The following is a 43,874-nucleotide window of genomic DNA, read 5'->3' as shown; positions in this document are numbered from 1 at the left end:
TGCCGGCCGATCGACAGGTCCGGATGGTCGCGTTCGACCATGCCGTTCGGCATCGTCTCTCGGACCAATGGCGTTCCAATGCCTCATCCCTTCCCGCCCCAGGGCTTCAGCTTTCTTTCCAAAAAAGAGAACTCAGGGGCGTGCTGCTTTCGTTTCGACATCGTCGATCTCCCTCGTGACGAAGATCAGCAGACAGCAAAAACAGAGCTTACGTCAGTGCCCAGCTTTCAGGCGGCACCTCAATCCGTGCGCTCGCGGCCGTTTTAGGAGGCATCCCGGACGCGGATAGGAAGCGACATGCAGCGGTTTTCCGTGGCGTCGCAAAGTCAGCCAAACCAGACGACGCTGTCGTAATGGAAGGCCTGCCGCCGATAGTGGTAGCCTCTTTTCCGGGTCCATTTCACTTGGCGCGGCTTCTCGAAGCAGCAAGTTCTGCGCTTATCGAAGTAGCAGTCATCAACGTTGACCCGCCAGACGGTGTACCTTCCGATCGCTGGCATCATTCGATGGCGCGAGTCGCGAAGAAGAGGACTTATATCTGGTCGAACCACCTCGCTGCATTCAGGGCAGGCTACCTCGAACCCGGCACATCCTGTGCAGTTGTTTTTACAAAAGGTCCAGGCAAATCGACCACCGCGCAATTAAATTCATGCAGCTCTTCTGCGAGATCTGAAAAGTTGTTTTCCTCGCGCCAACCCATGCACTGGTCGATCAGACCGCCCGGGTCTTGCGGGCCGCCTTCCCGAACACCAGCGTTAAGGGACAGAGGGCAGAGGATTTAGAGGAAGACACGTTGCCTGAAGAGTTGCCCGACATACTAGTAATGACCCGGGAAGCATGCCTCTACGCGAGCCATATCGAGCCTGAGAGCTTTGCGGAAATCGGACTTCTCATCCGCGACGAGTGCCATCTGATCCATCCGAAGACTGACAGAGATCTGCGAGCTATCGACGCAATGCTATGCCTGATCCGCTTTACTCGGGTTGACCCAGATGCGGATCTTGTCCTCCTATCGGCTATGGTGACGAACACGGGAGAGATCGCCGAATGGCTTGGGAAGTTGACGGAATGCCGGTCCATCCCTCTTGATGACGTTTGGAAGCCGACCCGACAGTTGCGGGCTGCGTCGTGTACCAAGCGGACGCGATCGAACGTCATAAGCAGCATATAAGAGAGGCTTGGCAGAAAAGAACCATACTAGGTCCGCCCGCTACACTCAATCGAACCCTAAACGCTGCTCCATTCGGTTTTTTCAGCTTAAAGCAGACATGGGCGTCAACAAGGCGCGATGAGTACGCACTGCTCTCGCTTTTGGACCATGAGGTCCTATTGTCCACTAATAAACAATGGGGTCTGACCCTAGACTCGGGTGAGCTTGCGTCGCAAATTGCTGCTTCGGCATCAGCTGCCGGACTCTGGACCCTCGTCTTTTCCCAGTCAGTTCCCAACGCATGGTCGATCGCCAAAAAGGCGTCGGCGATCATCAACGCTCCTCCGACCGAGCTTACGGCAATTGAAAAGCGTCTATACGAAACAGTAATCGATGAAATAGGTAACGCGGGCGATGCTTATCTCGTCGTCGAGAACGTTGCTCTGCAAAGCGCCGCCATGGCCCATCACCGCCTTTTGCTTCCATATGAAAGCGACTTAGCGGAGAGGCTATACGGTCGAGACGGCGGTCTAGAGGTTCTCGTCGCGACACCCACCTTAGCGCAGGGGATGAAGCTGCCGGCCGACTTGGTGATCATCGCTGAGGACAGTCGCTTTGATCGTGAAACGAACCGCCGTGATCTTCTCGATGCCGCTGCGTTGCTGAATGCCGCCGGGCGGGCCGGACGCGCGGGTCAGAGCGCTTCGGGTATCGTGCTTATTATTACCGGTAGGGTTGTTCCTCTTTCAGATAAAGATGGTACGATTGGTAGGCAATGGACGCAGCTCCGCGAGGTCTTCAGCCAGTCCGATCAGTGCTTAGTTCATGAATATCCATTTGAAGCCGTCATGGACCGTATTCATTACGAAGCGGAGGACGCCGGAGATCTGGAACGGTATGTCGTCAGCCGCCTGACGGAGACCCATTTGGGTGGCGAAGACGGAGGCCGCATCGAATCGATTTGCCCCGAAGCCTTACAGCTTTCCGAAAGCAGAAAGCGATTTAAGAACAATGGGTTGAGATCCGAACGAGGGCCGCTCTGTCTGTCATATCCCCCTTGGATCAAGATGCCGCTGTGCTCGATCAGAGCTACCGGGACCTTGCTTCCATGGTAGGCCTCCCGGAGGACGTGCTCAAAGCTTTGTCCGACGCTTTGAACGATGCCCCAGATGATATGGCAGGCACCGTAGCCGGGATCTGCGAGTGGATGTTCTCATGGATGCAGGCCAATCCAAGGCTATCTTATTCGAATGATCAAGCCGTCCACTTTCGACGATCTGTTCGGAAAGGCCTATGGGGATCTGCCATCTGATAGTGAAAAAGCGCAGTATTTAGTCCCCAAGCTTAACGCGACGCTTCAACAGTGAATGGATGGCGCACAACTGAACAAAATCCAGCCGATGATATCGCCGAAGGGTGCTGCGGCGCAGTTCTCGCCTGACGCACGCAAGTTTGTGATCCGTGTGATCCCGGACTTGGCACATATAATGGGTTTGCCATCTCGTATTATGCAGGTCTTTATACAAGGAGGATCTGAATCCAGTACGGTGGAGGAGGCGGGCCCTCTCCTCCTTACTCATGTCTGCGTTCGGCGTGGGCTGCGAGATGCAGAGATGGCAGCCGTTTTCGATGTTGGACGGAACGTTGCCGCGAAGAGCGATCCATAGGGCGTTCGAGGACGTGCGCCCGCATGTAGCTGGAGCAGAAAGCGGTGAAACGATTGAAGGCCTCAAAGAAAGGGTTCGTGTAGGGAGGGATCTCAAAGAGGTGATTGAAGCGTTCTCAAGTATCGATACTGGTCCATTCGCCAGCACTCAGTTGTGACAAGAGGTGCACAGCAAGCATAGAGCAGGCGCAGCGAAAGTCGGCTTTCCTTCCTTCGTATCGGCCTTTGAGTTGACGGGTACACGAGTCCTGCAACTGCAGCGGACTTCTGGAAGGTCCCGCATAAATGACGGATGGGGGCTATCGTGAACCGTTCGCTATGCGGGACCTTACGGTCGTTCGCTCCAGGTGCAGCGTTACTGGCCCTCTGTTCGTAGGGATCGCCGCAAACGGTGAAATGCAGTCTGTAATTTGTGCAGCATAGCCATTACTTTATCAGTTTAAGAGCGGACACTTGCTCCGCTAAGTCATTCGCAATCCGACAATACGCAGCAAAGACGTCGGACCCCGTCGAGACTACCCCTAGTTCCTCAGAAACGCATCGAGCACATGCACCCCTGCCTCGCTCAATGCAGTGGCGCCTGTGCGATATGGTGACTGCTCCGAGTTCAGCTCCCCGTAGATTGCGGACAATTCGACATAGCGGTCATGGTTGATCCGGTTCGACGCTGGCAGAGCCGATATGTCCACAATCGCGATGTTGGCAGCGCGTGCGGCTCTTTCCACCCTGGGATCGGCGACGTCCAGCGCGCCAACCCGGGCCCGGTGGCTAGAGAGCCGGGATGACAAATCCAAGGCTCGATCGTCCTGCGAGACCAGAAGGGTCATCGTTCGGGCCATCGGACCGATCACGGCGATCTGCGCCCGGAAAACATCGGGGTCAATGTCCGGGGCCGCCATGACGACAGACAACTGGTCCAGAACATCATCTTGTCCTTCCAGCTTTAATTGTCGCAGAGCCTCCATGGTCAGTAGCCCCCCCATCGAATGCGCAACGACCTGGACTGGGGCGCCCTCGGCGTCGTCGACCAGCGCGGACAGCGTTCGCGCCAGCCCGTCACGCGAGAAAGCCACCGCATCTTTGTCAGCCAGATAAGCAAAAGGGGACCCCGCAGACGGCCACGAAAACAGCACCGGCACTCCATCAGCCCGGGAATCGACGGAAAGCTGCACCAATCGATAGAGTGCCTCGGGGAAGTTGTGATTGAAGCCGTGAACAAAGACGACAACACCTGATCCCTTGCGCGGGTCATTGGACACCGCTGTTCGGAATTCGTCTTCCCTCATAATAGTGCTGTCCACCGTGGCAAAGCTGGTGGCCGGGTCAGTCTGACCCCCTGGCCACTCTATCCGCCCCGTTTGGTGTCCGGGGGGTGTCGACATTAAGAAGGTGGCATAGCTGGGACCAAGTGATGGGACATATCCAAAGTCTGTACTGTCTGCCGTACGGGGGGCACGCGTGGTTGCGACGTAGACCTGCGTGATCTGTGCATCTTCAACTATCGCCGAGGTCGGGCGAAGCACCTCGTTCGTTGGACGTGCGCCGCAGGCGGAAATTGTCATAACTAACAATGCCGCAGTGATGGATCGCATCTGATGTCCGGGAACAAAACAGAAAGGTCTATTGGACCATCCTATCATTCTGGCAACTCCTCTTTGCCGATGCGACGGCTGCCTAGACACTTGGCTACTCGTGCTTACTGGCAGGAATACTCAGCGAGATGTCTCCTTTCGCGCTGAGTGCCGTCTGCCGAAACCCGAACATCCTCAATAAAGCATAGCGGGACATCTGCGTGTCATGATGACGCACGACGGCGGCAGAAATACGAGATTTTTCTTGTATGAAACTAACGCAACCTAAGGTTACCTTTTCGTGAAGAGGGCTCGATATTTTTGCTGGGCTTGCGGTCACAACGACAAAGGGTGCGCGATGTGCTTTGCCTGTTTTGAGGGTGTCAACAAGCCGGGAACACAGAGTTTTTGTCACTGCGGACGGCCAGAGACGCAGACGGCGATGCGCCGGATCGAGGCCGACATATCTCGTCGACAGATGATCGGCGGCATGGCGGCCGTGGTCGGGATGTTCGCGGGTTTCGGCCTTGCACCGCGGGAGCTTCGCGCCCAGACCCCGGCCCGCCCTCTGCTACTGACCAACCTCAGGTTGTTCGATGGAGAGACCTTGTCGATGCGCCAGGGCGTCGACATCCTGATCGAAGGCGGGCGCATCGCTGGGCTTCCGGCGGCCGGTCAGGGCCCTGAGGACGCCGAACGCATTGATTGCGGCGGGCGCAGTGTGATCCCCGGACTGATCGATGCGCATTGGCATGCCACGCTGGCATCGGTCAGTCAGGTCGTTGCCTTGACGCAGGATATCGGGCTGGTCCATCTGCTGGCCGGCCAGCAGGCCGGTGCCACGCTACAGCGCGGTTTCACCACCGTGCGTGATGTGGGCGGACCTGCCTTTGGCCTGAAGGCCGCGATTGACCGGGGTGTGGTCGAAGGCCCCCGCATCTTCCCGTCGGGTGCAATGATTTCTCAGACCTCAGGGCATGGCGATTTCCGCTTTCCCAACCAACTGCCGCTGATGCCGTCGGACAAGGCAGATTATGCCATGCAAAACGGCATGACTGCCATCACCGACGGGCCCGCCGACGTGCTGCGGCGGACGCGCGAGCAGCTTATGAAGGGTGCCAGCCAGATCAAGATCATGGCGGGCGGTGGGGTCGCCTCTCCCTCTGATCCAATCGATTCCACGCAGTTCCTGGAAGAGGAGATGCGCGCGGCCGTCCAGGCGGCCGACGACTGGAACACATATGTCTGCGCCCATGTCTATACCTCGCGCGGGATTCAGCGCTGCATCCGCGCCGGCGTGAAGTCCATCGAACACGGTCAGCTGGCTGACGAGGAGACAGTCCGAATGATGGCCGATAACGGCGTCTGGTGGTCGCTGCAGCCCTTCCTGGCCGACGAGGATTCGAACCAGTACGCCGATCCCGCAGCCATTGCCGCGCAGAAGATGGTGGCGGAGGGCACGATGCGTGCATTTGACCTCGCGCGGACGCACAGCGTGAACTGGGCCTTCGGCAGCGACGTGCTGTTCGGCGGCGCTGAAAAGCAGGGGCGGCATCTGACCAAACTCGCGCGCTTCATGACGCCGCTCGAGGCGCTGCATCGTGCAACCGGGGCGGCGGGGCAGTTGCTGGCCATGTCGGGACCACGTGCCCCCTATGACGGGCGCCTTGGCGTGATCGCGCCGGGAGCCCTTGCCGACCTGCTGGTCGTCGAAGGCGATCCGGAGGCTAGCCTCGCCTGGTTGGAGGACACCGGCAATCTGCGGCTGATCGTCAAGAACGGCCGCATCCACAAGAACAGCCTGTGAAAGGAAGATGACGATGCGTTTGACCAAGCTGCTGGCGGCGATGGCCGTGATCGTTCTGCCTGTCCTGCCCGCTGCCGCGCAGGACAGTGCCTGGCAGGGCCAGGTCACGGCCTATGTCTGGGGTGCTGGCCTCGGCGGCGATGTCACGCCCTTCACCGGCGCCCCAACCGTCGAGGTCGACAAGTCCCTGTCGGACGTCCTCGACAATCTGGACGGCGCCTTCTTCCTGTCTAGCTATGCCCGCCGCGACCGCTTCGTGTTGATGGGTGACCTCAGTATCGCGTCGGCCAGCGAAGAGGGGATGGTGCCGCCAGGCATTCCAGCGCGCGCCAATATCCGCCAAAGCTCGCTGACCCTGCTGGGTGGCTACAGGGCAGTCGATCTGCCGGAAATGCACATGGACGTCCTGGCGGGCACACGACTGTGGCAGATCGAAGGGACAGCCGACGTCTTTGGTGGCGCGATCACGCGCAGCGGCGGCAAGTCCTTTGCTGACCCGGTCGTGGCCGTTCGTGTGAACTACACCTCGTCGCCGCGCTGGAGCGCCCTGTTCTATGCCGATTATGGTGGATTTGACGTCGGAGGCTCACATGACACCAGCCAGATCGTAGCTACTGCCAACTATCAAGTAACCGATCAGCTTTATCTTTCTGGCGGCTATCGGCAGCTGAATGTGGATTATCGTGATGGCGGTACCCGGATTGACATGACGATGGCGGGGCCGATCATTGGAGCAACCTTGCGGTTCTAGGTTGCCGCGACTGCTAGCGCATGATGTTGCGCGGTTAGCGACGGAGGCTGAGTTGCTGCGATAGGCCGAGCGCTCATGCTACGACTGCATTAGCTGCAGGTGGCATGAGTGTCGTCTATAGGCTTTTCACGTCCATGTTGCCTGGCAGTCCTAAGACTGCTTTTCAGAGATATGGTGATCGCGGGCACCGCGATCGCTGATCCAGTGGACAGCCGCGCCTCTGCTTCGCTCTGGCACGCCTGCCGATCTTTCGTTTCTTTTTCCGCCTGCCATCCGGCCGGCGATCTGAACACGGGCTCTGGTGCCGCTGCGCGTCAGCCTCCACGGAGAAATCCGGTTCCTCCCACGCGCGAGGCGCGCGGGTCCCTCCCAATTTCACCGCTCCGGCCCCGTGTTCAGATCACCGTCCGGCCGCAGGTCGGGCTGCGCCCACCCTGCCTTGCCCTTCGGATGACATGAGGTCATCCAAAGCGAAAAGCAGAGATAGCTTCGCCACTGGCGGAACAGGAAGGAGCGGGCGGAGATATGGGGCCACCAAAAAGGCAAAGCCGTGACCAAAACGGCAATTTTGCCTAGTGTTCACAAAAAAGGAAAAATGGTGCACCCGGAGCGATTCGAACGCCCGACCCCCAGATTCGTAGTCTGGTGCTCTATCCAGCTGAGCTACGGGTGCAACATGCGGTGGGAATTAGCGGCCACGCCGGGGGGATGCAAGGGCGAAAAGACAAAAAGATGACTCCTTTTTGGCAAATCGTCCTTCAGCGCGCCGCAGCATCGGCGCGGGCCGACAGATCGGCCATCCCGCGGGGGATGTGGATGCAGAACTGGCTGCCCTCGGCATCGCTGCGCAGCAGGATCAGCCGGCCCCCGTGCCCACGCACCAGATCGGCCGCGATCGTCAGACCCAGGCCCGTGCCGCCGCGGCGCGTGCTGCCCGTGAAAGGCTTGAACAGGTACTCGCGCGCCTTGTCCGGCAGGCCCGGTCCCGAATCGCACACCTTGATCCACCAATCGCTCTCTGCCTCGCCGGCGCCGATCTCGACCGTGCCGGGGCCGCCGGTCGCCTCGATCGCCTGGCGGGCATTGCGGGCCAGGTTGGCCAGCACGCGGTACAGCTGATCGCGATCGGCGCGGATCACAAGGCTGGGGGGAATGTCGGTCAGGAACTCGACCCGCCCTGCCGCCTCCCCTGCCAGGGTCTCGGCCTCGATCACCTCGGCGGCCAGCTGCGCCAGGTTGAAGCGTGACAGCGTCGGCGCAGGCTCCTCGGCCTTGCCGAAGGCCAGCGTCGTCTCGCACAGGTTCACGGCGCGGGTGATCGAATTGACCAGCTTGGGCGCGGCTCGGCGCACCTTGGGGTCGGCGCTGTCCTCCAGACGGTCGGCAAAGATCTGCGCCGTGGTCAGGATGTTGCGCAGGTCGTGGCTGATCTTTGCGATCGCCTGGCCCAGCTGTGCCATCCGCTCCTTCTGCTTGAGGGAGGACGTCACGGTCTGCTGCATCGACTGCAGGGCGGTCTCGGCCTCGCGGAGTTCCGCCAGGCGCGCGTCGGGGATGATGATGTGGCGGCTGTCCTCGGGCGCGCTGGCATAGGCGGACATGTGTGTGATCACGCGGCGGATCGGCACCAGGATCATCCGTTGCGCGGCTGTGAAGAGCAGGACCGCCGTCAGGATCGAGAACGCGGCCGATACCGCCAGCAGGCGCAGGCCGTAGTCGATCATCGCCTGACGCAGCGGCGCGGTCTCCATGGTGATCTCGATCAGCTGGCCCGCCTGATTCACCGGTGCGCCGATGACGCGGATCACGCGATTCTGTCGGTCGGCCAACGCCCGCAGCGAATCGCCGATCGTGTGCAGCACACCTTCGGACCGCAGATCATACGTCGCGGCGATCGGGCCCGGGATGGGCGACGACAGGACCAGCTGGCGCACGTCGTTGCGCCGCAGCACGACGTTGAACACGCCGGCCGTCTGCAGCAGCTCGGCCTCCAGGTCCAGGGCGATCGATTCGTCGGTGGCCAGCAGGGCCAGGCTGGCGATCTGCGCCCGTTCCAGCCGGCTCTCCAGATAGTCCAGCCGAAAGCCCGCCAAGGATGGCAGCAGGATGAACAGCTCTGCCAGGATGACGAACATGGTTGTCAGCGCGGCGAATCGGCCAGAGATCGTGTTCAGTCGCATCGTGTCCGGGTTATGGTGTCGCGGGCCGGACTTGTCAGCCAAGCGATTGCGGGTTTGCACATCAAACGAATGTGATCGTGACCCGGTTCCCGGACCGATTGGCCCGTGATTTACCGGTTTGGATGGTTGACGTGGGCCTGCGGGTCCACTATCCAGCGGGCTTCGAACAACCGGCGTCGTGGCGCAGGGCAGTCTTCTGCAATCTGCCCCGTCCCGATCCGCCCCGCAAGAACCGACCCGGAGACTGATCATGAAGCGCACCTTCCAACCGTCGAACCTCGTTCGTGCGCGCCGTCACGGCTTCCGCGCCCGCATGGCCACCAAAGGCGGCCGTCTGGTGCTGAACCGCCGCCGCGCCAAGGGCCGCAAGCGTCTGTCGGCCTGATCATTCGTGATCCTGCCGGCGGTCACGACCGCCACGTAAAGGCTTTCAACATGCCGCCTCTGCCCCATCCTGCTGAAGTTCAGCCAAGGGATGTCGGCACGGCGGCATTTCGCATGCCGCCCGTCCTGCAGAAACGCGCCGATTTCCTGGCCGCCGCCCGTGCGCGGCGTCAGGGAATGCCAGGCTTCCTGCTGCAGGCCCGCAGGCGGGACGATGACGGCCCGGCACGGATCGGATTCACCTGCTCCAAGAAGATCGGCAATGCCGTGGCCCGCAATCGGGCCAAGCGGCGCCTGCGCGAGGTCGCCCGCCTTGGGCTGGGCGATCTGGGTCATGCCGGATGGGACTATGTCCTGGTCGGTCGCCCCGAAGCGACCATCGCCCGGCCCTTTGCCGATCTGCAGGGCGATTTCGCGCGCGCCATGGCCAAGATCCACGCATGAGCCCGCTGGCACGCCTTGTCGCGCTGCCGGTGCGCGGCTATCGGCTGCTGGCCTCTCCTTGGGTCGGGCATGGCTGCCGGTTCCAGCCGACCTGTTCGGCCTATGCGCTGGATGCGCTGGCCCGCCACGGCGCCCTGCGCGGCAGCTGGCTGGCCCTGCGGCGCATCGGGCGCTGTCATCCCTGGGGCGGGCACGGCTATGACCCGGTGCCCGGCGCCGATCCCGACCATGAAAGGGCCCGCGATGCTGGACGACGCTGACACCACCGAGATCCACCCCCTGTTCGCGGGCGCCCCCCAGGGGACCGAGTTCCGCAAGTTGCGCAAGCGGCTGGTCCGCGAGACCCGTGCCGCGATCGAGGATTACGCGATGGTCCGCCCCGGCGACCGTTGGCTGGTGTGCCTGTCGGGCGGCAAGGACAGCTATACCCTGCTGGCGATCCTGCACGAGATGCAGTGGCGCGGGCTGCTGCCGGTCGAGCTGTTGGCCTGCAACCTTGACCAGGGACAGCCCAACTTTCCGGCCACGGTGCTGCCCGAGTTCCTCAAGGCGCGCGGCGTGCCGCACCGGATCGAATACCAGGACACCTATTCCATCGTGAAGGAGAAGGTCCCGGCCGGCCGCACCTATTGCGCGCTGTGTTCGCGTCTGCGCCGCGGCAACCTGTACCGCATCGCGCGCGAGGAGGGCTGTTCCGCCGTCGTGCTGGGCCATCACCGCGACGACATGTTGGAGACGTTCTTCATGAACCTGTTCCATGGCGGTCGCCTGGCCACCATGCCGCCGAAGCTGCTGAACGAGGATGGCGACCTGACCGTCCTGCGCCCTCTGGCCTATGTGGCCGAGGACGATTGCGACCGCTTTTCGCGGGCGATGAACTATCCCATCATCCCCTGCGATCTGTGCGGAAGCCAGGAAGGGCTGCAGCGCGTCCAGGTGAAACGCATGCTGGACGAATGGGAGGCGCGGACGCCCGGACGACGGCAGGTGATGTTCCGGTCGCTGATGAATGTCCGGCCGTCGCACCTGCTGGATACTGAACTATTCGATTTTTCCGCGATTTTCCCGCCCGAACAGGGTGATAAGCCCGCCCTTCCGCCGATCCTGCGCGATCTGGCCGGGGAACATTAACGGTACGACAAGCAATTTGATCTATTCCTGACCCCGGTGATTCCGTGAAAGGTCCGGTATGTCAAAGAATGCGAACCGCTTGTTCTCGCCTCTCCGCAGGCTGCTTGGCGGCGCCAAGCGGGGTCAGGACCTGTCCCGCAGCCTGCTGCTGATGCGGCTGGAGAACACCGAAGCCCTGGGCAACATCCTGGACAAGGCCGCGATGGGGCACCTGATGGTGCAGCTGTCGATGACCCTGGGTGGCGCGGTGCGTCCCTATGATCCGGTGCAGGTGCTGGCGCCCGGCCTGTTCGCCTTCGTGCTGCGCGACCGGACCGACCGCGACGCGCTGCAGGTCGCGCGCAGACTGCACCAGCAGGGACAGACGCCCGTCGCCCTGTCGGGCCAGCAGGTCACCCCGGTGATGACCGGCGTTCTGATCCATGCAACGACCCCCGACCTGCCCTCGATCACCGCGCTGGTCGACAATGCCCGCCAGCGGATGAACCTGGTCGAGGATTGCGCCCTTGGCCAGCTGCGTCTCTATCCCTACGACCCTGCCCTGTCCGGGCCGGGCCTGATCGCGACCGTCAGCGATGCGGTGGTCGCGGCGCAGATGGAGGCATGGTTCCAGCCGCAGGTGTGCTGCAATTCCGGCCAGATCACCGGGTTCGAGGCACTGGCCCGCTGGAACCACCCGACCCGCGGCATCCTTGCCCCGGGGGTGTTCCTGCCGCACATGTCGCCTGCCGATCACAACACCCTGACGCTGTTCATGCTGGCGCAGTCCATGGCCGCGCTGAAGACCTGGGACAAGGCCGGGTTCGACGTGCCGACCGTGTCGATCAACATCTCGAACTGCGAACTGTCGGACCGCGGTTTTGCCGACTGCCTGCTGTGGGAGCTGGATCGCCACGAGATCTCTCCACGCCGCCTGGTGGTCGAGGTGCTGGAAAGCGTGGGCCCCGTCACCAGCAGCGGAGAGACCCGCGAGAACCTGCGCAAGCTGGCCGAGGCCGGATGCCAGATCGACCTGGACGATTTCGGCACCGGCTATGCCAGCCTGGACGCGATACGACAGTTCGGGATCAACCGTATCAAGATCGACCGCAGCTTCGTCACGGCCTGCGACATCGACAACGGCCAACAGCGGATGATTTTGGCGATCCTGGCCCTGGCCGAGCGGTTGGGCATCGCGGCCCTGGCCGAAGGGGTTGAAACCCGCGAGGAATATGCGTTCCTGGCGCAGATGGGCTGCGACGAAGTCCAGGGCTATGCCATCGCCCGGCCCATGCCGCTGACGAAAAGCCTGGACTTCCTGGCCAGCCACGCGGACGCCGCGGCGCGCCTTCCCACGATCGGCCTGCGCGGCTGACACCCGCCCCACTGACCCACGCCCCGCGGTCGCACGCGCGGGGCGTTTCGGCGAATTCCCTTGCATTCCTGCGTCAAATGGCAAATCCGCTTGACCTTTGGGGGTGCGTTCTGTTGAACCGCCCAGACTGACGCGATGACGGTGGTGACGGAATGGAAGACAACAACCGCAATTTGATCCTGGCAACGGTCCTGTCGTTTCTGGTGATCCTGGTATGGTATACGGTCTTCGCCCCCGAACCCGTCTCCGACCAGCCCTCGGGGCAGCCGCTGACGGAACAGGTCGTGGGCGACCAGCCGCTGGCCACCCCCGGAACGGGAGCGGCCACGACGGCCCCCGCCGACCTGGCGGCCGAGCCGGATGCCGCAGAACCCGCCGGCCGGGTCGCGATCCAGTCATCGGCGCTGTCGGGGTCCATCTCGCTGGCCGGCGGTCGTATCGACGACCTTCTGCTGACCCGCTATCAGGAAACCCGCGACGAGGGGTCTCCGGACGTGCGGCTGCTGACGCCGTCCAGCGCGACGGCCGATGACAGCATTCCCGTCGACAGCGCCCAGTACAAACCCTATTACGCCGTCTATGGCTGGACCCCCGGTCCGGGCGTGGATGCAAGCCTGGTTCCGAACCCCGCGACCGTCTGGACGCTGGAATCGGGCGAGACGCTGTCCCCCGGTCAGCCGGTGACGCTGGCATGGGACAACGGCGCGGGCCAGATCTTCCGCCGGACCTTCGCGCTGGACGACAACTATCTGTTCACCGTCGGCCAGAGCCTGCAGAACAACGGCGATGCCGCGTTCTCGGCCGCGCCCTACGGCATCATCGCGCGCCATGGCCGCCCCGACACCCAGAACAACTTCATCCTGCACGAGGGCGTTGTCGGCATGGTCGACGGCACCCTGGTCGAGATGAAATACGACGACGTCGCCGAACTGGACCCGATCGACCGCGAAGGCCGGGCCGAGGTCTATAACGTCACCGGCAACGGCTGGATCGGCTTCACCGACAAGTACTGGATGTCCTCGCTGGCCCCCGCGCCCGGCCAGGCCTTCACCGCGGTCGTGAAATACGCCGACGGCGCCGACATCTATCAGACCGAGGCCCGCTTCCCGATGCAGACGGTGGAGCCCGGCACCCAGCTGAGTGCGGACAGCTACCTGTTCGCCGGCGCCAAGGTCTGGGAGGTCATCCGCGGCTATGAGGAGACCCCCGGCATCCAGCGCTTCGTCGATTCGATCGACTGGGGCTGGTTCTACTTCCTGACCAAGCCGATCTTCCAGCTGCTGCACTGGCTGCACGGCATCATCGGCAACATGGGCTGGGCGATCATCGCGCTAACCTTCGTGCTGAAGACGCTGGTCTTCCCGCTGGCCCGCAAGTCCTACATCTCGATGGCGAAGATGAAGGAACTGCAGCCGCAGATGGAGGAGATCAAGAACCGCACCGGCGACGACCGGATGAAGTTCCAGAAGGAAGTGATGGAGCTCTACAAGCGGGAAAAGGTGAACCCGGCCGCGGGCTGCCTGCCGATCCTGCTGCAGATCCCGATCTTCTTCTCGCTCTATAAGGTGATCTTCGTCACCATCGAACTGCGCCATGCGCCGTGGTTCGGCTGGATCCAGGATCTGTCCGCGCCCGACCCGTCCAGCCTGCTGAACCTTTATGGCCTGCTGCCCTATGGCGTGCCGGCGCAGGGGACGCTGCTGCACTCGGTCACGCTGCCCGCGCTGGCGATCGCCCTGGGCATCAGCATGTGGATGCAGCAGCGTCTGAACCCGGCCCCCACGGACGCCGCGCAGAAGATGATCTTTGCTTGGATGCCGTGGATCTTCATGTTCATGCTGGGCGGCTTCGCCTCGGGTCTGGTGCTGTACTGGATCACCAACAACGTGATCACGATCCTGCAGCAGTACACGATCATGTCGATGCACGGGCACCGTCCGGACCTGTTCGGCAACATCAAGTCGTCGATGCCCACGCGCAAGCGTCCCGGCAACAAGCCCGGCGCAGGAAAGTGACCGCGCATCTGGCCCTGATCCGCCGCCATCCGATCAAGTCGGTCGGCGGAGAGGGGCTGGAGCAGGTCACCCTGCAGGCCGGCCATCGCCTGCCCGGCGATCGTGAATGGGCGGTGCTGACAGAGGCGGGGGAACGCCACGCTTTGGCCCACCAGACCGACGGGCAGCCGGATCGCTGGCTGCCCAAATCCTGCTTCCTGCGCGGCGTCGTCTCGGCCGACCTGCAGGCCATCGTTGGCGGGTGGCGGGACGGCATGCTGCACCTGTCCCATCCGCGGGCTGGCACGCTGGTGCTGGGCCCCGCCACGCGGGGACAGCAGTTGATCGACTGGTTGCGCCCGCTTTGGCCGACCGATGCCCCTGCCCCCACCCGGCTGGTGCATGGTGCGGCTGTCTGGACCGACCAGAAGCGGCCCCTTGTGTCCATTCTGTCCCTGTCCAGCCTGGCTCAATTGGAGGCCCAATGCGGCCAGGCCCTCGGCACGCATCGGTGGCGCGGCAACCTGTGGGTCGATGGCTGGGCGCCCTTTGCGGAGCGCGACCTGATCGGCCGCACCATCCGCATCGGCGCGGCAGAACTGCGGGTCACCGACCATGTCGGCCGCTGCGACGCCACCAGCGCTGATACCGACAGCGGGACGCGCGACATCGACATGGTCCAGACGCTGGACCGGCTTTACGGCCACACCGATTTCGGCATCTTCGCCGAGGTTGTCACCGGCGGTCCGGTCCGCCTGCAAGATCAGGTCCACGCATGAAAGTCGCCTTTCCCACCGCCCCCGATCCCGAAGCCTCCAAGGCAGAGCAGGCTCGCCTGCTGTTCGCGGGGCCGGTCGATTTCGTCAAGGGCGTCGTCCACATGGACGGCCTGCCGCCGCCGAACCGTCCCGAAGTCTGCTTTGCGGGCCGATCGAACGTAGGCAAGTCCAGCCTGATCAACGCGCTGACCGGCCGCAAGGGACTGGCCCGCGCGTCGAACACACCGGGCCGCACGCAAGAGATCAACTACTTCGCCCTGGGCGAGCACTCCTATCTGGTCGACCTTCCGGGCTATGGCTTTGCCAAGGCCCCCGTCGCCGTTGTCGCGAAATGGCAAGCGCTGCTGAAATCCTACCTGGCCGGGCGTCAGACCCTGCGCCGCGCGTTCTGCCTCATCGATTCGCGCCATGGCGTGAAGGATGTCGACCACGAGATCATGACCCTGCTGGACCGGTCCGCGGTGCCGTTCCAGGTGGTGATGACCAAGACCGACAAGCTGGGCCCGAACGCCCTGGCCCCGGTCCTGGACCAGGTGCGCGAAGCGTTGCAGAAACACCCTGCCGCCTATCCGGAACTGGTCGTCACCAGCTCCGAAAAGAACCAGGGCATCGCCACGCTGCGCGCGATCATCGCCGGGCTGGACTGATCGGCGCATGCGTCCTAGGGTCCGCCCCGTCAGATCGGGGCCCCAAGGATGAGAACACAGAACATGAACCGTGACTGGATCGCCACCGCACGCACCCTATCCGAAGCCCTGCCCTACCTGCAGCGCTATTCCGGGGCGGTCGTCGTGGTCAAGTTCGGCGGAAACGCCATGGGCGACGACGAGGCGATGGCCGAATTCGCCCGCGACGTCGTGCTGATGAAGCAGGTCGGCATGAACCCGGTCGTCTGCCATGGCGGCGGGCCGATGATCAACGACCTGCTGGGTCGCCTTGGCATCGAGAGCCGCTTTGTCCGCGGCAAGCGCGTCACCACCAAGGAGACCGTCGAGGTGGTCGAGATGGTGCTGTCCGGCCTGGTCAACAAGCGCATCGTCCAGGCGATCAATGACGCAGGGGGCCGCGCGGTCGGCATCTCGGGCAAGGACGACGACATGATGGTGTGCGAGGCCGACGACCCGGAACTGGGTTTCGTCGGTCGCCCGGTCGAGATGAACGTCCAGATCATTCGCGACCTGTATACCGCCGGGATGATCCCGGTCATCGCCCCCGTCGCCACCGGCATGGAGGATAACGAGACCTTCAACGTCAACGGCGACACCGCGGCGGGGGCCATCGCCGGCGCGCTCAAGGCCGACCGCCTGCTGCTTTTGACCGATGTCGCGGGCGTCAAGGACGCGACCGGCCAGGTCGTCACGCAGCTGCATCCCGACCAGGTCCGCGCGATGATCGCCGACGGCCAGATCGCCGGCGGCATGATCCCCAAGACCGAGACCGCGCTGAAGGCGCTGGACGACGGGGTGCGCGCGGTGGTCATTCTGGACGGACGCGTGCCCAACGCCTGCCTGCTGGAGCTGTTCACCGAACACGGCGCCGGATCGCTGATCCGGACCACCGAACCGCGCGTGACCCCGCGCGGCCTGCGTCAGGTCGCCAGCAGCCTGTGATCGGGGCATGGCGAAGGGCGCTTGCCCCTTCGCCAGCGCCTGTGGCAGGCTGCCGAAACCGACAGCATGGCACAAAGAGGCAGCATTTTCATGACCCCACTTGGACACAGACGCCTGATCCTGACGCGTCATGCGAAATCGGCCTGGGACGATCCCACCCTGGACGATCACGACCGGCCGCTGAACGACCGCGGCCGCCGGTCCGCGCGCGCCCTGGGCGACTGGCTGGCCAGCCGCGGGTATGAACCCGAGGAGGTCCTGTGTTCGTCCTCGGCCCGCACGCAGGAAACCTGGGCCGTCATCGCCGGTGCTCCCCTCGAGGTACGGCCGCTGATGAGGATCGAGCCGGGCCTGTATCAGGCGGGCGCGGAAAAGATGATGGCGGTGCTGAAGACGGCGACGATGCCGACGGTGATGATGCTGGGCCACAACCCGGGCATTTCGGAATTCGCATCAATGCTGCCCGCGCGCCTGCCGATGGACCCGGATTTCCGCCGCTATCCGACCGGCGCGACGCTGGTGGTGGATTTCCAGATCGACAGCTGGGCCGACCTGCAGAAGGGTCAGGGCAGCGTGATGGATTTCGTGCGCCTGGACGGGCGCATCTGAGGATGTCCGGCGGGGGCTTTGCGCCCCCGCCGTCGATCAGTGACCCAGGATCTGGCTGAGAAACAGCTTGGTCCGCTCGGATTTCGGGTTGTTGAAGAAGTCGGTGGGATTGTTCTGCTCGACGATCTGACCCTGATCCATGAAGATCACCCGGTTCGCCACGGCCTGCGCAAAGCCCATTTCGTGGGTGACGCAGATCATGGTCATCCCCTCCTCGGCCAGCTCGATCATGGTGTCCAGGACCTCCTTGATCATCTCGGGGTCCAGGGCGCTGGTCGGCTCGTCGAACAGCATGATCTTGGGCTGCATGCACAGCGACCGGGCGATGGCCACGCGCTGCTGCTGGCCGCCCGACAGCTGGCCCGGATATTTCCCGGCCTGTTCGGGGATCTTGACCTTTTCCAGGAACCGCATCGCGGTCGCCTCGGCCTGCTTGCGCGGCACCTTGCGCACCCAAATGGGCGCCAAGGTGCAGTTCTCCAGCACGGTCAGGTGCGGAAACAGGTTGAAGTGCTGAAAGACCATGCCGACTTCGGAACGGACCTTGTCGATATTCTTGATGTCGCTGGTCAGTTCGACCCCGTCGACGACGATATGGCCCGCCTGATGCTCCTCCAGCCGGTTGATGCAGCGGATCAGGGTCGATTTCCCCGACCCCGACGGACCGGCGATGACGATCCGTTCCCCCTTGTGCACGGTCAGGTCGATGTCGCGCAGGACGTGGAACGTGCCGTACCACTTGTTCATGTTGCGGATGTCGATGGCGACCTCGTCGCTGACGGTCATCTGGCTGCGGTCGATGCGGCGTTCGATGTGTTCCATAACCAGGGTCCTTACCTGTGGTCGCGTTGCAGGCGGCGTTCCAGATACATCGAGTATCGCGACATGCCGAAGCAGATGAGAAAGAAGATGGCGCCGACGAAAATGAACGGCTCCCAATAGATGCCCTTCCATTCGACATTGGCGCGCACCGCGTCCGACATGGATTTCAGCGGATCATAGAGCCCCACGAAGGTCACCAACGTCGTGTCCTTGAACATGCCGATGAAGGTCGACACGATCCCCGGGATCGAGATCTTCAGTGCCTGCGGCAGCACGATCAGGCGCTGCGCCTTCCAGTAGTCCAGGCCCAGGGCATCGGCGGCCTCGTACTGCCCCTTGGGCAGCGCGGCCAGACCGCCGCGGATCACCTCGGCCATGTAGGCGGCGGCGAAGATCGTCACCATGATGATGACGCGCAGGATGATGTCGAAATTGGTGCCCGGGGGCAGGAAGTAGTTCAGCAGCAGCGAAGCCACGAACAGCAGCGTGATCAGCGGCACGCCGCGGATGAATTCGATGAAGATCACCGCCAGCGACTTGATCAGGAACATGTCCGACTGACGCGCCAGCGCCAGAACGATGCCCAGGGGCAGTGACAGCGCGATGCCCGCCACGCCGATGGTCAGCGACAGCAGGAAGCCTCCGAAACGGTCCGACCGCACCGCGTCGATCGACAGCGGCAGCAGCGCCTCGGCATCGCGGGCCGCGTCACCTGCCAGCACCAGCCAGAACAACACCGTCACCAGGATCGCCACGACCGTCGCCAGCATCGGCGACACGCGCGACAGCGCCCGCCAGGCAAGCCAGCCCAACAGGGGCCCGACCAGCACGAAGATCGGCCCCCAGAGGGTGCCGCCCCACAGGAACCATACGCCCAGCAGCGGATAGACCAGCGAGAAGGGCAGCATCCAGCTGATGTTGCGCTCTGATGCGACCAGTCCCGCGACAAGCACCGCGGCCGCAAAGATCAGCCAACCCGCCGGTGCGCCCAGCACGACCATCGCCCACAGCGTGACGACGGCGGTGATGCCCAGCACCACGCGGCGGATCGACAGCGAGGCCGAGAACAGCACCGGCGCCAGCGCGACCATCAGCAGGCCGAAGGTCATCGTGGGCCGCCAGTACAGCTCGACCGGATAGAAGCCGAAGACGTACTGGTTCCAGCGTTCGCGGATCACCGCGAAACAGGCGCCGCGGGCGCCCTCGCCCCAGGTGGCCGCGATGATCGCGCGGCATTCGTTCAGGCTGGAGGCGTTCCAGACCGAATGGGCGAACCAGTCCCAGAAGGTCGAGACCAGGAACCAGATGATCAGCGCCCCCAGAAGGGTCAGCACCGTGTTGACCGGCCCCGAGAAGAGGTTCGTCCGCAGCCAGCGGATCGCCCCCGATTCGCGAACCGGCGGCGCGGCCGAGGGCAGCATGGTGTCGCGCACGAAGGGCACGGTCTGGGCGTGGGTGTCGCTCATCTCACCGCTCCTTCAGTTTGACGCGGGCGTTGAAGACGTTCATCCCCGCGGAAATGATCAGGCTGAGGGCCAGATAGGTCAGCATCATCAGCACGATGGCCTCCAGCTCGCGGCCGGTCTGGTTCAGCGTCGTCCCCCCCAGGGTGCCGCGCAGGTCCATGTAGCCCACGGCGATCGCCAGCGAGCTGTTCTTGGTCAGGTTCAGGTACTGAGAGATCAGCGGCGGAATGATCACGCGCAGCGCCTGCGGCAGGATCACCAGGCTCATGGTGCGGTTCGGGCGCAGGCCCAAGGCGAATGCCGCCTCGGACTGGCCGCGGCTGACGGCCAGGATGCCGGCGCGCACGATCTCGGCGATGAAGGCGGCAGTATACAGCGTCAGCGCCAGCCACAGCGCGACCAGCGAGTTCGACACGTTCAGCCCGCCGGTGAAGTTGAAGCCCTGCAGCGTGGGCGGCTCCAGATGCAGGCCGAAATACCAGATCAGCAGCAGCGACGGCACGATCATCACCGCCAGCGACATCCACCAGGTGGTGGGCCGGCTGCCGGTGCGGTCCTGCACGTCCTGCGCCCAGGACGCGATCATGCGGCGTGCGAACCACCCCCCCACCAGCACCACGACAAAGGCGATGGTGGCCCAGTTGAAGGTGATGCGCGCGCCCAGGTCCAGGCTGCCCGGATCGTTCGTCATCGCCAGCGTGGGCAGCGCGGTATAGCGGTTCGTCAGCGCCACGTGGTCAAAGAGGATCATCCCCGATGTCGCGGCCTCGCCCCGGAAGGCGTTGGGCGGCGGCAGGATCTCGGTGAAGATCGCATAGACGATCAGGATCCACAGCAGCAGCGGCATGTTGCGGAAGATCTCGACGAAGACGGTCATCAGCCGGGCGAACAGCCAGTTCTTGGACAGCCGCGACACGCCCACGATCACGCCCAGGACCGTCGCCGCGATGCAGCCCAGCACCGCCACGATCAGCGTGTTCAGCAGGCCCACGACCGATGCGCGCAGGTGCGAATCGTCGGCGGTATAGGGGATCGGCGTCTGCGGGATGTCATATCCCGCGCGCTGGAACAGGAACCCGAAATCGAAGCTTTTGCCCATCAGGGCCAGGTTGCGGATCGTGTTGTCGACCAGCCACCAGGCGGCGGCCATGACCAGAATGAACACGATGACCTGAAATGTCAGGGACCGATACCGCTGGTCGTTGACCAGCATGCTCAGCCGGAACGGCGGCGTCGCCGTTGCCCGGATGTCCGTCATCTTTCTTACCCCTGTCGCCTGCCATCGGCTTTGCGCCGTTTTTCACTTGGGCAGGATTATCGTTGATGGAGGGTTGGGGCCGGGCCCATCATGGGTCCGACCCCCGGTCGTGTCAGCCGATCAGCGGAACGGCGGTGCGTAGAGCAGGCCGCCCTGGGTCCATTGCGCGTTCAGGCCGCGGGCCAGGCCGATCGGGGTCTGCTCGCCGATGTTGGCGGCAAAGATCTCGCCATAGTTGCCGCCCGCCAGGATGGCACGGCGTGCCCATTCTGCGTCCAGGCCCATCATCGCGCCCAGCTCGTCCGTGGTGCCCAGAAGGCGCTGGACCTCGGGGTTCTCGGACGACCGGACCAGCTCCTCGATGTTGCGCGAGGTCACGCCGTATTCCTCGGCGGCGATCAGCGCGTTCAGGGTCCAGCGGGCGATGTCGCCCCAGTTGCTGTCGCCATGGCGCACGGCCGGCCCAAGGGGTTCCTTGGAGATGATCTCGGGCAGGATGATGTGGGTTTCCGGGTCGGCAAAGGCCGCACGGGTGGCCGCAAGGCCCGACGCGTCGGTGGTATAGGCGTCGCAGGCGCCGGCCATGTACTGCTGCTCGCCCTCGGCATTGCTGTCGATGTTGACGGGCGTGTAGGTCATGTTGTTGGCGCGGAAATAGTCGGCCAGGTTCAGCTCGGTCGTGGTGCCGGTCTGGATGCAGATCGTCGCGCCGTCCAGTTCCTTGGCCGAGGTCACGCCCAGATCGGACCGGACCATGAAGCCCTGGCCATCATAATAGTTCACCCCGATGAAATCCAGCTTCAGGTCGGTGTCGCGCGAGTAGGTCCAGGTCGAGTTGCGGGCCAGGACGTCCACCTCGCCCGACGACAGCGCGGTAAAGCGCGTCTGGCCGGTGGTCGGCACGAACTTGACCTTGGCGGGATCGCCCAGGACGGCTGCGGCCAGCGCGCGGCAGAACGCGACGTCAAAGCCGGTCCAGTTGCCGCTGGCGTCGGGCGCCGCGAATCCGACCAGGCCGGTGTTGACGCCGCAGTTCAGCTCGCCGCGCTCCTTGACCTGGGCCAGCGTCGACCCCTCCTGGGCCATGCCCATGCCTGCCAGCAGGGTCGCCGCGGCCGCCGTCCCCAGGAAAACCGATTTTTTCATAGTTACCTCTGTGTTGGAGCGCCCGCGGCCGATCGGTCCGCGAACGCTGATGCGGACCCTTCGGGGGGTCCTTGTCGGCATAGCACGACAGCGGCTGCCGTCCTATTAGGCGGTATTGTGCCGATACAAGTTGCCGCGTCAAGAACCCCGTCCAGTCGCGCAAGCGCTTTCAACCCCGGCGGGACAGGCTCCACAGCCGTTCTGCCGAAAGTATGGACAGGCGCCGGCCCTCGGCCGCCTCGGCCGCCTCTTCGTCCGCGCCCCATCGTTCGGCTTGGAAATCCTCGTCGATGCGGGACAGGCGGTGCGCCTCGGCTCCGTCGATGCGACCCTCGATCACCGCCAGGCCCAGGATCAGCGATCCGGGAATCGTCACCAGATCGTGCAGCGCGGTCAGCCCCCACTGGTCCTGCGCGCGTACACGCGCATGCAGGCGGTCAAGCGCGCCTTGGTCCTGATCGATGGGAATCACCCCCTGCGTGACCCGCAGCGGCGCGTCCAGATGCCGGGCGGACCAGTCGATCAGCGGATCCCATTCGCGCGCCTGCAGGTCGATCAGCGATTGCGGATCGGTTGCCCGATGGGACAGCAGATCGGTGCCGCCATAATTGGCAAGCATGGCCGCGACCGCATCGAATTGCGGGGCCACCTTCTCGACGGCAGAGTTCACGGCGCGGGTCAGCGGCATGGTCTGCGGCGCGATCACCTCGCCCTGGGCCAGCCATTCGTCTGCCACGGCGCGGGCCAGCGCCTCGGTCGGCAGGACCAGCGCATGCTTTCCGGGCGTCCGCAGGACGCGGCTGTCCAGCATGATCTCGAACCCGCCATCCGCGGGTCGCAGGTCCGCATCGGTCCAGAACCTGCGCGCCTTCCATTCGCTCATGCCGCCCACTCCTCGATGGCCGTTGTCAGTCCGGTAAAATCGTCCAGGATCCGGATCGCCCCGGCATCCTGCAGCGCATGCGCGGGGTGATAGCCCCAGCTGACGCCGAAACCGGCCAGCCCGGCCGCCCGCGCCATCTCCATGTCAAAGCTGGTATCGCCGACCATGACGGCGCGCCCGGCCTCGGTCCCCGTCTCGGCCAGGGCCGCGTGCAGCATCGAGGGATGCGGCTTGGAGGGATGCCCGTCCGCCGTCTGCAGGCTGAGGAACCGCCCCTGCAGACCGTGCGCTGCGATCATCGCATCCAGGCCCCGGCGCGACTTGCCCGTCGCCACCGCCAGCAGCAGGTCGTCGCGGTCGGCCAGCCGGTCCAGGCATTCCATCGCGCCCGGATACAGCGGCGCGGCACTGTCCAGCCGCGCGCGCATGAAGCTTTCCTTGTAGCCCGCCACGATCCGCGCCTGCGTGTCCGCATCGACGTCCGGCGCCAGCTGGGCGACCGCCACGGGCAGCGACAGCCCGACGATGGACAGGACCTGCGATTTCGGCAGCGGCGTCAGGCCGACCTGGTCAAAGGCAAAGCCCATCGCGTGGGTGATGTGGTTCTGGCTGTCGACCAGCGTGCCGTCGACGTCAAAGACGACCAGCCTCATGCGTCATCCGCAAACGGATCGTCGGGCACGTCGTTCTCGTGCCAGCCGACGGATTTCCAGGTCCTGCCCATATGGTCGGGCAAGGGCGCGGTGATGGTCATGCGTTTCTTGGTGATCGGATGGTCGAAGGTGATCGAGCGCGCGTGCAGGTGCAGCTTCTTGCTGATCTCTCCGCCCAGCTGCGCGCCCCAGCCATCGCCCAGATTCTCTTGCCCCGATCCGCCGTACTTGCCGTCGCCCACGATCGGATGGCCCAGTTCGGCCATATGGGCGCGCAGCTGATGGGTGCGGCCCGTGATCGGCACCAGCGCGCACCAGCTGGCCCGCGTGGCCAGCGCGTCCAGCACGGCGTAATCGGTCGTGGCGCGTTTCGCGCCCTCGGTCGCGTCGATGTCGCGGGGGTGGACGGCGATCATCTTCTCGTTGTCGCCGCCCCGGCCCTGCCCGCCCTTGACCAGGCCATAGCGGATCGTGCCCATCCGCGGATGCGGCACGCCCGCGACCGCCGCCCAATAGATCTTGCGCGTGGTGCGCGACCGGAACGCCTCAGACAGGGCCCGCGCCACGCGGTCGGTCCGCGCCAGCAGCAGGACGCCCGACGTGTCCTTGTCCAGCCGGTGCACCAGCTTGGGACGCTCCTTGAACCCGAACAGCAGCGCGGTGGTCAGGCCGTCGACGTGACGCCCGCCCAGCCCGCTGCCGCCCTGGCTGGGCAGACCTGGCGGCTTGTTCAGCGCGATGATATGCTCGTCCTTCCACAGGACGGCGGCCTGGATCATCTCGGCATCGCTGTCGGTCACACGCGGCCCAAGCGGGCGTTCGGACCGTTCGGCCGCGGGGCCGGGTTCGGGCAGCGGCGGCACGCGGACCTCCTGGCCCGGCGCGATGCGGGTGGCGGCCTTGACGCGCCCCCCGTCGATGCGCAGCTCTCCCTTGCGGCACATCTTCTCGATGGCCACTTGCGACAGCTGCGGAAAGCGTTTCTTCAGCCAGCGATCCAGCCGCATCTCTGCGTCGTCGTCGCCGACAATGATGGTCTGCACGGCACTCATGCCCAAATCCCTCGTCCCAAGGCCAGTCCGGCCATCACGGCCGCCAGCGACAGCAGGACCGAAAGCCCCACATAGGCCAGCGCCATGACGCCCTGACCCCGTTCCCACAACGTCAGCACATCCAGCGAAAAGGCCGAAAACGTCGTGAATCCCCCCAGCACGCCGGTCAGCAGGAACGGCGCCCAGGCATTGCCCAGCCTGTGCGCCAGCAATGCGGCCAGCAGCCCCATCGCAAAGCTGCCCGCCACATTGACCAGCAGCGTCGCCGACCATGCCAGCGGCATGACGCGATAGATGGCATAGCGGCAGGTCGCCCCGAGGGCCCCGCCAATGGCGACTTGCAGAAAGGGGTTCATGCGCGCGTCTGTGTGGCCCCGCGCGCGTAAAGTCAACCGCCGCGCTTCAGCCGCTGGCTGACGAACCAGTCCAGGCGGCGTTTCAGCTCGCGTTCGAACCCGCGTTCGACGGGCGTGTAGAGGACCGGGCGCTTCAGCCCGTCGGGGAAATAGTTCTGGCCGCTGAACCCGTCTTCGGCGTCGTGGTCATAGGCGTAGCCCGCGCCGTATCCCTGCTCCTTCATCATCTTGGTGGGCGCGTTCAGGATATGGGCGGGGGGCATCAGGCTGCCCGTGCGCCGGGCCTCGGCCCGCGCGTTCTTGTACGCCGCGTATCCAGCATTCGATTTCGGCGCCAGCGCCAGATAGATGACCGCCTGGCCAAGGGCCAGTTCCCCCTCGGGCGAACCAAGCCGCTCGTACAGCGCCCAGGCATCCAGGCAGTGCCGGGCGGCGGCAGGATCGGCCAGGCCGATATCCTCGATCGCCATGCGCGTGATACGCCGCGCCAGATAGCGCGGGTCCTCTCCCCCCTCCAGCATGCGCGCCAGCCAGTACAGCGCAGCGTCCGGGTCACTGCCCCGCACCGACTTGTGCAGGGCTGAGATCAGGTTGAAATGCTCCTCGCCCGACTTGTCGTACTTGGGCGCACGCTTGTTCAGACGTTTCGCCAAGGCGTCGGGATCGACCTTGCCCTCGACCTTCCAGGCGGCCACCTGCTCGATCAGGTTCAGCGCGGCACGGCCGTCGCCATCGGCCATCTCCAGCAGGGTGTCGCGCGCCTGCGCCGTCAGGGGCAGCTTGCGTCCCAGTTCGCGTTCCGCGCGTTGCGCCAGCAGCTCCAGATCCGCCAGCGTCAGACGCTCCAGCACGACGACCTGGGCCCGCGACATGACCGCGGCGTTCAGCTCAAAGGACGGGTTCTCTGTCGTGGCGCCGACCAGAAGGATCGTGCCGTCCTCCATATGCGGCAGAAAGCTGTCCTGCTGCGCCTTGTTGAACCGGTGGATCTCGTCGACGAACAGCAGCGTGGCGCGACCCTGGCTGCGCCGCAGGCGGGCAGCGTCAAAGACCTTCCGCAGGTCGGGCACGCCGGTAAAGATGGCGCTGATCTGCACGAATGCCAGATCGGTCTCGTCCGCCAGCAGGCGGGCGATGGTCGTCTTGCCGACGCCCGGCGGGCCCCACAGGATCAGCGACGACAGGCTGCCCGACGCCAGCATGCTGCCAAGCGGCCCGTCGGGGCCCAGCACCTTCGCCTGACCGATGACCTCGGACAGGCGGGTGGGTCGGATGCGGTCGGCCAGCGGCCTTGCCCCCGTCCCGGACGGGGGGTCTGCCTGCGGTGCGGTATCGAACAGATCTGCCATGACGCGGCCATTCTAGGCATGTCCGGGCAGGCGCGACAGCCCTGTTCGCAGGGCCATCGACGGTCAGTGCATCTTGGTGGCCAGGTCGATCGCCACGCACTGGAACTCACCGTCGTCGATGAACAGCGGACGCCCCAGGGCGACGGCGGACAGGCCGCAGCGACCGTACCAGCGCGGCCAGTTCGACCCGGTCAGCGCGATCAGCTTGGTCGCGCCCATGTCTCGGGCCGATCCGGTCATCGCCTCGACCATCTTGAAGTGCACCTTGCGCCGGTACATCTGCGGGATGGAGTGGCTGACGAACACGCGCGAGCATTCCCACACATGCGGGTCGACGGGCGCCTTCTCGAACAGCAGGTCCTGGGGAATGCTGCCGCCCAGGATCCCCTCCTGCGCGTCGCGGATCATGTAGGAATAGATGCCGCAGCGCGCGGTCGTCGGGGTCAGGCGGATTCCGGCCAGAACTTCGGTCCGGTCATGGATGGCGATCCAGCGGCTTTGCGGGGTGTCATACTGGTCGAACTCCATATCCTCGGATTCGGGCAAATCCCAGTTCTTCTGGATAATGAAGCTCTGCTTCCGGGCGCGAAACAGGTTGGCAAACAATTCGCCGTGGTTGTGAAGATTTGAAAAAGAAAGTGTTGTCGTCTGCATCTGATACTCCTGGGGTGTGAGGGCACCCTTCCTCGCCTCGCGGACCCCTTGGGCGACACATCTACAGCAAACGGTATTCCTTGGCCCTCTGCAGCGCCTCGGCGGTCGTCCGCGCCTTCAGGCGTTCCCGGACAGAAATCAACCTTGCCTTGAACGCGCTTTCGGTAATACCAAGCTTGGCAGCCGCTGCTGCATGACGATCCCCCTCCGCAATGCATCGAAGGGCTTCTTTCTGAGCCTTTGTCAGGCTCGCAGGCGGCTCGGTCATGTCGTGAAGCCGCCGTACCGTGGTCGAGATCTCCTCGATCTCGGCATCGGAAAGTTCGCGATCAGCGCGCGCGAAGGACGCGATGGTGCGCGATGCGATCGGACCGTGGGACACGGTCAAACCGAAGATCAGCCCGTGATCTGCGGCATCCTTGAGGATGTTGAACGGGTCTGGGATCGGCAGCGCGGACCACCGGCAGGCGCCGGTCGTCGAGAACCCCCAGGCGATTGTCGGATCGCGCAGGGCATAGCCGTTCTGGGAATAAAATTCGGACCATTTTTCGTCATAGGTCTGAAACTGCATCAGCGGTGCAGCGAAACGGATATGCAGCCCAACGAAATAGCCGGACAGGGCATGCTTGCCCAGCTTTCGGAGATCTGCATTTATGTCTGCACGAGATGACATGGCTTTTTGGATATGTTGAAATGATTGAGGTCAAGGTTCAAACAAGTTGTGACCCATCGAAGTTTCGATTTGGTTAACGTCCTCGGCTTCGCGATAAAATACATCACCCTCCCTCGCGGAATCGGCGCTACGCTCACCAACATTCCGTCCGTGGATGATACATACGCGAAGCCACTCGCGGAAGGTGAAGAATTTTTCGTTCCTCTACGTCAACGCGTTTTGGCTGTGCTAAATTAGCAAACCCCGCCGCAATCTCTTGCGACGGGGTCTAAATCACTGGCCCATCCGGGCTGCGCGATCAGTCTTCGGCAGTGAATTCCGATTCCAGGCGCGCACGGTCGGCGGCACCCTTGGCGCTGGTGTCGCGGTCGACCAGTTCGATGATCGCCATGGGCGCCATGTCGCCATAGCGGAAGCCGGCCTTCATGATGCGGACATAGCCGCCCTGGCGGTCCTTGTAACGCTCACCCAGAACGTCGAACAGCTTGGCGACATGCATGTCCTGCTTCAGCTGGGCGTTCGCCTGACGGCGGGCGTGCAGATCGCCACGCTTGGCCAGCGTGATCAGCTTCTCGACGATCGGACGCAGTTCCTTGGCTTTCGGCAAGGTGGTCTTGATCTGCTCGTGCTCGATCAGCGAGCCGGACATGTTGGCGAACAGCGCCTTGCGGTGTTCGTGGGTACGGTTGAGGCGGCGATAGCCACGGGCGTGACGCATGATGATCTCCTACAGCGTGTTTTGCTTTGTCCGGCGGCCCATGCGTGCGGGCCGCTCTCCTTGGGGCAGATGCCCGGTGGTCAGCGGGGGTCACCCCCCGCCGTGATCTCAGAACTGGTCGTCGAAACGCTTGGCCAGGTCCTCGATGTTTTCCGGCGGCCAGTCGACCACGTCCATGCCCAGATGCAGGCCCATGCCCGACAGCACTTCCTTGATCTCGTTCAAGGACTTGCGGCCGAAGTTCGGGGTCCGCAGCATCTCTGCCTCGGTCTTCTGGATCAGGTCGCCGATATAGACAATGTTGTCGTTCTTCAGGCAGTTCGCCGAGCGGACCGACAGCTCAAGCTCGTCGACCTTCTTCAGCAGGCGCGGATCAAATTCCAGGCCATCGTCGCTGTCCTGGCGGTTCGCGGCTTCCGGCTCGTCGAAGTTGACGAACACGGACAGCTGATCCTGAACGATGCGCGCGGCATAGGCCACGGCGTCTTCCGGCGTCAGCGACCCGTCGGTCTCGATCTTCATGGTCAGCTTGTCATAGTCCAGCACCTGGCCCTCACGGGTGGGCTGCACCTCATAGCTGACGCGCTTGACCGGAGAAAAGATCGCGTCGATCGGGATCAGGCCGATGGGAGCATCCTCGGGACGGTTCTTGTCGGCAGCGACATAGCCCTTGCCCGTCTGCACGGTCAGTTCCATGTTCAACTCGGCGCCGTCATCCAGATGGCAGATGACGTGGTCACGGTTCAGAACCGTGATGCCGGCCGTTTCCTGGATGTCGCTGGCCTTAACCTCGCCCGGACCCTTGGCGGACAGCGTCAGGCGCTTGGGGCCCTCGACGTCCATCTTCAGCGTGACGCCCTTCAGGTTCAGCACGATGTCGGTCACGTCCTCGCGGACGCCGGCGACGCTGCTGAACTCGTGCAGGACGTTGTCGATCTGCACGGCCGTGATGGCACCGCCCTGCAGCGACGACATCAGCACCCGGCGCAACGCGTTGCCAAGCGTCAGGCCGAAGCCCCGCTCCAGCGGCTCGGCGACCAGGGTGGCCGTGCGGGTCGCGTCGGCGCCCGGCTTGACGACCAGCTGGGTCGGCTTGATCAGTTCGGCCCAATTCTTGTGGATCATGGATTTTCCTCCATACTTGCTTCCTGCCCATGACCGTGGCCGGAAACGCCCGAGGTGAAATGCGAAAGTCCGGCCCATGCGCGGACGCACGGGCCGGTCAATGATGATCCAGGATCAGACGCGACGGCGCTTGGGCGGGCGGCAGCCGTTATGCGCGATCGGCGTCACGTCACGGATGGCCGTGATGTTGAAGCCGGCAGCGGCCAGCGCGCGCAGAGCCGATTCGCGGCCCGAACCGGGGCCCTGGACTTCGACGTCCAGCGTGCGGACGCCGTGTTCCTGCGCCTTGCGGCCGGCATCTTCGGCAGCCATCTGGGCGGCGTAAGGGGTCGATTTGCGCGAACCCTTGAAGCCCATCGTGCCGGCCGAGGACCAGGCGATGGCGTTGCCCTGGACGTCCGAGATCAGGATCTTGGTGTTGTTGAAGCTGGAGTTCACATGCGCAACGCCGGTGGCGATGTTCTTGCGTTCCTTGCGCTTCATGCGGGTCTTGTCACGTGCCATGTCGCTTGCCCCTTATTTCTTCTTGCCGGCGATCGGCTTGGCCGGGCCCTTGCGGGTGCGCGCATTGGTATGCGTGCGCTGACCGCGGACCGGAAGGCCGCGACGGTGGCGAAGACCGCGATACGAGCCCAGGTCCATCATGCGCTTGATGTTCATCTGGACTTCGCGGCGCAGGTCGCCCTCGACGGTCAGGTTGGCATCGATGTATTCGCGGATGGCCAGGACTTCTGCGTCCGACAGATCGTTGATGCGGCGCGACGTGTCGATGCCGGTCGCTTCGCAGATCTGAGCGGCGTACAGGTCGCCGATGCCGTGGATATAGGTCAGAGCGATGGGGACGCGTTTCCCCGTCGGAATGTTGACGCCAGCAATACGAGCCACGCGTTTTCCTTTTCAGTTGCGGTTCCGTAACGCCGGAACCTTTTTTCACAACGCAAGGCCCGAAAGCTGTGCCTCCGGGCCAAATCGATGGTCCACCCGCGATCCGGGTGATTCTCTTGCGAGATGACGTGAACTAGCGGCAGATCGCCGCGTCGTCAAGCAGGCAGCTTTGCCGCGATCTGGGCGGCGACCTGCTCCATCGGTGCCATGCCGTCGACGGTCTGCAGGTTGCCCTTGGCGTAGTAGTAGCCCAGCAGCGGCGCGGTCTTCTTATAGTATTCGCGCAGGCGGTCGGCAAAGACCTCGGGGGTGTCGTCGCGGCGCACCGGCTGACCAGCGGCGCGCGATTCCTCGGCGCGCTTCACGATCCGTCCGACCAGGGCCTCGTCGTCGACCTGCAGTTCGATCACCGCGTCCAGCGCCATGCCGGATTCGGCCAGAAGGCGCCCCAAGGCATCCGCCTGCGCCAGCGTCCGGGGGAAGCCGTCGAAGATGAAGCCCTTGCCGCCCTTCTCAAGCTGCTCGCGGATCAGGCCGATGACGATCTCGTCCGTGACCAGTTCGCCCCGGTCCATGACCTTGGCGACGCGACGGCCCATCTCGGTCCCCGACGACCGGGCGGCACGCAGCATGTCCCCGGTGGACAGCTGGACAAGGCCCTTGTCGGCCACAAGGCGGCCGGCTTGGGTTCCCTTGCCGGCACCCGGCGGCCCCAACAGGATGATGTTGATGGTCATGGCGTCTGTCCCCCTCAGGTGGCCATTGATGCGGCCTTGTCGTGTCGTCGGTACGGTCGCGCCCTCAGCGGCGCGACGGCAGGCGGCGCGGCTTGGCGGTGCCCGGCTTGCGCTTGCCGCGCAGCTGGGATTTCTCGATCAGCCCCTCGTACTGGTGCGCCAGCAGGTGGCTCTGAACCTGATTGATCGTGTCCATCGTGACCGACACCACGATCAGGACCGAGGTTCCGCCCAGATAGACCGGGATCGAGAACTGGTCGCGCAGGATCTCGGGCATCAGGCAGACCAGCGCCAGATATGCAGAGCCGATCACCAGCAGGCGGTTCACCACGTAATCCAGATAGTCCTGGGTCCGCTTGCCCGGACGGATGCCCGGAATGAAGCCGCCCTGGTTCTTCAGGTTCTCGGCCACGTCATCGGTCTTGAACGAGACGTTCTGCGTGTAGAAATAGGTGAAGAACACGATCATCGCCGCGAAGAACAGCAGGTACAGCGGCTGGCCGGGCCCGAAATAGGCCAGGATCACCGACATGATCAGACCGGTCTCGTTCCCCGAGAAGGTCGAGATGGTGATCGGCAGCAGCAGCAGCGAGCTGGCGAAGATCGCCGGGATCACGCCCGCGGGATTGACCTTGACCGGCAGGTGGCTGGTCTGGCCGTCATAGACCTTCATGCCGACCTGGCGCCGGGGATACTGGATGCGGATCTTGCGCAGCGCGCGTTCCATGAACACGACGAAGGCGATGATCGCCACCAGCATCACGATCACGAACAGGATCACCGGGGTCGAGATAGCGCCCGTGCGGCCCTGCTGGAAGAAGGTGGCCAGCGCGGCCGGGATTTCGGCCAGGATGCCCACGAAGATGATCAGCGAGATGCCGTTGCCGACGCCGCGTGCGGTGATCTGTTCGCCCAGCCACATCAGGAACATGGTTCCGCCAACCAAGGTGATGACCACCGATGCTTGGAAGAACAGGCCGGGTTCATGCGCCAGGCCGCCGGCCTCCAGGCTGCGTGCCAGGCCGTATGCCTGGAACAGCGCCAGCGCCACGGTGCCGTAGCGGGTGTACTGGTTGATCTTCTTGCGGCCGGTCTCGCCTTCCTTCTTCAGCTGCTCCAGCGACGGGACCATCGAGGTCAGCAGCTGCACGATGATCGAGGCCGAGATGTAGGGCATGATGCCCAGGGCAAAGACACCCATCCGGCCAAGCGCGCCGCCGGTGAACATGGACAGCATGCCGCCGATGCCCGTCGAGGCCTGCTCCATGAAGTTGCGCAGCGCCGCGCCGTCGATGCCGGGCACCGGAATATAGGTGCCGATGCGGTACATGATCAGCACACCGATCGTGAACCAGATCCGCTGGCGAAGTTCCGTGGCCTTGCCGAGCTGCCCCCAGGAGAGGTTCGCGGCCATCTGTTCTGCGGCTGACGCCATGCTGTTTATGTCCCGTGTCATGACAGCGCCGCCGACCCGTTTTCGCGGGGACCGGCGGCGCCTGAAAACCTAGATGCTATCTATGGGGCAGGAAAGCCCCCTTCAACAGCTTATTCGGCCGCCGCGTCGCGCGCTGCCGGCAGGTTGACCTTGCCGCCCGCCTTCTCGACCGCGTCGATCGCGGCTTTCGAGGCACCGGTGACGGTGATGGTCATGCCCGACTTCAGCTCGCCGGTGGCCAGCAGACGGATGCCGTCCAGCTTGCGGCGGACCAGACCCGATGCGACCAGCGCGTCTTCGGTCAGCTCTGCCTTGCCGTCGATCTTGCCCGCATCGATGAAGCCCTGGATCTGGCCCAGGTTCACGACGGCGAACGACTTTGCGTTCGGCTTGCTGAAGCCGCGCTTGGGCAGGCGGCGATACAGCGGCATCTGGCCGCCTTCGTATCCGCCCAGGGCGACGCCCGAGCGCGACTTCTGGCCCTTGATACCCCGGCCGGCGGTCTTGCCCTTGCCCGAGCCCGGACCACGCGCAACGCGCTTCTTCGAGCGGTTCGCGCCATCATTGTCGCGGATTTCATGCAGTTTCATGTCGCTTCTCCTTGCCGGACACTCCCTCGAAGCGAAACAGGGGGCCACGGCTTTTCTTGCTTGTTGAATCACTGTGCCATTGAGCACCGGGGCCCTATACGCGCAATGCCCGCATCTTTCAAGCGATCCCGCCACAGGGGCGTTACCAATCACGCCCGACACCATCTTGTGTCTTGAGTGGCGCGCTCCCCTGCCACACGCATGGGCCATCCCCGATACTACCGGAAGTTGCCATGCCCCGCCTTGCCCTGATCCCCATCCTTGCCCTGCTCTCCGCCCTGCCGGCCGCGCCCGTCGCCGCGCAGGAGGCAGAGCCGACCTTCTGCACCGCCCGTATCAATGACCGCGATGTCGTCATGGGCTATGACAAGGCCGAGGCGCGGCTGTCGGACACCTATTCGCGCCGCGAACAGCTGGCCACCCGCATCGGGCGCCACGACTGCCCCAGCTATGTCGTCCTGCGCAGCCTGACGCCCGAACTGACGGACGAGGAACGCCTGCCCTTCTGCCTCCGCTTCGACAAGGCCAGCGAATCGGTGATGGGCTATGACTTGGGGGCGCGGGATGCCTGGGGCGTGTGCCGCAGCCAGACCCGCGCCGTCTGCCGCCGCGTGAACCAGACGACCGCCGCCGCGGGGGCGCTGTCGGGTGCCGCGGCCAGGCGGTCCGTGCAGGGGCTGCAGGCGCTGCCCGATGCGTCCGGGGCCGTGATCCTCAGCGGCGCGGGCACGGCGGTGTCCGGGGCCATGGCCTCGCTTGGCGGTGCGGCAGCGGCGGTCGCGGCCTCTCCGGTGCTGCTGACCGGGGCTGCTGTATCGGTCGTGGCGGTGGGCGGCACGCTCTATGCCTGCCGCGAATAGCGCTGAAACGCAAAACGCCCCGCAATGGCGGGGCGTTTCACTGTCCTGACCGCGGGGATCAGGCCTTTTCTTCGATGATCGCCACCAGGTGCGGGATCTTGTTGACCATGCCGCGCACGGAGGGGGTATCCTCCAGCTCGCGGGTGCGGTTCATCTTGTTCAGGCCCAGGCCCTTCAAGGTGGCCAGCTGGTCCTTGGGGCGGCGGATCGGCGATCCGATCTGCTTGACGACGATGGTTGCCATGCGTCTCGCTCCTTACGCTTCGACAGCGGCGTCAGCCGGCTTGTCGTTCGAGGGCAGGATGTCGGCCACTTTCTTGCCGCGACGGGTCGCGACGCTGCGGGGGCTCGACTCTTTCTTCAGACCGTCCAGGGTGGCGCGGATCATGTTGTAGGGGTTCTGCGACCCCTGCGACTTGGCCACGACGTCCTGCACGCCCAGCATCTCGAACACGGCGCGCATCGGGCCGCCTGCGATGATGCCGGTACCGGCGACGGCCGTGCGCATGATGACCTTGCCGGCGCCATGACGACCTTCGATGTCGTGGTGCAGGGTACGGCCGTCACGCAGCGGGACGCGGATCAGGCCGCGCTTGGCCTGCTCGGTCGCCTTGCGGATCGCCTCGGGGACCTCTTTGGCCTTGCCCTTGCCGAAACCGACGCGGCCGCGCTGGTCACCGACGACGACGAGAGCCGCAAAGCCAAAGCGCTTGCCGCCCTTGACCGTCTTGGACACGCGGTTGATTGCAACCAGGCGGTCCTGGAATTCCGGGTTCTCTTCGCGGTCGTTGCGACCGCCCCGGCGGTTGTTGTCACGTTCTGCCATGAGGCATTCCTTGTACGCGGGCGCGCGCGGCGCCGGTTGTGTCGATCCCGGTGAACGGATGTTCCCGGATCATCGGGACGGCGCCGCCACTGGGGCTGGCGCCGTCCGCAGGATCAGAACTTCAGACCACCTTCACGGGCGGCGTCGGCCAGAGCCTTAACCTTGCCGTGGAAGATGAAGCCGCCGCGGTCGAACACGACTTCTTCCACGCCAGCGGCTTTCGCACGCTCGGCGATGGTCGAACCGATCTTGGCCGCAGCCTCGACGTTGTTCTTGCCGATCAGGCCCAGGTCCTTCTCCAGCGTGCTGGCCGAAGCCAGGGTCACGCCCTTCAGGTCGTCGATCACCTGCACGAAGATGTTCTTCGAGGACCGGTGGATCGACATCCGCGGACGGCCGTTCGACATCGCCCGCAGCTTGTTCCGAACGCGCAGGCGGCGCTTCTGGAACAGCTCTTGCTTTTTCAGTGCCATTTCATGCGCCCCTTACTTCTTCTTGCCTTCCTTGCGGAACACGAACTCGCCCTTGTAGCGGATACCCTTGCCCTTGTAGGGCTCGGGCTTGCGCCACTCGCGGATGTTCGCTGCGACCTGGCCAACAAGCTGCTGGTCAATGCCTTCCACAACGATTTCGGTCTGCTTCGGAGACGACACCGTGACGCCTTCCGGCACCTCGAAGATCACGTCATGCGAGTAGCCCAGAGCCAACTTCAGGTCCTTGCCCTGCATGTTGGCGCGGTAACCCACACCCTGGATCTCCAGCTCCTTCTTGAACCCGGTGGACACGCCCACGGTCAGGTTCTCGATCATCGAGCGGGTCATCCCCCACTGCTGGCGCGCACGCTTGGACGTTCCGCGCGGCTTGACCGCGACGGAGCCATCTTCCAGCACCAGATCCACATCATCGGTCGCCGTAAAATGACGGGTGCCCTTCGGCCCCTTCACTTCGATGGTCTGACCCTTGATCTCGGCCGTCACGCCCTTGGGCAGTTCGACCGGCTTCTTACCAATACGAGACATTCTGCCCTCCTTAGAACACGGTGCAGAGGACTTCGCCGCCAACATTGGCATTGCGAGCCGCTGCATCCGACATGACGCCCTTGGGAGTCGAGACGATCGAGACGCCCAGACCCTGACGGACCTGCGGGATTTCCTTGGACCCGGCATAGACCCGGCGACCCGGCTTCGACACGCGCGACAGTTCCCGGATGACCGGGGTTCCGTCGTGGTATTTCAGCCCGATTTCCAGCTCTTTGTGGCCCTCGGTGGTGGTCACTTCCTCGTAGCCGCGGATGTAACCTTCGTTCTTCAGCACGTCCAGAACCCAGGCACGCAGCTTGGAGGCGGGGGTGCGTACGGTCGATTTGCCGCGCATCTGCGCATTGCGGATGCGGGTCAGCATATCGCCGAGAGGATCGTTCATCATGGTATGTGCCCCCTTACCAGCTGGACTTGACCAGGCCGGGGATCTGACCGTGCGAGCCGAGCTCGCGCAGCATGATCCGCGACAGTTTCAGTTTGCGGTAATACGCATGCGGACGACCGGTCAGTTGGCACCGGTTGTGCAGGCGCGTCGCCGACGAGTTGCGCGGCAGTTCGGCCAGCTTCAGCGTGGCCTTGAACCGCTCTTCCATCGGGCGGGACTGGTCCTTGATGACCTCGTTCAGTTCAGCACGCTTTGCAGCGTATTGCTTGACCAGACGTGCGCGCTTGTTCTCGCGCTCGATCATGGATTTCTTTGCCATATCTTCTTTCCCTCCGCGATCAGCTGGTGAACGGCATGTTGAAATGCTTCAACAGCGACTTCGCTTCCGCGTCGGTCGTCGCGGTGGTGCAGATGATGATGTCCATCCCCAGAACTTCGTCGACCTTGTCGAAGTTGATTTCCGGGAAAACGATGTGCTCTTTCAGGCCCATCGCATAGTTGCCGCGGCCGTCGAACGACGTCGGCTTCACGCCGCGGAAGTCGCGGACGCGGGGCAGCGCGATGTTGATCAGGCGGTCCAGGAATTCGTACATGCGGTCGCCGCGCAGGGTCACCTTGCAGCCAAGCGGCATCTCCTCACGCACGCGGAAGCCGGCGATCGACTTCTTGGCATAGGTGATGATGGCCTTTTGACCGGCGATCAGCGACAGCTCGTCGGCCGCCTGCTTGACCTTCTTGGTGTCCTTGACGGCTTCGCCGACACCCATGTTCAGGACGATCTTGTCCAGACGCGGGATCTGCATGTCGTTCTTGTAGCTGAACTCTTCCTTCAGCGCGGCCTTGATGGTGTCGGTGAACACCGCGCGCAGGCGGGGCGTGTACTTGGCGTCGTCCAGCATCAGATCACGTCTCCCGTGGTCTTGGCAAAGCGGACCTTGCCGCCGTCTTCCATGCGGAAGCCGACGCGGGTTGCCTTGCCGTTCTTGTCCATCAGCGACAGGTTCGACAGGTCGATCGGCATGGCCTTCGACACGCGGCCGCCCTGGCTGTTCTGGGACTGCTTGGTGTGGCGGATGGCGACATTCACGCCGTCCACGATGGCCTTGTTGTCCTTGGGCATGACAGCGGTGATCTCACCCTGCTTGCCCTTGTCCTTGCCGGCCAGCACGACGACCTTGTCGCCCTTCTTCAGCTTGGCAGCCATCACAGCACCTCCGGTGCAAGCGAGATGATCTTCATGAAGTTCTTCGCACGCAGCTCGCGCACGACCGGCCCGAAGATACGGGTGCCGACCGGTTCGCCCTGGTTGTTCAGGATGACGGCGGCATTGCGGTCGAAGCGGATCGAGGTTCCGTCTTCGCGATTCACTTCCTTGGCGGTGCGAACGACGACGGCCTTGCGGACGTCACCCTTCTTCACCCGGCCCCGGGGGATGGCTTCCTTCACGGACACGACAATGATGTCGCCCACCGACGCATAGCGACGGTGCGAACCACCCAGGACCTTGATGCACTGAACCCGGCGAGCGCCCGAGTTATCAGCAACATCCAGATTGGTCTGCATCTGGATCATTTGGTTTCTCCCGACCTTTGGGGACCGCCGACTGCGGCCCCAGGGTTTCGATCATTTCTGATCTGTAATGATGGACTTCAGGCGTTGACCGCTTCGTCCGTCAGGACAGTCCAGCGTTTCGTCTTCGAGATCGGGGCGCATTCGACGATGCGAACGGTGTCCCCGATCTTGAACTGGTTCTGCGCGTCATGCGCGCGGTATTTCTTCGACGACCGCACGATCTTGTGCAGCACGGGATGCTTGAAGCGGCGCTCGACCAGGACGGTGATCGTCTGTTCGTTCTTGTCGCTGGTGACGCGGCCTTGCAGGATACGTTTGGGCATGGGCCGGGCTCCTTAGTTCGAGGCCGCGGCTTCGGCCGCTTTCTGGTTCAGAATCGTCTTCACGCGAGCCACGTCGCGACGGACGGTGCGCATGCGCGCGGTGCTTTCCAGCTGGCCGGTCGCCTGCTGAAAGCGCAGGTTGAAGGCCTCTTTTTTCAGCGCAACCAGCTGATCCTTCAGCTGGTCGGGCGTCTTCGACTTCAGTTCGGTAGCGTCCATGACGCGTCTTCCTTTCAACATCACCGGAGAGCCCCTGTCGCCAGGGCCACCCTGATTCCGGTGGAGTTTCGTGATGAAGGCCTGCGCATACAGGCTGAACGCCCGTTTGGCAAGCCCGTTTGCGGGAAAAGGCAGGGGCCCCGCCGATCGCTCGGCGGGGCCCCCTTTCGCGCTGGCCCGGCGGGCCGACGCTTACCAGTCTTCGCGTGCGACGATGCGGGTCAGGACCGGCAGCTTCATCGCGCCGAGGCGCAGGGCCTCGCGGGCGATGGTGTCGTTCACGCCGTCGATCTCGAACATGATCCGGCCGGGATGCACCCGGGCCGCCCAGAAGTCGACGGAACCCTTGCCCTTACCCATCCGGACCTCGGTGGGCTTGGACGACACCGGAACGTCCGGGAAAATCCGGATCCAGACCCGGCCCTGACGCTTCATGTGACGGGTGATCGCGCGGCGGGCCGCCTCGATCTGGCGCGCGGTGACGCGCTCCGGTTCGGTTGCCTTCAGGGCGAACGAGCCAAAGTTCAGGTCGAAACCGCCCTTTGCCTCGCCGTGGATACGGCCCTTGTGCTGTTTGCGGAACTTGGTCCGTTTCGGTTGCAGCATTGTTTTCTACTCCTTACCGGGCGTCGCGGCGCGGACCACGGGGGGCCGGACCTTCCTGGGCCTCGGCAGCGCGGCGATCATGGGCCTGGGGATCATGTTCCATGATCTCGCCCTTGAAGATCCACACCTTCACGCCGATGATCCCGTACGGGGTCGTGGCTTCGCAGAGTGCATAGTCGATGTCGGCCCGCAGGGTGTGCAGGGGCACGCGGCCCTCGCGATACCACTCGGTCCGTGCGATCTCGGCGCCGCCCAGACGGCCGGCGACGTTCACGCGGATGCCCAGGGCGCCCATGCGCATCGCGTTCTGGACCGAACGCTTCATCGCGCGGCGGAACGACACGCGACGCTCCAGCTGCTGAGCGATCGACTCGGCGACCAGTTGCGCATCGACGTCGGGCTTGCGCACTTCGACGATGTTCAGGTGCAGTTCGCTGTCGGTGAAGTTCGCCAGCTTCTTGCGCAGGGTCTCGATGTCCGCACCCTTCTTGCCGATGATGACACCGGGACGCGCTGCGTGAATGGTCACGCGGCACTTCTTGTGGGGGCGCTCGATGATGACGCGGCTGATGCCGGCCTGCTTGGCTTCGGTGCGGATGAAGTCCCGGATCTTCAGGTCTTCAAGCAGCAGATTGCCATAGTCCTTGTCGTCGGCGTACCAGCGGCTGTCCCAGGTGCGGTTGACCTGGAGGCGCATGCCGATCGGATTGACCTTCTGACCCATTACGCTTGCTCCTCGACTTGGCGCACCTTGATGGTGATTTCCGAAAACGGCTTCATGATCTTGCCGAAGCGGCCACGTGCCCGCGGACGGCCACGCTTCATCACCAGGTTCTTGCCGACCCATGCCTCGGCGACGACCAGGTTGTCGACGTCCAGACCGTGGTTGTTCTCGGCGTTCGCGATGGCGGACTGAAGGCACTTCTTCACGTCGCCGGCGATGCGCTTGTGCGAGAAGGTCAGGTCGGCCAGAGCCTTGTCGACCTTCTTGCCGCGGATCAGCTGAGCCACCAGGTTCAGCTTCTGCGGCGAGGTGCGAAGCATCTTCGTCTTGGCGAAGGCCTCGTTCTCCGCCACGCGGCGCGGATTGTTTTCCTTACCCATGACGATTACTTCCTCTTGGCTTTCTTGTCCGCGGCGTGCCCGTAATAGGTGCGCGTGGGCGAATATTCACCGAATTTCTGACCGATCATCTCTTCGCTGACGTTCACGGGGATGTGCTTGTGCCCGTTGTAGACGGCAAAGGTCAGGCCGACGAATTGCGGCAGGATGGTCGAGCGACGCGACCAGATCTTGATGACGTCGGATTTCCCCGACTCACGGGCCTTCTCGGCTTTCTTGAGCACATAGGCGTCAACAAAGGGGCCTTTCCAAACAGAACGTGCCATAGGTCAGCGCCCCTTCTTCTTCGCGTGACGCGAACGCAAGATGTACTTGTCGGTCGCCTTGTTGCTGCGGGTCTTCTTGCCCTTGGTGTCCTTACCCCAGGGCGTGACCGGCGTGCGGCCACCCGAGGTGCGGCCCTCACCACCACCATGCGGGTGGTCGATCGGGTTCATGGCGACACCGCGGACGCTCGGGCGGATGCCCTTGTGGCGGTTGCGGCCGGCCTTGCCGAGGTTCTGGTTCGAATGGTCGGCATTCGACACGGCGCCGATGGTCGCCATGCACTCCTGACGGACCAGGCGCAGCTCGCCCGAGGACAGGCGGATCTGGGCATAGCCGCCGTCACGACCCACGAACTGGGCATAGGTGCCAGCCGAACGCGCGATCTGGCCGCCCTTGCCGGGCTTCAGCTCGACGTTGTGGACGATCGTGCCGATGGGCATGCCGCTGAAGGGCATGGCGTTGCCCGGCTTCACGTCGACCTTGGAACCCGCGACGACCTTGTCGCCGATGGCCAGACGCTGCGGTGCCAGGATATAGGCCTGCTCGCCGTCCTCGTACTTGATCAGCGCGATGAAGGCGGTGCGGTTGGGATCGTACTCGATCCGCTCGACCGTGCCGGCCATGTCGAACTTGGTGCGCTTGAAATCGACGATGCGATACAGGCGTTTCGCGCCGCCGCCTTGGCGCCGCATGGTGATCCGTCCGGTGTTGTTCCGGCCGCCTTTCTTGGTCAGACCCTCGGTGAGGCTCTTGACCGGGCGACCTTTCCAAAGCTCCGAACGGTCGATCAGAACCAGCCCACGCTGGCCAGGCGTCGTCGGTTTGTACGACTTCAATGCCATCTTTCTGTCTTCCGTTGCTTTGGACCAGGGTGGTCCGTTTCAGTCAATTGCGGCGGCCCCGGAATGCCGGGGCCGCCAGATTGCGTCCGGTTATCAGAGACCGGTCGAAACGTCGATGGTGCTGCCGGCTTCCAGCGTCACATAGGCCTTCTTGACGTCGCTGCGACGACCCAGCTGGCCGCGGAAGCGCTTCTGCTTGCCCTTGGTGATGGTGGTGTTGACCGCCTTCACCTTGACGCCGAACAGGGCCTCGACGGCCTGCTTGATCTGCGGCTTGTTCGAGTCCTTGGCGACCTGGAACACGACGCCGTTGTTCTCGGACGTCATGGTGGCCTTCTCGGTGATGATCGGCTTGACGATCACGTCGTAATGTTCTGCTTTCGCGCTCATTTCAGACGAGCCTCCAGAGCTTCGACACCGGCGCGCGTGATGACCAGGGTATCACGCTTGAGGATGTCATACACGTTGGCACCCATCGACGGCAGGATGTCCACGCCTTCGATGTTGCGGGCGGCACGGGCGAAGTTCTCGTTCACTTCGGCACCGTCGATCACCAGCACGCGCTTCCAGCCGTTCTCACGGACGGCCTTGGCGACGGCTGCGGTCTTGGCATCAGCGAGGTTCAGATCCTCGATGATGACCAGTTCACCCGCGGTGGCCTTTGCCGACAGCGCGTGACGCAGACCCAGGGCACGGACCTTCTTGGGCAGATCGAAGGCGTGCGACCGCGGGGTCGGACCCTTGTAGACGCCGCCGTGACGGAAGGTCGGCGCCTTGCGGGAGCCGTGGCGTGCGCCGCCGGTGCCCTTCTGGCGATAGATCTTCTTGGTCGAGTAGCTGACGTCCGACTTGCCCAGCACCGAGTGGGTGCCGGCCTGTGCCTTGGCGCGCTGCCAACGCACGACGCGCTGCAGGATGTCGCCGCGCGGCTCCAGCCCGAAGATGTCGTCGGCCAGATCGATCGACCCGGCTGCGCCGGAATCCAGCTTGATCACATCAAGTTTCATCACTTGTCTCCTTCCGGCGCGTCGTCATTGGAGGCCGGCTCTTCCGCGTTGGGATCGGCAGCGTCCTTGTCCGACTTGATCGAGGCTTCGGCCTCGGCCAGGGCGGCGGCTTCCTGCTCAGCGGCCAAACGGGCGGCCTCCTCGCGGGCGGCTTCTTCCTCGGCGGCGGCGGCGGCGGCGGCTTCCTCAGCCAGGCGCGCGGCTTCGCGGGCGGCGGACCGCAGGGCGGCCGGATAGATCAGGTTCTCGGGCGTCGCCTTCTTGACGGCGTCCTTGACGGTGACCCAGCCACCCTTCGAGCCCGGAACCGAGCCCTTGACCATGATCAGGCCACGCTCGGAATCCGTGCGGACGACCTGCAGGTTCTGCGTGGTGACGCGGACGGCACCCAGGTGACCTGCCATCTTCTTGCCCTTGAACACCTTGCCGGGGTCCTGGCACTGGCCGGTCGAACCGTGCGAACGGTGGCTGACGGACACGCCGTGCGACGCGCGCAGACCGCCGAAGTTGTGGCGCTTCATGGCGCCCGCAAAGCCCTTACCGATCGAGATGCCGGCGATGTCCACATACTGACCCGAGAAGTAGTGGTCAGCCGTGATCTCCTCACCGACGTTGATCAGGTTCTCTTCCGCAACGCGGAATTCCACGATCTTGCGCTTGGGCGCGACCGAGGCCTTGGCAAAGTGACCGCGCATCGCTGCGGTCGTGCGCTTTGCTTTCGCTTCGCCGGCGCCCAGCTGGACGGCGGTATAGCCATCGGTCGCGGCGGTGCGCTGCGCGATGACCTGCAGGCCGTCCAGTTGCAGGACGGTGACGGGAACCTGACGGCCGTCCTCGAGGAACAGACGGGTCATGCCCAGTTTCTTGGCGATGATACCAGTACGCAACATGATCTGCCTCCTCAGACTTTGATCTCGACGTCCACGCCAGCGGCGAGGTCGAGCTTCATGAGGGCGTCAACGGTCTGCGGGGTCGGATCGACGATGTCCAGCAGACGCTTGTGCGTGCGGATTTCCCACTGGTCGCGCGACTTCTTGTCGATGTGCGGACCGCGCAGGACGGTGAATTTCTCGATCTTGTTCGGCAGCGGGATCGGGCCGCGGACGGTCGCGCCGGTGCGCTTGGCCGTGTTGACGATTTCCTGGGTGCTGGCATCCAGCACACGGTAATCAAAGGCCTTCAGCCGGATCCGGATATTCTGGCTTTGCATAAAGACATCCCTCTTGCGGGGAGTTCCAGTCGAGAGGCTGACGGCGCACCACGCGGCGCCAGCATCGGACCGTACGAAAAAAACGCAGGCCGCCCACGATGAGGCGGCCACGCGCAAAACCGACGATTCTTCGCGAACCGGCAGCGTTGCGGTCCTATGCCGCAAATCGGCCTGCCCGTCAAGCGCCGCAGGCCGCATGAAAAAGGCCACCCCGAAGGGTGGCCTTTCCCACAGCATTCCTTGGCCCGTTCGGGCCCTGGATCACTTGATGATCTTGGAGACGACGCCTGCGCCGACGGTGCGGCCGCCTTCGCGGATGGCGAAGCGCAGCTTCTCTTCCATCGCGATCGGGGCGATCAGCTC

The 43,874-nt window shown here is 63.9% G+C and carries 56 protein-coding genes, 1 tRNA gene and 1 pseudogene; 16 read left to right on the top strand and 42 right to left on the bottom strand.

Annotation, left to right across the window (positions count from 1 at the left end):
- The 3 genes and pseudogenes from LZ686_RS17630 to LZ686_RS17625 form a co-directional block, all read left to right on the top strand.
- Positions 1 to 267, top strand: a 267-nt coding sequence (locus tag LZ686_RS17630; RefSeq protein ID WP_349548617.1) for a hypothetical protein, incomplete at its 5' end; no start/stop codon positions are given.
- A 418-nt stretch (positions 268 to 685) separates the two neighbouring features.
- Positions 686 to 1,171 (top strand): annotated as a pseudogene (locus tag LZ686_RS18875) (DEAD/DEAH box helicase); the annotation flags it as partial.
- A gap of 140 nt (positions 1,172 to 1,311) precedes the next feature.
- Positions 1,312 to 2,265: a hypothetical protein gene (locus tag LZ686_RS17625; protein WP_349548616.1), complete on the top strand. Its 954-nt coding sequence runs from the start codon at positions 1,312 to 1,314 to the stop codon at positions 2,263 to 2,265.
- A 1,072-nt stretch (positions 2,266 to 3,337) separates the two neighbouring features.
- Here the strand turns inward: LZ686_RS17625 and LZ686_RS17620 are convergent.
- Complete coding sequence (locus LZ686_RS17620; RefSeq protein WP_162198030.1) at positions 3,338 to 4,102, bottom strand: alpha/beta hydrolase; 765 nt, start codon at positions 4,100 to 4,102, stop codon at positions 3,338 to 3,340.
- Between the two features lie 643 nt (positions 4,103 to 4,745).
- Between LZ686_RS17620 and LZ686_RS17615 the strand changes: the two genes are divergently transcribed.
- Both LZ686_RS17615 and LZ686_RS17610 read left to right on the top strand, forming a co-directional pair.
- Positions 4,746 to 6,194: a metal-dependent hydrolase family protein gene (locus LZ686_RS17615; RefSeq protein WP_349548615.1), complete on the top strand. Its 1,449-nt coding sequence runs from the start codon at positions 4,746 to 4,748 to the stop codon at positions 6,192 to 6,194.
- Between the two features lie 13 nt (positions 6,195 to 6,207).
- Positions 6,208 to 6,945: a hypothetical protein gene (locus tag LZ686_RS17610; protein ID WP_349548614.1), complete on the top strand. Its 738-nt coding sequence runs from the start codon at positions 6,208 to 6,210 to the stop codon at positions 6,943 to 6,945.
- 596 nt (positions 6,946 to 7,541) lie between these two features.
- On the opposite strand, the gene LZ686_RS17605 is transcribed toward LZ686_RS17610, so the two are convergent.
- Positions 7,542 to 7,618: transfer RNA gene (locus LZ686_RS17605), tRNA-Arg, on the bottom strand.
- An 85-nt stretch (positions 7,619 to 7,703) separates the two neighbouring features.
- Positions 7,704 to 9,125: a sensor histidine kinase gene (locus LZ686_RS17600; protein WP_046000117.1), complete on the bottom strand. Its 1,422-nt coding sequence runs from the start codon at positions 9,123 to 9,125 to the stop codon at positions 7,704 to 7,706.
- 250 nt (positions 9,126 to 9,375) lie between these two features.
- Between LZ686_RS17600 and rpmH the strand changes: the two genes are divergently transcribed.
- The 10 genes from rpmH (at position 9,376) to LZ686_RS17550 (ending at position 17,430) form a co-directional block, all read left to right on the top strand.
- A complete protein-coding gene (rpmH, locus tag LZ686_RS17595) occupies positions 9,376 to 9,510 on the top strand; it encodes a 50S ribosomal protein L34 (RefSeq protein ID WP_042247969.1) in 135 nt (44 codons plus the stop codon).
- 50 nt (positions 9,511 to 9,560) lie between these two features.
- Positions 9,561 to 9,953, top strand: coding sequence for a ribonuclease P protein component (gene rnpA / locus LZ686_RS17590; RefSeq protein WP_127897959.1), 393 nt, complete (start codon positions 9,561 to 9,563; stop codon positions 9,951 to 9,953).
- Positions 9,950 to 10,213, top strand: a complete 264-nt coding sequence (gene yidD / locus LZ686_RS17585) for a membrane protein insertion efficiency factor YidD (RefSeq protein ID WP_045982129.1) — start codon at positions 9,950 to 9,952, stop codon at positions 10,211 to 10,213. Before rnpA ends, yidD begins: the two co-directional genes overlap by 4 nt.
- Positions 10,197 to 11,084 carry a tRNA 2-thiocytidine(32) synthetase TtcA gene (gene ttcA / locus LZ686_RS17580; protein ID WP_349548613.1) on the top strand — a complete coding sequence of 296 codons (888 nt, stop codon included), beginning with the start codon at positions 10,197 to 10,199 and terminating at the stop codon, positions 11,082 to 11,084. The genes yidD and ttcA overlap by 17 nt, the downstream gene beginning before the upstream one ends.
- A 58-nt stretch (positions 11,085 to 11,142) precedes the next feature.
- Entirely contained in the window at positions 11,143 to 12,438 is a 1,296-nt protein-coding gene (locus LZ686_RS17575) for an EAL domain-containing protein (RefSeq protein WP_052714703.1), read from the top strand.
- 152 nt (positions 12,439 to 12,590) lie between these two features.
- Positions 12,591 to 14,453 carry a membrane protein insertase YidC gene (yidC, locus tag LZ686_RS17570; RefSeq protein ID WP_148911427.1) on the top strand — a complete coding sequence of 621 codons (1,863 nt, stop codon included), beginning with the start codon at positions 12,591 to 12,593 and terminating at the stop codon, positions 14,451 to 14,453.
- Complete coding sequence (locus LZ686_RS17565; protein ID WP_349548612.1) at positions 14,450 to 15,211, top strand: MOSC domain-containing protein; 762 nt, start codon at positions 14,450 to 14,452, stop codon at positions 15,209 to 15,211. Before yidC ends, LZ686_RS17565 begins: the two co-directional genes overlap by 4 nt.
- Positions 15,208 to 15,858, top strand: a complete 651-nt coding sequence (yihA, locus tag LZ686_RS17560; RefSeq protein ID WP_045982133.1) for a ribosome biogenesis GTP-binding protein YihA/YsxC — start codon at positions 15,208 to 15,210, stop codon at positions 15,856 to 15,858. The genes LZ686_RS17565 and yihA overlap by 4 nt, the downstream gene beginning before the upstream one ends.
- A gap of 63 nt (positions 15,859 to 15,921) precedes the next feature.
- A complete protein-coding gene (gene argB / locus LZ686_RS17555) occupies positions 15,922 to 16,821 on the top strand; it encodes an acetylglutamate kinase (protein ID WP_045982134.1) in 900 nt (299 codons plus the stop codon).
- Between the two features lie 90 nt (positions 16,822 to 16,911).
- Positions 16,912 to 17,430 (top strand): SixA phosphatase family protein, encoded by a 519-nt coding sequence (locus LZ686_RS17550; RefSeq protein WP_045982135.1) that lies wholly within the window; start codon positions 16,912 to 16,914, stop codon positions 17,428 to 17,430.
- A 36-nt stretch (positions 17,431 to 17,466) separates the two neighbouring features.
- Here the strand turns inward: LZ686_RS17550 and LZ686_RS17545 are convergent, their stop codons facing one another.
- The 18 genes from LZ686_RS17545 to rplO form a co-directional block, all read right to left on the bottom strand.
- The gene (locus LZ686_RS17545) at positions 17,467 to 18,252 is read right to left on the bottom strand and encodes an amino acid ABC transporter ATP-binding protein (protein ID WP_045982136.1); all 786 of its coding nucleotides are present in this window, start codon (positions 18,250 to 18,252) and stop codon (positions 17,467 to 17,469) included.
- An 11-nt stretch (positions 18,253 to 18,263) separates the two neighbouring features.
- Positions 18,264 to 19,718, bottom strand: coding sequence for an amino acid ABC transporter permease (locus LZ686_RS17540; protein ID WP_045982137.1), 1,455 nt, complete (start codon positions 19,716 to 19,718; stop codon positions 18,264 to 18,266).
- 1 nt (position 19,719) lies between these two features.
- Positions 19,720 to 20,976 (bottom strand): amino acid ABC transporter permease, encoded by a 1,257-nt coding sequence (locus LZ686_RS17535; protein WP_349548611.1) that lies wholly within the window; start codon positions 20,974 to 20,976, stop codon positions 19,720 to 19,722.
- A gap of 120 nt (positions 20,977 to 21,096) precedes the next feature.
- On the bottom strand, positions 21,097 to 22,122 hold the full coding sequence (locus LZ686_RS17530) for an amino acid ABC transporter substrate-binding protein (protein ID WP_045982139.1): 1,026 nt from the start codon (positions 22,120 to 22,122) through the stop codon (positions 21,097 to 21,099).
- 169 nt (positions 22,123 to 22,291) lie between these two features.
- Positions 22,292 to 23,005: an ATP12 family chaperone protein gene (locus LZ686_RS17525; RefSeq protein ID WP_349548610.1), complete on the bottom strand. Its 714-nt coding sequence runs from the start codon at positions 23,003 to 23,005 to the stop codon at positions 22,292 to 22,294.
- Positions 23,002 to 23,658, bottom strand: a complete 657-nt coding sequence (locus LZ686_RS17520; RefSeq protein ID WP_273742591.1) for an HAD-IA family hydrolase — start codon at positions 23,656 to 23,658, stop codon at positions 23,002 to 23,004. Before LZ686_RS17520 ends, LZ686_RS17525 begins: the two co-directional genes overlap by 4 nt.
- Positions 23,655 to 24,710: an RluA family pseudouridine synthase gene (locus LZ686_RS17515; protein WP_045982142.1), complete on the bottom strand. Its 1,056-nt coding sequence runs from the start codon at positions 24,708 to 24,710 to the stop codon at positions 23,655 to 23,657. Before LZ686_RS17515 ends, LZ686_RS17520 begins: the two co-directional genes overlap by 4 nt.
- Positions 24,707 to 25,066 (bottom strand): fluoride efflux transporter CrcB, encoded by a 360-nt coding sequence (gene crcB, locus LZ686_RS17510; protein WP_046000107.1) that lies wholly within the window; start codon positions 25,064 to 25,066, stop codon positions 24,707 to 24,709. The genes LZ686_RS17515 and crcB overlap by 4 nt, the downstream gene beginning before the upstream one ends.
- 32 nt (positions 25,067 to 25,098) lie before the next feature.
- On the bottom strand, positions 25,099 to 26,415 hold the full coding sequence (locus LZ686_RS17505; protein ID WP_045982144.1) for a replication-associated recombination protein A: 1,317 nt from the start codon (positions 26,413 to 26,415) through the stop codon (positions 25,099 to 25,101).
- Positions 26,416 to 26,478: 63 nt separating this feature from the next.
- Positions 26,479 to 27,069, bottom strand: coding sequence for an acyl-homoserine-lactone synthase (locus LZ686_RS17500; protein WP_045982145.1), 591 nt, complete (start codon positions 27,067 to 27,069; stop codon positions 26,479 to 26,481).
- A 61-nt stretch (positions 27,070 to 27,130) separates the two neighbouring features.
- Positions 27,131 to 27,742, bottom strand: coding sequence for a helix-turn-helix transcriptional regulator (locus tag LZ686_RS17495; RefSeq protein ID WP_045982146.1), 612 nt, complete (start codon positions 27,740 to 27,742; stop codon positions 27,131 to 27,133).
- A 298-nt stretch (positions 27,743 to 28,040) separates the two neighbouring features.
- Complete coding sequence (rplQ, locus tag LZ686_RS17490; RefSeq protein WP_042247916.1) at positions 28,041 to 28,460, bottom strand: 50S ribosomal protein L17; 420 nt, start codon at positions 28,458 to 28,460, stop codon at positions 28,041 to 28,043.
- Positions 28,461 to 28,568: 108 nt separating this feature from the next.
- Positions 28,569 to 29,585: a DNA-directed RNA polymerase subunit alpha gene (locus LZ686_RS17485; protein WP_042247914.1), complete on the bottom strand. Its 1,017-nt coding sequence runs from the start codon at positions 29,583 to 29,585 to the stop codon at positions 28,569 to 28,571.
- A 114-nt stretch (positions 29,586 to 29,699) separates the two neighbouring features.
- The gene (gene rpsK, locus LZ686_RS17480; protein WP_042247912.1) at positions 29,700 to 30,089 is read right to left on the bottom strand and encodes a 30S ribosomal protein S11; all 390 of its coding nucleotides are present in this window, start codon (positions 30,087 to 30,089) and stop codon (positions 29,700 to 29,702) included.
- Between the two features lie 12 nt (positions 30,090 to 30,101).
- Positions 30,102 to 30,470 carry a 30S ribosomal protein S13 gene (rpsM, locus tag LZ686_RS17475; RefSeq protein ID WP_045982147.1) on the bottom strand — a complete coding sequence of 123 codons (369 nt, stop codon included), beginning with the start codon at positions 30,468 to 30,470 and terminating at the stop codon, positions 30,102 to 30,104.
- Positions 30,471 to 30,625: 155 nt separating this feature from the next.
- Positions 30,626 to 31,201: an adenylate kinase gene (locus LZ686_RS17470; protein ID WP_502922028.1), complete on the bottom strand. Its 576-nt coding sequence runs from the start codon at positions 31,199 to 31,201 to the stop codon at positions 30,626 to 30,628.
- 70 nt (positions 31,202 to 31,271) lie between these two features.
- On the bottom strand, positions 31,272 to 32,642 hold the full coding sequence (gene secY, locus LZ686_RS17465; protein ID WP_349548608.1) for a preprotein translocase subunit SecY: 1,371 nt from the start codon (positions 32,640 to 32,642) through the stop codon (positions 31,272 to 31,274).
- Between the two features lie 110 nt (positions 32,643 to 32,752).
- Complete coding sequence (gene rplO, locus LZ686_RS17460) at positions 32,753 to 33,232, bottom strand: 50S ribosomal protein L15 (RefSeq protein ID WP_045982150.1); 480 nt, start codon at positions 33,230 to 33,232, stop codon at positions 32,753 to 32,755.
- A 233-nt stretch (positions 33,233 to 33,465) separates the two neighbouring features.
- On the opposite strand from rplO, the gene LZ686_RS17455 reads away from it, so the two are divergent.
- Entirely contained in the window at positions 33,466 to 34,092 is a 627-nt protein-coding gene (locus LZ686_RS17455; RefSeq protein ID WP_349548607.1) for a hypothetical protein, read from the top strand.
- Between the two features lie 58 nt (positions 34,093 to 34,150).
- On the opposite strand, the gene rpmD is transcribed toward LZ686_RS17455, so the two are convergent.
- The 21 genes from rpmD to LZ686_RS17350 all read right to left on the bottom strand — a co-directional run.
- Entirely contained in the window at positions 34,151 to 34,336 is a 186-nt protein-coding gene (rpmD, locus tag LZ686_RS17450; RefSeq protein ID WP_046000102.1) for a 50S ribosomal protein L30, read from the bottom strand.
- A gap of 12 nt (positions 34,337 to 34,348) precedes the next feature.
- Entirely contained in the window at positions 34,349 to 34,918 is a 570-nt protein-coding gene (gene rpsE / locus LZ686_RS17445; protein WP_042247897.1) for a 30S ribosomal protein S5, read from the bottom strand.
- A 113-nt stretch (positions 34,919 to 35,031) separates the two neighbouring features.
- Positions 35,032 to 35,391, bottom strand: a complete 360-nt coding sequence (gene rplR / locus LZ686_RS17440) for a 50S ribosomal protein L18 (RefSeq protein WP_045982153.1) — start codon at positions 35,389 to 35,391, stop codon at positions 35,032 to 35,034.
- Positions 35,392 to 35,403: 12 nt separating this feature from the next.
- Positions 35,404 to 35,937 (bottom strand): 50S ribosomal protein L6, encoded by a 534-nt coding sequence (gene rplF / locus LZ686_RS17435; protein WP_045982154.1) that lies wholly within the window; start codon positions 35,935 to 35,937, stop codon positions 35,404 to 35,406.
- Positions 35,938 to 35,947: 10 nt separating this feature from the next.
- Positions 35,948 to 36,340, bottom strand: a complete 393-nt coding sequence (gene rpsH, locus LZ686_RS17430) for a 30S ribosomal protein S8 (RefSeq protein ID WP_045982167.1) — start codon at positions 36,338 to 36,340, stop codon at positions 35,948 to 35,950.
- 16 nt (positions 36,341 to 36,356) lie between these two features.
- Entirely contained in the window at positions 36,357 to 36,662 is a 306-nt protein-coding gene (rpsN, locus tag LZ686_RS17425; protein ID WP_042247889.1) for a 30S ribosomal protein S14, read from the bottom strand.
- 19 nt (positions 36,663 to 36,681) lie between these two features.
- Positions 36,682 to 37,242, bottom strand: coding sequence for a 50S ribosomal protein L5 (gene rplE, locus LZ686_RS17420; RefSeq protein WP_045982155.1), 561 nt, complete (start codon positions 37,240 to 37,242; stop codon positions 36,682 to 36,684).
- Positions 37,242 to 37,547, bottom strand: coding sequence for a 50S ribosomal protein L24 (rplX, locus tag LZ686_RS17415; protein ID WP_045982156.1), 306 nt, complete (start codon positions 37,545 to 37,547; stop codon positions 37,242 to 37,244). Before rplX ends, rplE begins: the two co-directional genes overlap by 1 nt.
- Positions 37,547 to 37,915 (bottom strand): 50S ribosomal protein L14, encoded by a 369-nt coding sequence (rplN, locus tag LZ686_RS17410; protein ID WP_022708219.1) that lies wholly within the window; start codon positions 37,913 to 37,915, stop codon positions 37,547 to 37,549. The genes rplX and rplN overlap by 1 nt, the downstream gene beginning before the upstream one ends.
- 77 nt (positions 37,916 to 37,992) lie before the next feature.
- Positions 37,993 to 38,238, bottom strand: a complete 246-nt coding sequence (gene rpsQ, locus LZ686_RS17405; RefSeq protein WP_045982157.1) for a 30S ribosomal protein S17 — start codon at positions 38,236 to 38,238, stop codon at positions 37,993 to 37,995.
- 12 nt (positions 38,239 to 38,250) lie between these two features.
- Entirely contained in the window at positions 38,251 to 38,457 is a 207-nt protein-coding gene (gene rpmC, locus LZ686_RS17400; RefSeq protein WP_045982158.1) for a 50S ribosomal protein L29, read from the bottom strand.
- Between the two features lie 192 nt (positions 38,458 to 38,649).
- Positions 38,650 to 39,063 (bottom strand): 50S ribosomal protein L16, encoded by a 414-nt coding sequence (gene rplP, locus LZ686_RS17395; RefSeq protein ID WP_045982159.1) that lies wholly within the window; start codon positions 39,061 to 39,063, stop codon positions 38,650 to 38,652.
- A gap of 13 nt (positions 39,064 to 39,076) precedes the next feature.
- The gene (gene rpsC / locus LZ686_RS17390; protein WP_045982160.1) at positions 39,077 to 39,787 is read right to left on the bottom strand and encodes a 30S ribosomal protein S3; all 711 of its coding nucleotides are present in this window, start codon (positions 39,785 to 39,787) and stop codon (positions 39,077 to 39,079) included.
- Complete coding sequence (gene rplV / locus LZ686_RS17385) at positions 39,787 to 40,167, bottom strand: 50S ribosomal protein L22 (protein WP_042247864.1); 381 nt, start codon at positions 40,165 to 40,167, stop codon at positions 39,787 to 39,789. The genes rpsC and rplV overlap by 1 nt, the downstream gene beginning before the upstream one ends.
- Positions 40,168 to 40,172: 5 nt before the next feature.
- Positions 40,173 to 40,451, bottom strand: coding sequence for a 30S ribosomal protein S19 (gene rpsS, locus LZ686_RS17380; protein WP_045982161.1), 279 nt, complete (start codon positions 40,449 to 40,451; stop codon positions 40,173 to 40,175).
- A 3-nt stretch (positions 40,452 to 40,454) separates the two neighbouring features.
- Positions 40,455 to 41,294: a 50S ribosomal protein L2 gene (gene rplB, locus LZ686_RS17375; protein WP_046000099.1), complete on the bottom strand. Its 840-nt coding sequence runs from the start codon at positions 41,292 to 41,294 to the stop codon at positions 40,455 to 40,457.
- A 93-nt stretch (positions 41,295 to 41,387) separates the two neighbouring features.
- Positions 41,388 to 41,684 carry a 50S ribosomal protein L23 gene (locus LZ686_RS17370; protein WP_046000098.1) on the bottom strand — a complete coding sequence of 99 codons (297 nt, stop codon included), beginning with the start codon at positions 41,682 to 41,684 and terminating at the stop codon, positions 41,388 to 41,390.
- Positions 41,681 to 42,301 (bottom strand): 50S ribosomal protein L4, encoded by a 621-nt coding sequence (gene rplD, locus LZ686_RS17365; protein ID WP_045982164.1) that lies wholly within the window; start codon positions 42,299 to 42,301, stop codon positions 41,681 to 41,683. The genes LZ686_RS17370 and rplD overlap by 4 nt, the downstream gene beginning before the upstream one ends.
- Complete coding sequence (gene rplC, locus LZ686_RS17360; protein WP_045982165.1) at positions 42,301 to 43,191, bottom strand: 50S ribosomal protein L3; 891 nt, start codon at positions 43,189 to 43,191, stop codon at positions 42,301 to 42,303. Before rplC ends, rplD begins: the two co-directional genes overlap by 1 nt.
- Before the next feature lie 11 nt (positions 43,192 to 43,202).
- Complete coding sequence (gene rpsJ / locus LZ686_RS17355) at positions 43,203 to 43,511, bottom strand: 30S ribosomal protein S10 (protein ID WP_042247848.1); 309 nt, start codon at positions 43,509 to 43,511, stop codon at positions 43,203 to 43,205.
- Positions 43,512 to 43,772: 261 nt separating this feature from the next.
- Positions 43,773 to 43,874: EF-Tu C-terminal domain-related protein (locus LZ686_RS17350; protein ID WP_256481230.1), on the bottom strand; the 102-nt coding region annotated here is incomplete at its 5' end.

This window comes from Paracoccus sp. NFXS7, assembly GCF_040148865.1.
GTDB classification, from domain to species: domain Bacteria; phylum Pseudomonadota; class Alphaproteobacteria; order Rhodobacterales; family Rhodobacteraceae; genus Paracoccus; species Paracoccus marcusii.
This window is presented reverse-complemented; position numbering and strand designations above follow the sequence as displayed.

What these genes read in the sequence shown, in the direction of transcription:
- LZ686_RS17620 (WP_162198030.1), bottom strand. Translation starts at nt 4,102, where the DNA reads ATGAGGGAAGACGAATTCCGAACAGCGGTGTCCAATGACCCGCGCAAG.
- LZ686_RS17615 (WP_349548615.1), top strand. Translation starts at nt 4,746, where the DNA reads ATGTGCTTTGCCTGTTTTGAGGGTGTCAACAAGCCGGGAACACAGAGT.
- LZ686_RS17610 (WP_349548614.1), top strand. Translation starts at nt 6,208, where the DNA reads ATGCGTTTGACCAAGCTGCTGGCGGCGATGGCCGTGATCGTTCTGCCT.
- LZ686_RS17600 (WP_046000117.1), bottom strand. Translation starts at nt 9,125, where the DNA reads ATGCGACTGAACACGATCTCTGGCCGATTCGCCGCGCTGACAACCATG.
- rpmH (WP_042247969.1), top strand. Translation starts at nt 9,376, where the DNA reads ATGAAGCGCACCTTCCAACCGTCGAACCTCGTTCGTGCGCGCCGTCAC.
- rnpA (WP_127897959.1), top strand. Translation starts at nt 9,561, where the DNA reads ATGCCGCCTCTGCCCCATCCTGCTGAAGTTCAGCCAAGGGATGTCGGC.
- yidD (WP_045982129.1), top strand. Translation starts at nt 9,950, where the DNA reads ATGAGCCCGCTGGCACGCCTTGTCGCGCTGCCGGTGCGCGGCTATCGG.
- ttcA (WP_349548613.1), top strand. Translation starts at nt 10,197, where the DNA reads ATGCTGGACGACGCTGACACCACCGAGATCCACCCCCTGTTCGCGGGC.
- LZ686_RS17575 (WP_052714703.1), top strand. Translation starts at nt 11,143, where the DNA reads ATGTCAAAGAATGCGAACCGCTTGTTCTCGCCTCTCCGCAGGCTGCTT.
- yidC (WP_148911427.1), top strand. Translation starts at nt 12,591, where the DNA reads ATGGAAGACAACAACCGCAATTTGATCCTGGCAACGGTCCTGTCGTTT.
- yihA (WP_045982133.1), top strand. Translation starts at nt 15,208, where the DNA reads ATGAAAGTCGCCTTTCCCACCGCCCCCGATCCCGAAGCCTCCAAGGCA.
- argB (WP_045982134.1), top strand. Translation starts at nt 15,922, where the DNA reads ATGAACCGTGACTGGATCGCCACCGCACGCACCCTATCCGAAGCCCTG.
- LZ686_RS17550 (WP_045982135.1), top strand. Translation starts at nt 16,912, where the DNA reads ATGACCCCACTTGGACACAGACGCCTGATCCTGACGCGTCATGCGAAA.
- LZ686_RS17545 (WP_045982136.1), bottom strand. Translation starts at nt 18,252, where the DNA reads ATGGAACACATCGAACGCCGCATCGACCGCAGCCAGATGACCGTCAGC.
- LZ686_RS17540 (WP_045982137.1), bottom strand. Translation starts at nt 19,718, where the DNA reads ATGAGCGACACCCACGCCCAGACCGTGCCCTTCGTGCGCGACACCATG.
- LZ686_RS17535 (WP_349548611.1), bottom strand. Translation starts at nt 20,976, where the DNA reads ATGACGGACATCCGGGCAACGGCGACGCCGCCGTTCCGGCTGAGCATG.
- LZ686_RS17530 (WP_045982139.1), bottom strand. Translation starts at nt 22,122, where the DNA reads ATGAAAAAATCGGTTTTCCTGGGGACGGCGGCCGCGGCGACCCTGCTG.
- LZ686_RS17525 (WP_349548610.1), bottom strand. Translation starts at nt 23,005, where the DNA reads ATGAGCGAATGGAAGGCGCGCAGGTTCTGGACCGATGCGGACCTGCGA.
- LZ686_RS17520 (WP_273742591.1), bottom strand. Translation starts at nt 23,658, where the DNA reads ATGAGGCTGGTCGTCTTTGACGTCGACGGCACGCTGGTCGACAGCCAG.
- LZ686_RS17515 (WP_045982142.1), bottom strand. Translation starts at nt 24,710, where the DNA reads ATGAGTGCCGTGCAGACCATCATTGTCGGCGACGACGACGCAGAGATG.
- crcB (WP_046000107.1), bottom strand. Translation starts at nt 25,066, where the DNA reads ATGAACCCCTTTCTGCAAGTCGCCATTGGCGGGGCCCTCGGGGCGACC.
- LZ686_RS17505 (WP_045982144.1), bottom strand. Translation starts at nt 26,415, where the DNA reads ATGGCAGATCTGTTCGATACCGCACCGCAGGCAGACCCCCCGTCCGGG.
- LZ686_RS17500 (WP_045982145.1), bottom strand. Translation starts at nt 27,069, where the DNA reads ATGCAGACGACAACACTTTCTTTTTCAAATCTTCACAACCACGGCGAA.
- LZ686_RS17495 (WP_045982146.1), bottom strand. Translation starts at nt 27,742, where the DNA reads ATGTCATCTCGTGCAGACATAAATGCAGATCTCCGAAAGCTGGGCAAG.
- rplQ (WP_042247916.1), bottom strand. Translation starts at nt 28,460, where the DNA reads ATGCGTCACGCCCGTGGCTATCGCCGCCTCAACCGTACCCACGAACAC.
- LZ686_RS17485 (WP_042247914.1), bottom strand. Translation starts at nt 29,585, where the DNA reads ATGATCCACAAGAATTGGGCCGAACTGATCAAGCCGACCCAGCTGGTC.
- rpsK (WP_042247912.1), bottom strand. Translation starts at nt 30,089, where the DNA reads ATGGCACGTGACAAGACCCGCATGAAGCGCAAGGAACGCAAGAACATC.
- secY (WP_349548608.1), bottom strand. Translation starts at nt 32,642, where the DNA reads ATGGCGTCAGCCGCAGAACAGATGGCCGCGAACCTCTCCTGGGGGCAG.
- rplO (WP_045982150.1), bottom strand. Translation starts at nt 33,232, where the DNA reads ATGAAACTGCATGAAATCCGCGACAATGATGGCGCGAACCGCTCGAAG.
- LZ686_RS17455 (WP_349548607.1), top strand. Translation starts at nt 33,466, where the DNA reads ATGCCCCGCCTTGCCCTGATCCCCATCCTTGCCCTGCTCTCCGCCCTG.
- rpmD (WP_046000102.1), bottom strand. Translation starts at nt 34,336, where the DNA reads ATGGCAACCATCGTCGTCAAGCAGATCGGATCGCCGATCCGCCGCCCC.
- rpsE (WP_042247897.1), bottom strand. Translation starts at nt 34,918, where the DNA reads ATGGCAGAACGTGACAACAACCGCCGGGGCGGTCGCAACGACCGCGAA.
- rplR (WP_045982153.1), bottom strand. Translation starts at nt 35,391, where the DNA reads ATGGCACTGAAAAAGCAAGAGCTGTTCCAGAAGCGCCGCCTGCGCGTT.
- rplF (WP_045982154.1), bottom strand. Translation starts at nt 35,937, where the DNA reads ATGTCTCGTATTGGTAAGAAGCCGGTCGAACTGCCCAAGGGCGTGACG.
- rpsH (WP_045982167.1), bottom strand. Translation starts at nt 36,340, where the DNA reads ATGAACGATCCTCTCGGCGATATGCTGACCCGCATCCGCAATGCGCAG.
- rpsN (WP_042247889.1), bottom strand. Translation starts at nt 36,662, where the DNA reads ATGGCAAAGAAATCCATGATCGAGCGCGAGAACAAGCGCGCACGTCTG.
- rplE (WP_045982155.1), bottom strand. Translation starts at nt 37,242, where the DNA reads ATGCTGGACGACGCCAAGTACACGCCCCGCCTGCGCGCGGTGTTCACC.
- rplX (WP_045982156.1), bottom strand. Translation starts at nt 37,547, where the DNA reads ATGGCTGCCAAGCTGAAGAAGGGCGACAAGGTCGTCGTGCTGGCCGGC.
- rplN (WP_022708219.1), bottom strand. Translation starts at nt 37,915, where the DNA reads ATGATCCAGATGCAGACCAATCTGGATGTTGCTGATAACTCGGGCGCT.
- rpsQ (WP_045982157.1), bottom strand. Translation starts at nt 38,238, where the DNA reads ATGCCCAAACGTATCCTGCAAGGCCGCGTCACCAGCGACAAGAACGAA.
- rpmC (WP_045982158.1), bottom strand. Translation starts at nt 38,457, where the DNA reads ATGGACGCTACCGAACTGAAGTCGAAGACGCCCGACCAGCTGAAGGAT.
- rplP (WP_045982159.1), bottom strand. Translation starts at nt 39,063, where the DNA reads ATGCTGCAACCGAAACGGACCAAGTTCCGCAAACAGCACAAGGGCCGT.
- rpsC (WP_045982160.1), bottom strand. Translation starts at nt 39,787, where the DNA reads ATGGGTCAGAAGGTCAATCCGATCGGCATGCGCCTCCAGGTCAACCGC.
- rplV (WP_042247864.1), bottom strand. Translation starts at nt 40,167, where the DNA reads ATGGGTAAGGAAAACAATCCGCGCCGCGTGGCGGAGAACGAGGCCTTC.
- rpsS (WP_045982161.1), bottom strand. Translation starts at nt 40,451, where the DNA reads ATGGCACGTTCTGTTTGGAAAGGCCCCTTTGTTGACGCCTATGTGCTC.
- rplB (WP_046000099.1), bottom strand. Translation starts at nt 41,294, where the DNA reads ATGGCATTGAAGTCGTACAAACCGACGACGCCTGGCCAGCGTGGGCTG.
- LZ686_RS17370 (WP_046000098.1), bottom strand. Translation starts at nt 41,684, where the DNA reads ATGAGCGCGAAAGCAGAACATTACGACGTGATCGTCAAGCCGATCATC.
- rplD (WP_045982164.1), bottom strand. Translation starts at nt 42,301, where the DNA reads ATGAAACTTGATGTGATCAAGCTGGATTCCGGCGCAGCCGGGTCGATC.
- rplC (WP_045982165.1), bottom strand. Translation starts at nt 43,191, where the DNA reads ATGTTGCGTACTGGTATCATCGCCAAGAAACTGGGCATGACCCGTCTG.
- rpsJ (WP_042247848.1), bottom strand. Translation starts at nt 43,511, where the DNA reads ATGCAAAGCCAGAATATCCGGATCCGGCTGAAGGCCTTTGATTACCGT.